The 46148-nt window shown below is 71.1% G+C and carries 46 protein-coding genes; 18 read left to right on the top strand and 28 right to left on the bottom strand.

Annotated elements, in window-relative coordinates:
• Nucleotides 1-261: 261 nt before the first annotated feature.
• The gene (locus tag AB0D99_RS31560) at nt 262-963 is read right to left on the bottom strand and encodes a histidine phosphatase family protein (protein ID WP_362370054.1); all 702 of its coding nucleotides are present in this window, start codon (nt 961-963) and stop codon (nt 262-264) included.
• A complete protein-coding gene (gene hemL, locus AB0D99_RS31555; RefSeq protein WP_362370051.1) occupies nt 960-2267 on the bottom strand; it encodes a glutamate-1-semialdehyde 2,1-aminomutase in 1308 nt (435 codons plus the stop codon). Before hemL ends, AB0D99_RS31560 begins: the two co-directional genes overlap by 4 nt.
• Nucleotides 2268-2524: 257 nt before the next feature.
• Between hemL and AB0D99_RS31550 the strand changes: the two genes are divergently transcribed.
• Nucleotides 2525-3118 carry a hypothetical protein gene (locus AB0D99_RS31550; RefSeq protein ID WP_362370048.1) on the top strand — a complete coding sequence of 198 codons (594 nt, stop codon included), beginning with the start codon at nt 2525-2527 and terminating at the stop codon, nt 3116-3118.
• 58 nt (nt 3119-3176) lie between these two features.
• Here the strand turns inward: AB0D99_RS31550 and AB0D99_RS31545 are convergent, their stop codons facing one another.
• Nucleotides 3177-5144 (bottom strand): APC family permease, encoded by a 1968-nt coding sequence (locus AB0D99_RS31545; protein ID WP_362370045.1) that lies wholly within the window; start codon nt 5142-5144, stop codon nt 3177-3179.
• Nucleotides 5145-5239: 95 nt separating this feature from the next.
• Here AB0D99_RS31545 and AB0D99_RS31540 point away from each other — a divergent pair, with 95 nt between their 5' ends.
• Nucleotides 5240-5671, top strand: coding sequence for a MerR family transcriptional regulator (locus AB0D99_RS31540; RefSeq protein WP_362370060.1), 432 nt, complete (start codon nt 5240-5242; stop codon nt 5669-5671).
• On the opposite strand, the gene AB0D99_RS31535 is transcribed toward AB0D99_RS31540, so the two are convergent.
• On the bottom strand, nt 5662-6552 hold the full coding sequence (locus AB0D99_RS31535; protein ID WP_362370042.1) for an ABC transporter substrate-binding protein: 891 nt from the start codon (nt 6550-6552) through the stop codon (nt 5662-5664). The two genes, AB0D99_RS31540 and AB0D99_RS31535, sit on opposite strands and share 10 nt — an antisense overlap.
• Nucleotides 6553-6806: 254 nt before the next feature.
• On the opposite strand from AB0D99_RS31535, the gene AB0D99_RS31530 reads away from it, so the two are divergent.
• Nucleotides 6807-7052, top strand: a complete 246-nt coding sequence (locus AB0D99_RS31530) for a hypothetical protein (RefSeq protein ID WP_362370039.1) — start codon at nt 6807-6809, stop codon at nt 7050-7052.
• A gap of 127 nt (nt 7053-7179) precedes the next feature.
• Here the strand turns inward: AB0D99_RS31530 and AB0D99_RS31525 are convergent, their stop codons facing one another.
• On the bottom strand, nt 7180-7770 hold the full coding sequence (locus AB0D99_RS31525; protein WP_362370036.1) for a TIGR03086 family metal-binding protein: 591 nt from the start codon (nt 7768-7770) through the stop codon (nt 7180-7182).
• Nucleotides 7771-7848: 78 nt separating this feature from the next.
• Here AB0D99_RS31525 and AB0D99_RS31520 point away from each other — a divergent pair, with 78 nt between their 5' ends.
• Nucleotides 7849-8688, top strand: coding sequence for a helix-turn-helix domain-containing protein (locus AB0D99_RS31520; protein ID WP_362370033.1), 840 nt, complete (start codon nt 7849-7851; stop codon nt 8686-8688).
• Nucleotides 8689-8703: 15 nt separating this feature from the next.
• Entirely contained in the window at nt 8704-9252 is a 549-nt protein-coding gene (locus AB0D99_RS31515) for a GNAT family N-acetyltransferase (RefSeq protein WP_362370030.1), read from the top strand.
• A gap of 206 nt (nt 9253-9458) precedes the next feature.
• On the opposite strand, the gene AB0D99_RS31510 is transcribed toward AB0D99_RS31515, so the two are convergent.
• Both AB0D99_RS31510 and AB0D99_RS31505 read right to left on the bottom strand, forming a co-directional pair.
• Nucleotides 9459-10469, bottom strand: coding sequence for a quinone oxidoreductase (locus AB0D99_RS31510; protein ID WP_362370027.1), 1011 nt, complete (start codon nt 10467-10469; stop codon nt 9459-9461).
• Nucleotides 10470-10690: 221 nt separating this feature from the next.
• A complete protein-coding gene (locus AB0D99_RS31505; RefSeq protein WP_362370024.1) occupies nt 10691-11140 on the bottom strand; it encodes a GNAT family N-acetyltransferase in 450 nt (149 codons plus the stop codon).
• Nucleotides 11141-11312: 172 nt separating this feature from the next.
• Between AB0D99_RS31505 and AB0D99_RS31500 the strand changes: the two genes are divergently transcribed.
• The gene (locus AB0D99_RS31500; protein ID WP_362370020.1) at nt 11313-12050 is read left to right on the top strand and encodes a Mut7-C RNAse domain-containing protein; all 738 of its coding nucleotides are present in this window, start codon (nt 11313-11315) and stop codon (nt 12048-12050) included.
• 172 nt (nt 12051-12222) lie between these two features.
• Here the strand turns inward: AB0D99_RS31500 and AB0D99_RS31495 are convergent, their stop codons facing one another.
• Nucleotides 12223-12783: a TetR family transcriptional regulator gene (locus AB0D99_RS31495; RefSeq protein WP_362370017.1), complete on the bottom strand. Its 561-nt coding sequence runs from the start codon at nt 12781-12783 to the stop codon at nt 12223-12225.
• A 123-nt stretch (nt 12784-12906) separates the two neighbouring features.
• Between AB0D99_RS31495 and AB0D99_RS31490 the strand changes: the two genes are divergently transcribed.
• Nucleotides 12907-14286, top strand: coding sequence for an FAD-dependent monooxygenase (locus AB0D99_RS31490; protein WP_362370015.1), 1380 nt, complete (start codon nt 12907-12909; stop codon nt 14284-14286).
• 4 nt (nt 14287-14290) lie between these two features.
• On the opposite strand, the gene AB0D99_RS31485 is transcribed toward AB0D99_RS31490, so the two are convergent.
• Nucleotides 14291-14761 (bottom strand): hypothetical protein, encoded by a 471-nt coding sequence (locus AB0D99_RS31485; protein WP_362370012.1) that lies wholly within the window; start codon nt 14759-14761, stop codon nt 14291-14293.
• A gap of 92 nt (nt 14762-14853) precedes the next feature.
• Between AB0D99_RS31485 and AB0D99_RS31480 the strand changes: the two genes are divergently transcribed.
• Together AB0D99_RS31480 and AB0D99_RS31475 are read left to right on the top strand one after the other, a co-directional pair.
• Entirely contained in the window at nt 14854-15189 is a 336-nt protein-coding gene (locus tag AB0D99_RS31480) for a YnfA family protein (protein ID WP_362370009.1), read from the top strand.
• 66 nt (nt 15190-15255) lie between these two features.
• The gene (locus AB0D99_RS31475; protein ID WP_362370006.1) at nt 15256-16020 is read left to right on the top strand and encodes an SDR family NAD(P)-dependent oxidoreductase; all 765 of its coding nucleotides are present in this window, start codon (nt 15256-15258) and stop codon (nt 16018-16020) included.
• A 107-nt stretch (nt 16021-16127) separates the two neighbouring features.
• Here AB0D99_RS31475 and AB0D99_RS31470 read toward each other — a convergent pair whose 3' ends face one another.
• Complete coding sequence (locus AB0D99_RS31470) at nt 16128-17321, bottom strand: RtcB family protein (protein WP_362370003.1); 1194 nt, start codon at nt 17319-17321, stop codon at nt 16128-16130.
• A gap of 174 nt (nt 17322-17495) precedes the next feature.
• Between AB0D99_RS31470 and AB0D99_RS31465 the strand changes: the two genes are divergently transcribed.
• The 3 genes from AB0D99_RS31465 to AB0D99_RS31455 all read left to right on the top strand — a co-directional run bounded on the left by AB0D99_RS31465 (nt 17496) and on the right by AB0D99_RS31455 (nt 20615).
• Nucleotides 17496-18332 (top strand): DUF3558 domain-containing protein, encoded by an 837-nt coding sequence (locus AB0D99_RS31465; RefSeq protein ID WP_362370000.1) that lies wholly within the window; start codon nt 17496-17498, stop codon nt 18330-18332.
• Nucleotides 18333-18462: 130 nt separating this feature from the next.
• Nucleotides 18463-19188, top strand: a complete 726-nt coding sequence (locus tag AB0D99_RS31460) for a DUF3558 domain-containing protein (RefSeq protein ID WP_362369997.1) — start codon at nt 18463-18465, stop codon at nt 19186-19188.
• 149 nt (nt 19189-19337) lie between these two features.
• Nucleotides 19338-20615: a DUF2637 domain-containing protein gene (locus tag AB0D99_RS31455; RefSeq protein ID WP_362369994.1), complete on the top strand. Its 1278-nt coding sequence runs from the start codon at nt 19338-19340 to the stop codon at nt 20613-20615.
• Between the two features lie 18 nt (nt 20616-20633).
• Here AB0D99_RS31455 and AB0D99_RS31450 read toward each other — a convergent pair whose 3' ends face one another.
• Together AB0D99_RS31450 and lysS are read right to left on the bottom strand one after the other, a co-directional pair.
• Entirely contained in the window at nt 20634-20840 is a 207-nt protein-coding gene (locus tag AB0D99_RS31450; RefSeq protein ID WP_362369991.1) for a hypothetical protein, read from the bottom strand.
• Nucleotides 20841-21113: 273 nt separating this feature from the next.
• The gene (gene lysS, locus AB0D99_RS31445; protein ID WP_362369988.1) at nt 21114-22838 is read right to left on the bottom strand and encodes a lysine--tRNA ligase; all 1725 of its coding nucleotides are present in this window, start codon (nt 22836-22838) and stop codon (nt 21114-21116) included.
• Nucleotides 22839-23019: 181 nt separating this feature from the next.
• Here lysS and argS point away from each other — a divergent pair, with 181 nt between their 5' ends.
• A complete protein-coding gene (argS, locus tag AB0D99_RS31440) occupies nt 23020-24789 on the top strand; it encodes an arginine--tRNA ligase (protein ID WP_362369985.1) in 1770 nt (589 codons plus the stop codon).
• Nucleotides 24790-24868: 79 nt separating this feature from the next.
• Here the strand turns inward: argS and AB0D99_RS31435 are convergent, their stop codons facing one another.
• Nucleotides 24869-26473 carry a helix-turn-helix domain-containing protein gene (locus tag AB0D99_RS31435; RefSeq protein WP_362369982.1) on the bottom strand — a complete coding sequence of 535 codons (1605 nt, stop codon included), beginning with the start codon at nt 26471-26473 and terminating at the stop codon, nt 24869-24871.
• A 306-nt stretch (nt 26474-26779) separates the two neighbouring features.
• Complete coding sequence (locus AB0D99_RS31430; RefSeq protein WP_362370057.1) at nt 26780-27049, bottom strand: DUF1876 domain-containing protein; 270 nt, start codon at nt 27047-27049, stop codon at nt 26780-26782.
• Nucleotides 27050-27222: 173 nt separating this feature from the next.
• On the opposite strand from AB0D99_RS31430, the gene AB0D99_RS31425 reads away from it, so the two are divergent.
• Both AB0D99_RS31425 and AB0D99_RS31420 read left to right on the top strand, forming a co-directional pair.
• Nucleotides 27223-28179, top strand: coding sequence for an NAD(P)-binding domain-containing protein (locus AB0D99_RS31425; RefSeq protein WP_362369979.1), 957 nt, complete (start codon nt 27223-27225; stop codon nt 28177-28179).
• A gap of 41 nt (nt 28180-28220) precedes the next feature.
• Nucleotides 28221-28787 (top strand): hypothetical protein, encoded by a 567-nt coding sequence (locus AB0D99_RS31420; protein WP_362369976.1) that lies wholly within the window; start codon nt 28221-28223, stop codon nt 28785-28787.
• On the opposite strand, the gene hemB is transcribed toward AB0D99_RS31420, so the two are convergent.
• From hemB to AB0D99_RS31390, 6 genes are all read right to left on the bottom strand, one after another.
• Complete coding sequence (gene hemB, locus AB0D99_RS31415) at nt 28771-29772, bottom strand: porphobilinogen synthase (RefSeq protein WP_362369973.1); 1002 nt, start codon at nt 29770-29772, stop codon at nt 28771-28773. The genes AB0D99_RS31420 and hemB overlap by 17 nt on opposite strands.
• Nucleotides 29773-29986: 214 nt before the next feature.
• On the bottom strand, nt 29987-31657 hold the full coding sequence (locus tag AB0D99_RS31410) for a uroporphyrinogen-III synthase (RefSeq protein WP_362369969.1): 1671 nt from the start codon (nt 31655-31657) through the stop codon (nt 29987-29989).
• Nucleotides 31654-32640: a hydroxymethylbilane synthase gene (hemC, locus tag AB0D99_RS31405; protein ID WP_362369967.1), complete on the bottom strand. Its 987-nt coding sequence runs from the start codon at nt 32638-32640 to the stop codon at nt 31654-31656. The genes AB0D99_RS31410 and hemC overlap by 4 nt, the downstream gene beginning before the upstream one ends.
• Complete coding sequence (locus tag AB0D99_RS31400; protein WP_362369965.1) at nt 32637-33992, bottom strand: glutamyl-tRNA reductase; 1356 nt, start codon at nt 33990-33992, stop codon at nt 32637-32639. Before AB0D99_RS31400 ends, hemC begins: the two co-directional genes overlap by 4 nt.
• Nucleotides 33989-34780: a redox-sensing transcriptional repressor Rex gene (locus AB0D99_RS31395; RefSeq protein ID WP_362369962.1), complete on the bottom strand. Its 792-nt coding sequence runs from the start codon at nt 34778-34780 to the stop codon at nt 33989-33991. Before AB0D99_RS31395 ends, AB0D99_RS31400 begins: the two co-directional genes overlap by 4 nt.
• Nucleotides 34781-35052: 272 nt before the next feature.
• On the bottom strand, nt 35053-35340 hold the full coding sequence (locus tag AB0D99_RS31390; RefSeq protein ID WP_362369959.1) for a glutaredoxin family protein: 288 nt from the start codon (nt 35338-35340) through the stop codon (nt 35053-35055).
• A gap of 146 nt (nt 35341-35486) precedes the next feature.
• Here AB0D99_RS31390 and AB0D99_RS31385 point away from each other — a divergent pair, with 146 nt between their 5' ends.
• From AB0D99_RS31385 to AB0D99_RS31375, 3 genes are all read left to right on the top strand, one after another.
• Nucleotides 35487-36428, top strand: a complete 942-nt coding sequence (locus tag AB0D99_RS31385; RefSeq protein ID WP_362369956.1) for an HAD-IB family hydrolase — start codon at nt 35487-35489, stop codon at nt 36426-36428.
• A 446-nt stretch (nt 36429-36874) separates the two neighbouring features.
• Entirely contained in the window at nt 36875-37666 is a 792-nt protein-coding gene (locus AB0D99_RS31380) for an ECF subfamily RNA polymerase sigma factor, BldN family (RefSeq protein WP_137988687.1), read from the top strand.
• A 298-nt stretch (nt 37667-37964) separates the two neighbouring features.
• Nucleotides 37965-39161: a DUF5667 domain-containing protein gene (locus AB0D99_RS31375; RefSeq protein ID WP_362369952.1), complete on the top strand. Its 1197-nt coding sequence runs from the start codon at nt 37965-37967 to the stop codon at nt 39159-39161.
• 75 nt (nt 39162-39236) lie between these two features.
• Here the strand turns inward: AB0D99_RS31375 and AB0D99_RS31370 are convergent, their stop codons facing one another.
• From AB0D99_RS31370 to AB0D99_RS31335, 8 genes are all read right to left on the bottom strand, one after another.
• Nucleotides 39237-40271 carry a lysophospholipid acyltransferase family protein gene (locus AB0D99_RS31370; protein ID WP_362369949.1) on the bottom strand — a complete coding sequence of 345 codons (1035 nt, stop codon included), beginning with the start codon at nt 40269-40271 and terminating at the stop codon, nt 39237-39239.
• Between the two features lie 2 nt (nt 40272-40273).
• Nucleotides 40274-41314, bottom strand: coding sequence for an NAD-dependent epimerase/dehydratase family protein (locus AB0D99_RS31365; RefSeq protein ID WP_362369946.1), 1041 nt, complete (start codon nt 41312-41314; stop codon nt 40274-40276).
• Nucleotides 41315-41509: 195 nt separating this feature from the next.
• Complete coding sequence (locus AB0D99_RS31360) at nt 41510-41608, bottom strand: AURKAIP1/COX24 domain-containing protein (RefSeq protein ID WP_003948845.1); 99 nt, start codon at nt 41606-41608, stop codon at nt 41510-41512.
• 132 nt (nt 41609-41740) lie between these two features.
• Nucleotides 41741-41950 (bottom strand): helix-turn-helix domain-containing protein, encoded by a 210-nt coding sequence (locus AB0D99_RS31355; protein WP_362369943.1) that lies wholly within the window; start codon nt 41948-41950, stop codon nt 41741-41743.
• 128 nt (nt 41951-42078) lie between these two features.
• Nucleotides 42079-42894 carry a phosphatase gene (locus AB0D99_RS31350; protein WP_362369940.1) on the bottom strand — a complete coding sequence of 272 codons (816 nt, stop codon included), beginning with the start codon at nt 42892-42894 and terminating at the stop codon, nt 42079-42081.
• A 78-nt stretch (nt 42895-42972) separates the two neighbouring features.
• The gene (locus AB0D99_RS31345) at nt 42973-44151 is read right to left on the bottom strand and encodes an acetoin utilization protein AcuC (RefSeq protein WP_362369937.1); all 1179 of its coding nucleotides are present in this window, start codon (nt 44149-44151) and stop codon (nt 42973-42975) included.
• Nucleotides 44120-45349: an MFS transporter gene (locus AB0D99_RS31340; protein ID WP_362369934.1), complete on the bottom strand. Its 1230-nt coding sequence runs from the start codon at nt 45347-45349 to the stop codon at nt 44120-44122. The genes AB0D99_RS31345 and AB0D99_RS31340 overlap by 32 nt, the downstream gene beginning before the upstream one ends.
• A gap of 43 nt (nt 45350-45392) precedes the next feature.
• Entirely contained in the window at nt 45393-46040 is a 648-nt protein-coding gene (locus AB0D99_RS31335; RefSeq protein WP_362369931.1) for an HAD family hydrolase, read from the bottom strand.
• Nucleotides 46041-46148: the final 108 nt, after the last annotated feature.

Genomic DNA, 46148 nt, shown 5'->3' with positions numbered 1-46148 from the left:
GACAACGTCAACTCGGCCTTCGGCCGCCCCGTCCGCGCCATGCAGCAAGCCTACACATCTGAACAGAATTCCCGACTCAGAATACTAGGGCGTGTTTCGAAAGTGGCGCCGTCCGCCCGAAGGGCGGGCCCCGCGGCGTCTGGCATGTGCGATCGCAAGGCGGAGGGTCGCCCTCGTACCGGGCGTACTCGGGCGATCCCGACAACGCGGCGAGCGTGCGTGCCAGGCGTCGCGGGGCAGGCGGGACTTTCGATACACGCCCTAGGCGCCGAACGCCTTCGCTCCGCCCTTCACCGGCTTGGCGCCCGCGAGCAGGTGCGCCGGCACGAGGTCACGGGCCGGCTCGCTGTAGCCGACCGAGACGATCTTGTCGCCCCGGTAGGTGAAGGAGGTCAGCGAGGCCAGCGTGCACTGGCGCCGCCGGGGGTCGTGCCACAGCTTCCGCTTCTCCACGAAGCTGCGGACGATCCAGATCGGCAGCTGGTGGCTGACGCAGACCGCCTCGTGCCCTCGGGCCGCGTCCTTCGCCGCGTCCAGCGCCCCCATCATCCGTACGACCTGCTCGACGTACGGCTCGCCCCAGGACGGCTTGAACGGGTTGGTGAGGTGCTTCCAGTTGCCCGGCTTGCGCAGGGCCCCGTCGCCGACGCCGAAGGTCTTGCCCTCGAAGACGTTGGCGGCCTCGATCAGCCGCTCGTCCGTGGCCAGGTCCAGCGAGTGCCCCTTGGCGACCGGCTGGGCCGTCTCCTGCGCACGCTCCAGCGGGGACGCCACGACGTACGTGATGTCCCGCTCGGCCAGGTGCTCGGCGACCCGGTCGGCCATCTGCCGGCCGAGCTCGGAGAGGTGGTAGCCCGCGCGGCGGCCGTAGAGCACGCCCTCGGGATTCTCGACCTCGCCGTGGCGCACCAGGTGGACGACGGTGATGTCGTCGTCGGCCTTCCTGTTCCCGGCGGCGCTCACGCGGTGGCCTCCGCCGCGGCTCGGGCGGCGGCCGGCAGGGCGGCGGCGATCCGCTCGATCGCGCGCGCGTCGTGGGCCGTGGAGACGAACCAGGACTCGAACGCGGACGGCGGCAGGTAGACCCCGTCGGCCAGCATCGAGTGGAAGAAGGCGTTGAAGCGGAACGCCTCCTGCTTCTTCGCGTCGTCGTAGTTCCGGACCTCGTCGGCCGTGAAGAAGACCGAGAACATGTTGGAGGCGGTCTGCAGCCGGTGCGCGACGCCCTCCTTGGCGAGCGCGCCGGTGACCAGCCCCTGGATCTCCCTGGAGACCGCGTCGACGGTGGCGTACGCGGCGTCGTCGAGCAGCCGCAGCTGCGCGAGGCCGGCGGCGGTGGCGATCGGGTTACCGGAGAGCGTGCCCGCCTGGTAGACCGGGCCCGCCGGCGCGAGGTGGCCCATGACGTCGGCGCGGCCGCCGAAGGCCGCCGCCGGGAAGCCGCCGCCCATGACCTTGCCGAAGGTCATCAGGTCGGGCTTCACCCCGTCGACCCCGTACCAGCCGGCGCGGGAGGTCCGGAAGCCGGTCATGACCTCGTCGGAGATGTACAGCGCGCCGTTCTCGGAGCACAGCTGCTTCAGGCCGGCGTTGAAGCCGTCCAGCGGCGGGACGACGCCCATGTTGCCCGGCGACGCCTCGGTGATGACGCAGGCGATCTCGCCCGGGTGCGCGGCGAACGCGGCCCGGACCGCCTCCAGGTCGTTGTACGGCAGGACGATCGTGTCGCCGGCCTGCGCGCCGGTCACACCGGGCGTGTCGGGCAGGCCGAAGGTGGCCACACCGGAGCCGGCCGCGGCAAGGAGGGCGTCCACGTGACCGTGGTAGCAGCCGGCGAACTTCACGACCTTCGCCCGGCCGGTGAAGCCCCGGGCGAGCCGGATGGCCGACATCGTCGCTTCCGTACCGGAGGAAACCAGCCGAACCTGCTCGACGGGCTCGATCCGGGAGACGATCTCCTCCGCGAGGGCGACCTCGCCCTCGCCGGGCGTCCCGAAGGAGGTGCCACGGGCGACGGCGGCCTGCACCGAGGCGACCACCTCGGGGTGCGCGTGGCCGAGGATCATCGGCCCCCACGAGCAGACGAGGTCGACGTACTCACGGCCGTCCGCGTCGGTGAGGTACGGGCCGGTACCGGACACCATGAACCGGGGCGTTCCGCCCACGGCACGGAAGGCGCGCACCGGCGAGTTCACGCCGCCGGGCGTCACGAGGGACGCGCGGTCGAAAAGCGTCTGTGAGACTGGGGCTTCGTATGAATACGGCACTGTGGTCCTGACCTGCGAGTAAGTCTGCGAGTACGGAGAGACGGGCGTGAGCACCCTGTGAATTACGCCAAGGCGTCGGTCCTCCGCGTCTGCGAAACTGGGGCGTCAAAGGGATGGCTCACGGAATCCATGGTGTCAGAGGGCCGGACGTTCTTGCGGACAGGTGTTTCACCGCGAGAGCGTGGGGGAGGTCACTGTCACGATGATCGGGTTGCGCGGCGGGGGTCGTGTTGCCTAAAAAGCACTCGGGTGGAGATATGCATCGCGGTGGCGGGTTGGGTGAGGGGACGGACGATCTGGGTCCCGAGCCTGCCCGGCGGGGGCGGCACCGGCGACGGCGTACGGAAGAACCCATACAGTCCTCGGAGACCACGGGATCCACGGGATCCACGACAGGGGGCGGGAGCGGCCGGTTGGGGGTGACGTACAAGTACTTCGGCGCACCCGACGGCGCCACGGCGGCCCGCGTCCCGATCTCGATGCGCCCGGAGGAGCTGGGCGGCGACGAGCTCGGCATGGGCGGCATGTTCACCAAGATCAAGCCCGAGACCATAGCCGCGATGGTCCTCACGGGCATCCAGGGCATGCCCCTGCACAAGGTGCCCCCGCTGGAGCTGGTGGTCCTCCACCCCGACTACGCCGTGGTGAAGCTGCCCATGACCGTGGTCGACCCGCTCCGCGGCATCGGCGAGGAATCGGTCGGCGCCGCCGCCTTCATATGGTCCACGGTCCCCGACCGGGGCGGCCCGCGCGACGCGTTCAACGTCTACCAGCTGCTCCACGAGTGGCAGGACTTCTCGGTCCGCCTCCACGAGGCGGGACACCAGCCGTACTGCCTGGTCTGGCCGTAGCGGCCCGCCCCGGACGCACGGCCGCCGCTCACGGGCCCTGACGCGCCGCACCGGGCGCTCACCTTCCCCGGTCGCGCGCGTCCTCGGCGGCCTTCGCGCGCTCGGCCGCGAGCTCACGGGCCGAGGCCAGCCGGTACGGAACGTCGATGACCACGACGTTCTTCATGAACAGCAACCGCGTCTTGAGCCGCAGCGCGCTCTGGTTGTGCAGCGGCTGCTCCCACCAGTGGCCGACCACGTACTCGGGGATGACGACGGACACGACGGAGTCCCCGGTCCGCTGGGGCGCCTCCCTGATGTGGCGCAGGATCGGCTGGACGATCGACCGGTACGGGGAGCTGAGCACCCGCAGCGGCACGTCGATGCCGTGCGCCTCCCAGGTCGCCCTGAGCACCTCCGCCTCCGCGGGGTCCTCGGCGACCGTGACCGCGGTCAGCGAGGCCGGCCGCAGGGTCTTCGCGTACGACAGGGCCCGCAGGCTCGGCGCGTTCACCGAGGCCACCAGGACCATCACGTGGTTCTCGGCGAGGGCGCGGGGGCGGGCGCCGGGCTCGGCGGCGACCTCGGCGGCCACCGCGTCGTAGTGCCGGCGCACGCCCTTCATCCCGGCGAACAGGACCGGCATCGCGATCACCACGATCCAGGCTCCGTGCGTGAACTTGGTGATCAGCACGATCACCAGGACGACCGCCGTCAGGCAGGCGCCGAAGGCGTTGATGGCCAGCCGGCGCAGGATCCGGTGCCGGTCGGCGGCGCCCGCCGGCGTGGCGAGTTCTCGCCGCCAGTGCTTGACCATCCCCGCCTGGGACAGGGTGAAGGAGACGAAGACGCCGATGATGTAGAGCTGGATGAGGCGGGTGAGGCTGGCGTCGAAGGCGACGATCAGCGCGATCGCAGCCAGGGCCAGCAGGAGGACGCCGTTGGAGTAGACGAGCCGGTCACCGCGGTGGAAGAGCTGGCGGGGCGCGTAGCGGTCACGCCCGAGGACGGAGGCGAGCATCGGAAAGCCGTTGAAGGCGGTGTTGGCCGCCATGATCAGGACCGCGGCGGTGACGGCCTGGAGGAGATAGAAGAGGAAGTGCCAGCTGCCGAAGGTGGCACGGCCGATCTGCGCGAGCGCGGTGGGCATCGCGGTGCCGGGGGCCAGGCCGAGCTCGGTGGGGTCCTCGGCGACATGCACCTCGTAGACCATGGCGAGGGTGGTGATCCCGAAGAACATGGTCACCGCCACGGCGCCCATGATCGCGAGGGTCGTGGCCGCGTTGCGGCTCTTGGGCTTCTCGAAGGCCGGCACACCGTTGCTGATCGCCTCGACCCCCGTCAGCGCCGTACAGCCCGAGGCGAACGCCCGCATCGCGAGCAGCACGAGGGCGAGGCCGGTGTAGCTGGAGACCTCGTGGATCGGCAGGTCGGCCGATTCGGCGCGGATCGTCGACCCGGTCGCCATCCGGACCGCCGCGACGGCGAACATCAGGTAGATCGTGGCGATGAAGGCGTACGTCGGAATGGCGAAATACCGCCCCGACTCACGGACACCGCGGAGATTCAGCCAGGCCAGCACGGCCACGAAGAAGACCGACATCGCTACCGCGTGCCCGTCGAGCGCGGGGACGGCGGAGGTGATGGCCGCGACGCCGGAGACGACCGAGACGGCGACCGTCATCACGTAGTCGATGAGGAGCGCGCTGGCGGCCGTGAGCGCGGCGGTCTGCCCGAGGTTCTCGGCGGAGACGACATAGGCCCCGCCGCCGCCCGGGTAGGCGTAACAGGTCTGCCGGTAGGAGGCCACGACGACCACCAGCAGGATGACGATCGCCACCGCCGCGTACCAGGCCAGGTGGAGCACGGCGATCCCGCCGAGGGCGAGGATGAGCAGGATCTCCTCGGTGGCGTACGCGACCGACGAGAGCGGGTCGCTGCAGAAGATCGGCAGGGCGAGCTTCTTGGGCAGGAGCGTCTCGCCGAGCCTGCCGCTGTCCAAAGGCCGCCCCACGAGCAGGCGTTTCGCCGCACTTCCAGCTCTCATAAGTGCTGAAGTTAGGACAAACAGAATGAACGGCGCGGAAGCCGCGCCCGTTGGTGCCCGCACAAGGAAGGACGGACGACGTGAGAAGACTGCGCCTGGCCGGCGAACCCATGCAGATCGGCGAGGTCGCCGCGCGGACGGAGCTGTCCCTGCGGTCCATCCGCCAGTACGAGGACACCGGTCTGGTCGTCCCCTCCGCATCGTCCCCCGGCGGATTCCCGCTCTACACGGACGCCGACGTGGAGCGGCTGATGGTGATCGGCCGGATGAAGCCGCTCGGCTTCTCCCTCGACGAGACCCGCGAGCTGCTCACGGCCGTCGACCGCCTCGCCGCGGACCACCCCGGCACGGACGGCGAGCTCCCGCCCGAGGAACGGTCCGCCGTGGTCGCACGCGTACGACGCTACGAGCGGGCCGCCACCGAGCGGGTCGCCGAACTGCGCGCCGAACTCACCCGTGCCGAGGAGTTCGCCGGCTCACTGCGGGCCCGCCTGGCCGGGCGGGCCGAAAGCCCCGTCTACTCCTGAAGCGCCGCGGCGAGCCGCGCGAAGAACCGGGCGTACGCCGCCGGGCTCGGCGGGGTCTCCGGATTCCACGGCTCCACCCGCGCGTGCCCCACCGGCGGGAACGCGTCGGGTCCGACGGCGTTGGCGCGGCTGTCGTAGAGCACCAGGCCCGGGTTCAACCGGGCCGCGTGCTCCCAGTCGGCGGTGAGCCAGTTCGCGCCCGCGCCGGGCCCGGGGTCGAGCAGCCGCACGCCGAGCTCCTGGAGCCGCGCCAGCTCGGGCCAGGCGTGGGGCCGGGCCAGATGGACCTGATCGGGGCCGGCACCGGAGAGCGCGAGGACGGTGAGGTCCGTACGCGCGGCGACAGCACGAAGCGCCGCCTCGGACTCCTGCTGCGCGACGGAGGCCGCCGAGCCCCCGAGCGCCGGCCGCCCGTCCACCTCCGAGCCCCCCGGCGCCGCACCCGCCGCCGGTCCGCCGAGCGCCGCACCCAGCTCGCCGAAACGCCCGATGATCGCCGACAGCGTGAGTTCGTTGCCCACCGAGAGCACCATCAGCGGCACCCCGAGCCGCTCGGCGACCGACTCGTCCAGCGCGTACGCGCTCTTCCCGTCGTAGGTGACGTCGACGATCAGATCGGGGCGCAGCGCCCGCACGGCCTCCTCGTCCAGGGTCCGCCCCGGCCCCAGATACGGGACACCGGCCGCCGCCAGCTCCCCCGCCTTGACCGGATCGAGCGCCCCGCCGTCGTGCCCCGAGCCGTACACCCCCACCGGAGTGACCCCCAGATCCCGGAGCGCCGCCCCCGCCCGCACATAGGCCACCACCCGCTCGGGCGGCCGCACGTCCGTCAGCTCCGTCCCCCTGTCGTCGGTGAACCCCCACACCCCTGTGTCCGACATGCGGCTGCTCCTCCCCGGCCGAAACTCTCCCTGTCCCGGCCACCTTGAAGCGCTTCCCCTACCCGCACAAGAGGGCCTCGCACCTCACGGGCCCGGCCGGGACTTCGGTCCCGCACCCCCCTGCCGAAAGCCCCATGGATGGGTGTTAACTGAACAGGTCGGGAGGAAGCAGTCGGAATCGTCAGCGCCGTGCCCGGGCGACATCCCCCGCGTGGCGCGCCCCCTGTACCGGCCCCCGCGCCCTGGAGTCAGCCATGTCGTCCTTGCCCGGCCAGTTCTCGGACCCCCGCGTGATCACCCTCCTCGGGCTGCTCGCCGTCTCCGCCGCCGTGTGGGTGGCGCTGGGGCTGCGCTCCCGCGCCCGCCGCGCCCGTGCGGAAGCCCCGCTGGAGCGGGTCTGGCACCCCCAGGAGACCGTGTCGCTCACCCCGGCCGAGGAGCATGCCTTCGGCCAGGTCGTCTCACGCCTCTCGGTGGGCTCCGCGGGCCGCCTGCGGTAGCCCGCCCCGGATCCCTCCGGCTCGCGTGGGAGGGGCGGTCCGGACGGCTGACGGCTGGACGGGCGTGTCAGGCCCGACCGGACGGCATGATCGACCTGCTCACGCTCACGGGCGGACGGTTCCGCGGTCACCCCGTCGCGGCCGCCCAGCCGCGCGGGTCTCGGCCGGTCGCCGCGAGGAGGAGTTCGAACGCGGACGCGCCCCGCGGCGGCTCCACCGGCTCGCCGAAGACGTTCATCGACCGGGCCGTCGGAGCCATCCGGTCCACCAGTTCCGCCAGGTTCTCCACGACGTCCGGCTCCGGTACGAAGGTCCGGCCGGTGGCCCGGGCGAGGTCCCACACGTGCACGGTCAGGTCGAGCAGGACCATCGACCCGACGGTGCGGGACGGCAGACCCATTCCCCCCGAGGTGCCCTCCTCCGCACCCGGCGCCGCCCACGCCGCGACGAGCTTCGCCGTCTCGGCCTCGAAGCGGACGCGCCAGTCGGGGTCGGCCAGGTGGTCGGGGGTCGTGGAGAAGTCGGCGGGCTGCTTGGCCGCCAGCGCCTGGAAGTTCACCACGACCTGGAACAGGTGGTTGAGCAGGGCGCGCACGTCGTACTCGGAGCACGGCGTCGGCGCGTCGAGGTCGGAGTCGGCGACACCGCGCACCGCGGGAACGGCCTGGGCGGCAGCGGTACCGAGCAGCTCACTGATGGGTTGCGTACGGTTCGTCATGGAGCGACGCTAACGATCCCGCCTCGGCGCGTCTTGAAGAAACACGACACCCACGGGTCGGCGCCTACGCTGGAGGGCATGGCTCCCTCCGGCCCGCGCCGTGACACCCGGGGAATCGTCGACCCCGACGAACTCCTCGCCCGCGTCCGCTTCCGCCGTCACGAGCCGGCACCGGAGCTGCGCCCGTTCCTGGAGCACTACTGGTTCATCGACTGGGAGCTCTCCGAGCCATACGCCAGTCACGTCGTCCCGCATCCGTCCGTGAACGTCGTCTTCCAGCGGTATGTGGACGAGGGCGGGGAAGCCGTCTTCGGGGAGGTCGCCGGGATCGGGCTCGAACTGTTCACGAAGAAGCTGACGGGCGTCGGCCGGGTCTGCGGAGTGCAGTTCAGGCCGGGCGGCTTCCGGCCGTTCGCCCCCGCCCGGCCGGTGTCGGAGTGGACGGGACGCCGGGTCCCGCTCGCCGAGGTGTTCGCGGACGCCGACGACGCCTCCGTGGACGCGGTGCTCGCCCCGGAGGCCGACCACGCGCGCGTGGCGGCGCTCGACGCCTTTCTGCTGGGCCACGGCCCGGCTCCCGATCCGCAGGCGGCACAGGCCATGGCGCTCGTGGACCGGGTCCGCGGGGACCGCACGATCCGGCGGGTGTCCGAACTGGCCCGCGCCGAGGGCCTGTCGAGCCGTTCGCTCCAGCGGCTCTTCGCCAACTGCGTCGGCGTCGGCCCGAAATGGGTCATCCTGCGCTACCGCATCCACGAGGCCCTGGAACGCGCGGAGGCCGCCGGGCAGGACCCCCCGGACTGGGCCGGACTCGCCGCCGAGCTCGGATACAGCGATCAGGCCCACCTCGTACGGGACTTCACGGCGACGGTCGGGGTGCCGCCGACCGCGTACGCCCGCCAGGTGTCCGACCCCTGACCTACAGTGCGGGTCATGGATCACGACACCGCACCGGCCCCGACGACCTCGCCCGTACGGCTGGAACCGTGGTCCGAGGACGACTTCGGGCTGCTGCGCGCCATGAACGCACCGCAGCTGATGGAACATCTCGGCGGCCCCGAGTCGGAGGAGGCGCTGCTCAAGCGGCATCGGCGCTATGTGGATCTGAGCGTCGCGGGGACGAGCGCGGGCCGGATGTTCCGGATCGTCCTGCTCCCCGAGGCGGCCGCGGTCGGCGCCATCGGCTTCTGGGAGCAGCAGGTGGACGGGGAGCCGGTCTACGAGACGGGCTGGACGGTGCTTCCCGGGTTCCAGGGGCGGGGTGTCGCGACCGCCGCCACACGCGCGGTGGCCGGGCTGGCCCGGGCCGAGCGCTCGCGCCGCTTCCTGCACGCGTTCCCGTCGACGGACAACGCTCCGTCGAACGCGGTGTGCCGCAAGGCGGGCTTCGAACTGCTCGGCGCGCGTGACGTCGAGTACCCGCCGGGCCATCCGCTGCGCTGCAACGACTGGCGCCTGGACCTGGAGACGCCCGCGCCCTAGGTGTTCCGTCCCGGGAGGTCGTGGAGAGGGGTGAGCCAGGTCTCGGCTGAGGGATCGTGAAGAGGTGCGACCCGGATGCGCCGGAAACCCGCCGGAACTCGATCTCGGCCCGCTGAGTGCCTGACGCTGCCGGGGATCTCGGCGATGGCGGTCGGCCATGCCCGCGACATCTCAGTCTCCAAGATCCCCGACCTCGTCACCCGCGATCAGCTCTGCGTCTCCTCGCGGCGTCCGACGGCGGCCGCATCGGGTACGACGAGCAGCTTGCCGGTGGTACGCCGAGCCTCCAGATCGCTGTGGGCCTGGGCCGCCTCGGACAATGCGTAGCGGCCCGTCACGGTGACCTCAAGCGCCTTGGAGCGCACCCACTCGAACACATCGGCGGCCCGCCGGAGCAGTTCGGACCGATCGGCGATGAAGTCCCCGAGGCTGGGCCGGATCAGGGTCAGCGAACCGCCGTGGGCGAGCCGCATCGGATCGAACGGCGGCACGGCACCACTTGCCGCGCCGAAGAGCACGAGATGGCCGCGGGGCCGCAGGCTGGCGAGGCTCGCGTCGAAGGTGTGCGCGCCGACGCCGTCGAAGACGACCGGCAGTCCCTGACCGCCGTTGAGCCGCCTCACCTCGGCTGCGAGATCGTCGACCGCGGAGGAGAGGATCACCTCAGCGGCCCCGGCACGCTTCGCCAGCTCGGCCTTCGCCGTGGTCGACGTCGTGCCGATCACCCTGCCGCCGAGATGGGTGATGAGCTGCGTCAACAGCAGCCCCATGCCACCGGCGGCAGCGTGCACGAGCACCGTGTCGCCCTCCCGGACCGGGTAGGCGTCCTTGACGAGATAGTGCGCGGTCATGCCTTGGAGGAGCACGGCGGCGGCCGTCTCGAAGTCGATGTCGTCGGGCAGCGGCACCAGCCGGGAGGAGTCCACGACGGCCCGCTCGGCGTACGAGCCGGGAATCTCCACCCAGCCGACCCGGTCCCCGACGGCGACGTCGGTGACGCCTGGTCCGACGTCGACGACCGTGCCGGCGCCCTCGGTGCCCGGAGTGAAGGGCAGCGGGAGGACGTACCGGCCCTCGCGGTGGTAGACGTCGAGGAAGTTGACCCCGGATGCGGCGACCTCCACGACCGCCTCGCCCGGACCCGGCCGCGGCTGGTCCACCTCGGCCTCCCGCAGCACCTCGGGACCGCCCACTTCGTACACCTGAATCGCTCGCATGACCCTCCAATTAACGGCTCGTCCCCCACCAACCCCGTTGACGGCGATCCGATTCCCGGCAAGCGGACCAGCCCGGCGGCGGCCGGGACCACCCACGAACGAACCCGGGCCCTCCCGGCCCTGACGAGGCAACACGCCTAGGGCGTTTCTTCCGGATCAGGCCGGATCAGGGAGCGTGCGTGCCACACACCGCGAGCCCGGCAAGATCCGGAAGGGACGCCCTAGTCCACGGCGCCGTCCTCGGTCAGCGACTTGGTGAAGTGGAAGGCCACGATGTCGAGGCGCTCACGCAGGTAGAAGCGGTGGGCGCCGGTGCGGTGGGTGCCCGAGTCGAGATTGAGCTCATGGCAGCCGGCGGCCCGCGCGTGCTGCTCCAGGTGGGTCAGGAGCGCGTGGCCGACACCGGTGGAGCGCGTGGTGGAGGCGGTGACCAGGTCGTCCACGTAGAGCTTGCGGATCGAGCTGGTGTTGTCGATGATCCGCCAGCCGGCCGCGCCCACACAGGTGCCGTCCTCGGCGTAGGCCGCGCTGAAGCGCAGGCCCTGCGGCAGGCCGTTGCGGTGGATCTCGTGGAAGAGCTCGGGCGTGAGGTGCGGGCGCAGCTCGCGCAGGACGGGCAGCATGTCGGCTTCCAGGCGCGGGTCACCGGGCCCGAGATCGATGATCTTCATGGCGGCGACGGTATCCCAGCCGGGACCCGCACCCCGGCCCCGAACGGGCCGAGCCCGTGGCCCGGCCCGGACAGACCCGAGAGGGACCCGCACCCCGGCCCCCGGACGGACCCGGGCCCGCCGCGGCCGAAATCCCTGGCCGCCCGGTGCTTCGCGGTGACATCCTGTCCCCGTGGACGGACCGGAGATCCAGATCAGTTTCGCCCCCGACCTGCGGCTCTTCGTCTCGGCGGACCGCCGCCCGGGGCGGACCGCCGTGGCGACGGACGGCGCCTCGACCCTCGGCCATGTCGTGGAGTCGCTGGGCGCTCCCCTGACCGAGGTCGGCCGGCTGCTGGTGGACGGACGTCCGGTGGAGGTCTCCCACATCCCCTCGGCGGGCGAGACGGTCGAGGTCGAGGGCGTGGAACGCCCGCAGCACGTCCCCGGAGCTCCCCTGCGGTTCCTCCTCGACGTGCATCTGGGCACGCTGGCCCGGCGGTTGCGGCTGCTCGGCGTGGACGCGGCGTACGAGAGCGAGGACATCGGCGATCCCGCCCTGGCCGCGCTGTCGGCGAAGGAGCGGCGCGTGATGCTGTCCCGGGACCGCGGGCTGCTGCGCCGCCGCGAGCTGTGGGCCGGCGCCTATGTGTACAGCGACCGTCCCGACGACCAACTCCGTGACGTGCTGGAGCGGTTCGCGCCCGTCCTGGCGCCCTGGACCCGCTGCACCGCCTGCAACGGAGAGCTGACGGACGCCGACAAGGACTCGGTGCGCGAGCGGCTGGAGCACGGCACGGAGAAGACGTACGACGTCTTCGCCCGGTGCACGGCGTGCGAGCGGGTGTACTGGCGGGGCGCCCACCACGCCCGCCTGGAGGCGATCGTCACCGACGCGCTGCGCGAGTTCGGCGGCGCGGCGACGCGCTGATCCGCCCGCCGCCGGCCCGACGCGACGGACCGGCGGAAGCGACCCCGGAAGGGCGAGGTCGGACGGACCGACGCGACGGACCGGCGGAAGCGACCCCGGAAGGGCGGGGTCGGACGGACCGACGCGACGGACCGGCGGAAGGGGCCGCCCCGGAAGGCCGGGTTCAGGCGTCCTACGGCTCCGGTGCCGTCAGATAGCGCTGGATGGTCGGCGCCAGCCAGGAGACGATCTCGTCCCTGGACATCTCGACCGCGGGCGGCAGCCGCAGCACGTACCGGGCGAGCGCCATGCCGAGGATCTGCGAGGCGACCAGCGCGGCACGGCGGGGCGCCTCGGCGGGGTCGGGGCAGACGCCCAGGGCGATGGGACCGAGCTGCCCGGCGAAGATCGTCTGCATCCGCTCGGCGCCCGCGGCGTTCGTGACGCCCACTCTCAGCATTCCGGTCAGGACGTCGTCGCGTTCCCAACGGTCCAGGAAGTGCGCCACCACCACCGCGCCGATGTGCCGGGCCGGAAGGGCGCCCAGTTCGGGAAGCTCCAGCTCGATCTCGGAGGCGGCGGCGAACAGCCCCTCCTTGTTGCCGTAGTAGCGCATCACCATCGAAGGATCGATTCCCGCGTCGCGGGCGATGGCCCGGATCGTGGCGCGCTCGTAGCCGTCGGCGGCGAAGCGTTCGCGGGCGGCTTCGAGGATCGCGGCTCGGGTGGTGTCGGAGCGGCGTGCGGTCGTCATGTCAACAACTGTAGGCCAACAGGTGTTGACAGTCCATCGCGGCCGGGCTACCTTTGCCAACAAGCGTTGACCAACAGCGGTTGGCCAACGACCGTGGGCACCACTTTCAGTCAGGAGTGAGCCATGAACCACCTGGACGCCGATGTACTCGTCGCCGGCTCCGGCCCCACCGGAATGCTGCTCGCCGGCGACCTCGCCGCCGCGGGCCTGCGCGTCACCGTGGTCGAGCGCCGCCCCCACGGCATCAGCAACATGACCCGCGCCTTCGGAGTTCACGCCCGCACCCTGGAGCAACTGGACGCCCGCGGCCTCGCCGACGAACTGATCGCCACCGGCACCCCCATCACCGAGCTCCGGCTCTTCCGCCGCCTCAGCCTCGACCTGACCCGACTCCGCTCCCGCTTCCCGTACCTCCTCATCACTCCCCAGTACGAGGTCGAGCGACTCCTCGAACGGCGCGCGCTGTCCACAGGCGTGGACTTCCGGTACGGAACGGAACTGCGCGGACTGAGCCAGGACGCCGACCACGTCACCGTCGACGTCACCGGCCCCGACGGCACCCCCACCACCCTCCGCGCCCGCTACCTCGTCGGCACCGACGGCCACCGCAGCGCCGTGCGCACCGCACTCGGCCTGCCCTTCCCCGGTGAATCGGTCATCCGCTCCATCGTCCTCGCCGACGTCCGCCTCGCCGAGAAGCCCGAAGGACTCCTCTCGGTCAACGGCGTCGGGGACGCCTTCGCCTTCATCGCCCCCTTCGGCGACGGCTGGTACCGCGTCATGGGCTGGGACCGCACCCGCCAGGTCGCCGACGACGAGCCCGTCGACCTCGAAGAGGTCCGCTCCATCGCCCGCCGCGCACTCGGCAGCGACTACGGAATGCACGACGCCCGATGGATCTCCCGCTTCCACAGCGACGAACGCCAGGCCCCGGCCTACCGCGTCGGCCGCGTCTTCCTCGCCGGAGACGCCGCCCACGTCCACTCCCCCGCCGGCGGCCAGGGCATGAACACCGGCCTCCAGGACGCCGCCAACCTCTCCTGGAAACTCGCCGCGGTCCTGCACGGCGACGCCCCGGACCCCGAAGCCCTCCTCGACAGCTACCAGTCCGAGCGCCACCCCGTCGGCGCCATGGTGCTCCGCAGCAGCGGCGCCATCGTCCGACTCGCCATGGCCCACAGCCCGCTCCAGCGCACCGCACGCGCACTGGCCGCCAGGTTCCTCGCCACCGTCCGTCCCGCCTCCGCCAAGGCCATCGGCATGATCAGCGGGCTCGGCATCTCCTACGGCCGCAACACCCGCCGCGTCCCCGACCTGAAGCTCCGCGAGGGCAGACTCTACGAACTCCTGCGCAAGGGCGAGTTCGTCCTGATCGCCCCCGAGGGCACCACCCCCGCGCTACCGACCTCCCCCACCAGCCCGGAGCGGATCGTGCGGGCCACCTGGACCGACCCCACCCGCCGCACGACACTCCTGGTCCGCCCCGACGGCTACACCCACTGACCGGTCAGAAGACGTACGGGTCGCCGGTGGCGAGAACCAGGACACGATGCCTGTCGTTCCTCGGGTTGTCGTCGGCGACACCGTCGCTCCACAAGGTGCCGATGTCCACCGTCATCTCGTCCGGAGAAGCAGCCGTGCGCAGATCGAGGACCAGCGCGTCGACCGCCCCCGCCGCCCTCAGCGCACCCGTCCGACAGACCACCACCCGCTCACTCCCCCACAGACAGGCCGGCGGCAGCACCTGCCCGCCGGCCAGCGGTTCGGAGAACGACAGCCGTACGGTCGCCTGCGACACATCCGACGGCCCGTGGTTCTCACTCACCAGCAGGACGCCGACCCGGCCCTCCCAGAGGGAGACATGACCATGGTGGGCCAGATCGGCCTCATGCCCCACAGCCCGGGCCCCCTCACCCGCACCGAGCACCACCACCACCGCCAACGCCGCCCCGAACAGCGCCCTGCGCATCGCACTCATGCCCCGAAGATACCGATAATCACGCATATACCCTGACCAACCATCAGCCCGCGTGTCCCCGACGCCCCGACCCCCCATGGCACCCTGAGCCCATGCTCATCGCCCGCTCCGCCGCCCTCTTCGCCCTCGCCGCCCTGTTCGAGATCGGCGGCGCGTGGCTCGTCTGGCAAGGCGTCCGCGAACACCGCGGCTGGATCTGGATCGGCACCGGCGTCCTCGCCCTCGGCATCTACGGCTTCGTCGCCACCCTCCAGCCCGACGCCGAATTCGGCCGGATCCTGGCCGCGTACGGAGGAGTGTTCGTCGCCGGATCCCTCGCCTGGGGCATGGTCGCCGACGGCTACCGCCCCGACCGCTGGGACGTCATCGGCGCCCTGATCTGCCTCGTCGGCATGGCCGTGATCATGTACGCCCCGCGCACCCGCTGACCTCCACCCGCCGCCTATCCTGACCACGCGATCGACACCATCGACCACACGCGCGAGGAGCACGTCATGACTGCCGCCGGTACCCCCATCGCCGTCGTCACCGGAGCGAGCAGCGGTATCGGCGCCGCGACGGCCAGGCAGCTCGCCGCCGCCGGATACCGCGTGGTCCTCACCGCCCGCCGCAAGGACCGCATCGAGGCCCTCGCCGACGAGATCGTCCAGGCCGGCCACCAGGCGACCGCGTACGCCCTCGACGTCACCGACCGCGAGGCCGTCCAGACCTTCGCCACCGCCTTCCGCACGATCGCCGTCCTCGTCAACAACGCCGGCGGCGCCCTCGGCGCGGACCCCGTCGCCACCGGCGACCCGGACGACTGGCGCCAGATGTACGAGGTCAACGTCATCGGCACGCTCAACGTCACCCAGGCCCTGCTCCCCGCCCTCACCGCCGGCGGCGACGGCACGATCGTCGTCCTCTCCTCCACCGCGGGCCACGCCACCTACGAGGGCGGCGCCGGCTACGTGGCCGCCAAGAACGGCGCCCGCGTCCTCGCCGAGACCCTCCGCCTGGAGATCGTCGGCACCCCCGTCCGCGTCATCGAGATCGCCCCCGGCATGGTGAAGACGGACGAGTTCGCCACCACCCGCTTCCGCGGCGACGCCGAGAAGGCCGCCAAGGTCTACGCGGGCGTGGCCGAACCCCTCACCGCCGACGACGTCGCGGACACGATCACCTGGGCCTGCACCCGCCCCCCGCACGTCAACATCGACCTCCTGGTCGTCCGCCCCCGCGCCCAGGCCAGCAACACCAAGGTCCACCGCGAACTGTGACGACAACCGACCACCCGTCCGAGTGACCGAAGCCGCTCACCCGGACGACGCCCGCACACGACGAGGAGGGGCCGACGCCATGGCGTCGGCCCCTCCTCGCACGTCCCTCAGCCCTTCACGCAGATGACCTGCTTCAGCTTGGCCACGACCTCGACCAGGTCCCGCTGCTGCTCCATGACCTTCTCGATCGGCTTGTACGCGCCCGGGATCTCGTCCACGACACCGGAGTCCTTCCGGCACTCCACGCCGCGCGTCTGCTCCTCCAGGTCCCGCGTCGAGAAGCGCCGCTTCGCCGCGCTCCGGCTCATCTTCCGGCCCGCGCCGTGCGAGGCCGAGTTGAAGGACGCCTCGTTGCCGAGCCCCTTCACGATGTACGAGCCGGTGCCCATCGACCCCGGGATGATCCCGAAGTCCCCGGAGCCGGCCCGGATCGCGCCCTTACGCGTGACCAGCAGGTCCATCCCCTCGTACCGCTCCTCCGCCACGTAGTTGTGGTGGCAGGAGATGACCTGCTCGAAGGTCACCTTCGCCTTGCGGAACTCCCGGCGGACGACCTCCTGGAACAGCGCCATCATGATCGCGCGGTTGTACTTCGCGTACTCCTGCGCCCAGAAGAGGTCGTTCCGGTACGCGGCCATCTGCGGGGTGTCCGCGACGAAGACCGCCAGATCCCGGTCGACGAGCCCCTGGTTGTGCGGAAGCTTCTGGGCCTCACCGATGTGGTACTCGGCGAGCTCCTTGCCGATGTTCCGCGAACCGGAGTGGAGCATCAGCCAGACAGACCCTTGGCCATCGATGCAAAGCTCTACGAAATGATTTCCGCTGCCAAGCGTCCCCATCTGCTTCTCCGCCCGGTCCCGCCGGAACTTGACCGGATCCGCGACCGTGTCGAAGCGCGACCAGAAGTCTCCCCACCCCGCAGTCGGGAACTTGAACAACCGCGAGGGATCCACCTCCTCCCGATGCATCCCCCGTCCCACCGGAATCGCCTGCTCGATCTTCGACCGCAGCCGCGACAGGTCCCCCGGCAGGTCGTTCGCCGTCAGCGACGTCTTCACCGCCGACATGCCGCAGCCGATGTCCACACCCACCGCCGCGGGGCAGACGGCCCCCTGCATCGCGATCACGGAGCCCACCGTCGCGCCCTTGCCGTAGTGCACGTCGGGCATCACGGCCAGGCCCTTGATCCAAGGAAGGGTCGCCACGTTGTGGAGCTGGCGCATCGCGCCGTCTTCGATCATGGAAGGATCGGTCCACATCCGGATGGGCACCTTCGCACCCGGTACCTCTACATACGACATACTTCCTCGATTCCCCCAAAAAGCCCGAAAACGCAAAAACCGGCTCCAAGGCCCGTACAAGTGACAACGGACCGGCATCAACGGCAGCGCGTGCGATAGACATTGTGTCCACCCACCGGTCTCCGGCGGCAAACAGTTTTCGGGGAAGTCTTCGCGAGAAGGGAGCCTGAGAGCGTGCAGCGACAGGCGTACGTACCCGGTCTGACAGCGCTGGCGGCGGTCCTCGCCCTGGGCCTCACCGGATGCACCTCGGGCGGCGGCACCGGCGTGGACGCCGTCGACTCCAAGGCCGGCCCCGCCGCCGCCCCCGCACCTCCGGGCCGCTACCGCACCCTCTTCGAGCCCTGCGGCTCCGTCCCGCAGGCCACGCTCCGGGACCTGCTCCCCGGCGCCGCCCAGCTCCCCGAGCAGGAGCGCGACCAGGCGTACCGCGGCACGGCCGCCGTCACCTACGACACGGACCGCCGGGTCGGCTGCAGCTGGAAGGCCGACACCCCCGACGCCTCGCACCGGCTGCGCCTCGACATCGAGCGGGTGGTGTCGTACGACTCCGCCGTCAGCGACGACGATCGCGCGCAGGAGGTGTTCTCGGGCAAGCAGGTCGCGGCGGACCTTCCCGAGCCGCCGAAGCCCACGCAGGCGCCGCAGACCCCGGCGAGCCCCACCGGCAGCGCGGGCTCCACGGCTCCGGCCACCCCCGCCGGCGCCGAATCCGCCGGTGCCGGTTCCGCCGACCCTTCTCCCACCCCGACCGTCGCGCCCACCACCGGTCTGGAGCCCCGCGTGCTGGAGGATCTGGGGCAGGTCGCGTTCCTCGACGACGTGCTCAGCGCCGGCGGTCCGAACGGTCGGCACCGCACCGTGAGCGTGGTGTTCCGCACATCCAATGTGATCGTCACGGTCGAGTACGTGGAGCAGAAGAACGGCTCCGTGGAGCCCCCGGACAGCCAGGAACTGCAGGAAAAGGCCCGGAATCTGGCCCGGCTGCTCGCCGAGAGGCTGGAGGAGTAGCCGCCCGGAGCCGCTCCATGTGCCCTCCGCGGGTCCATCGCGAGGACGTAACGTGTCGGCGTACCGTGGCCGCCGGCCGGACCGTATGACATGCGACTGCCGGACCGTACGACAAGCGACTGAAGGAACCATGCACCGATCAGCCCCGCGACTCACCCGCATACTCGCCTGCGCAGCCGTCCCGGTGATGCTCGTCGTCGCCGGCTGCTCCTCGGACTCCGACGGCGGTTCGGGCACCCCGGACAAGGGCAAGGGCTCGGCTTCCGCCACTCCGAGGGCTCAGCAGTCGACGAAGACGGTCGAGCCGGCGAAGTTCTCGAAGCTGCCCGACGTGTGCAAGTCGATCTCGGCGAAGACGACCGCGAGCCTGGTGCCGAAGGCGAAGGCGAAGAACGGTACGACCGCTCCCTCCAGCGACACCACGAGCCGTGGTGGCTGCTCGTGGAACGGTCTGGACGACAAGGGTGTGAAGGGCTCGCACTACCGCTGGCTCGACGTGTCCTTCTACCGCTACGAGTCGGATGCCGCGCTCGGCAGCGGCCAGCAGCGGGCGCAGGAGAACTTCACCAAGGAGCTGGCGAAGCTCCAGGCGACGGAGGGTGCGCAGAAGCTGCGGACCACGGAGGCGCCGGGTGTCGGTGAGCAGTCGAAGGCGGTCGCGTACGACCTGAAGAAGACGGGCGAGGACTTCAAGTACGCCTCGGTCGTGGCCCGGACGGGCAATGTGCTGGTGCTGCTGACGTACAACGGTGCCGGTTACTCGGGGGCGTCCGCTCCCACGGACAAGGTCGTGATGGACGGGGCCGTGAAGGCCGCGAAGGAGGCTGTCGCGGCGGTCGCCGCCACGGCCTCGTAACAAAGACGCGGCAGCATGGGTGCCGCGCGTCGCGAACACCCGTATTTGCGCATGTTTTCGAGGAGTCCGTCGCTCCCCCGGGGGCCGGGCTCCTCGCGCATGTGCCACGCTGTGCCCGCGAGATGTGGAATGACGGGAGGGGATCGCGGGTGGCCGCGGTGCAGCTGACACGCACGCACAAGGTGCTGATCGGGGTGGTGATCGCCGGTGCGGTGATCATTGCCGGTATCGGTTTCGCGGGTTCGTACGCCGCTGTGCGTGAGCTCGCCGTGGAGAAGGGCTTCGGCGACTTCTCGTACTTCTTCCCGATCGGTATCGACGCGGGTATCTGTGTGCTTCTCGCACTGGACCTGTTGCTGACCTGGATCCGGATTCCGTTCCCGTTGCTGCGCCAGACGGCGTGGGTGCTGACGGCGGCGACGATCGCGTTCAACGGCGCGGCCGCGTGGCCGGACCCGCTCGGTGTGGGGATGCACGCGGTGATTCCGGTGCTGTTCGTCGTCGCGGTGGAGGCTGCCCGTCACGCGGTGGGCCGAATAGCCGACATCACGGCCGACAAGCACATGGAGGGTGTGCGTCTGACCCGTTGGCTGCTGTCGCCGATACCGACGTTCCGGTTGTGGCGGCGGATGAAGCTGTGGGAGCTGCGCTCGTACGAGCAGGTGATCAAGCTGGAGCAGGATCGGCTGATCTACCAGGCTCGGCTGCAGGCGCGGTTCGGGCGGGCGTGGCGGCGGAAGGCGCCGGTGGAGGCGCTGATGCCACTGCGGTTGGCGAAGTACGGTGTGCCGCTGGCGGAGACGGCTGCCGCGGGGCTCGCGGCGGCGGGTGTGGAGCCGGCGCTGATCCCGGCGCAGCCGGTGGCGGAAGAGTCGCAGGCGGTCCAGGCGGTGCAGGCGCCGGTGCGGCTGGCGCCGCAGCCGCAGCTCCCCCAGGGGCAGGGGCAGCCGCAGGGCCAGGTGCCGGGGCAGGGGCCGGTCGGGCCGGAGCTGTCCTCGAACCACGAGAGTCCATGGTTCCAGGCGCAGGCTCTGCCGCCGGAGGCGTACGAGACGGCGTTCGCGCCTCAGTACGTGGAGGGTCTGGAGCCGACGCCGGTGGCCGTGCCGCAGGGGCCGGAGGACGTGATGGGTCCGGGGCCGCGCCAGGAGCAGGGTGCGGAGCAGTTCGAGGAGTATCCGGAGTTCGTGGAGCCGGAGTTCGTGGAGCCGGAGCCGCCGGCGGACGAGTTCTCCGAGGCGGCCTACAAGGCGATGTGGGACTACGTCGAGGAGCGGCAGGACTTCCCGAACGCCGAGCAGCTCGACATATGGCTCAGTGACATGTACGGGGTGCAGCATCCGCGCAGTGCGTCGATCCTGCGGGAGCTGACTCCGCGGTTGCGGCAGCGTATCGAGCGGGAGATGGCGGAGAACCACATTCCGTGACCGTGGGTGGGTCGGGGCTCAGGCTTTGGCCTGTTGCTTGGCCCTCTCGCCCCACCAGGCGAGCGCGATTCCGGCGAAGAGCAGGACGACGTAGCCGGCGGTGGGGATGTCCCACCACTTGTGGAGCAGGCCCCAGGCTTCGTCGCCGAAGAACTGTCCGCCGGCGCCGAGGGCGCCCTGGACGAGGGTGAGCCATCCGATGATGGCGATGAGTTCGTTCTTCATGTCTCCACGGTCTCCCGCGGGGTGGGTGTTTTCGTCGTGCGCACGTCGGAGTCGGGTCTAGTCCCAAGGATGGAGACGGCGCTCGACCGGCCGGGCGGTCCCGGACGGCGAAGGGCCGCCACCGAACCGGTACGACGAAGGGCCGCCACCGACCCGGTGCGGGGAAGAGCCGCCACCGAACCGGTTCGGCGATGAGCCGCCACCGAATCCGTACGGCGAAGGGCCGCCACCGATCGCGGTGGCGGCCCTTCGTTGTCCTGGTGCCGTGAGGTGTCAGGCTCCGAGCAGCTTGCGCACGCGGTCCGTGCCGACCGCCAGCAGCAGGGTGGGCAGGCGGGGGCCGGTCTCGCGGCTGACGAGGAGCTTGTAGAGCAGGGCGAAGAAGGCGCGCTGGGCGACCTTCAGCTCCGGGGTCGGCTTGGCCTCGGGGTCGAGGCCGGCCATGACCTTCGGGACGCCGTAGACGAGCGTGGTCAGGCCGTCGAGGGACCAGTGCGTGTCCAGGCCCTCCAGGAGGAGGCGCAGGGACTCGCGGCCCTGGTCGTCGAGGGAGCCGAGGAGCTCGGTGTCCGGCTCGTCGCGGACGATGGTGCGCTGGTCGGCCGGGACCTGGGTGGTGATCCAGTTCTCGGCGCGGTCCAGGCGGGGGCGGACCTCGTCCAGGCTGGTGACCGGGTTCTCCGGGTCCAGGTCGGTCAGGATCCGGAGGGTCTGCTCGTCGTGGCCGGCCGTGATGTCCATGACCGAGGCGAGGGTGCGGTAGGGCAGGGGCCGTGGCGTGCGGGGCAGCTCACCGGCCGCGGTGCGGGCGGCCCGGGCGTGCGCGGCGGCGTCCGCCGGGAGCACGGTGCCGTCGGTGACCTTGGCCTCGAGCTTGTCCCACTCGTCGTAGAGCCGCTGGATCTCCTGGTCGAAGGCGATCTTGAAGGACTGGTTGGGCTTGCGGCGGGCGTACAGCCAGCGCAGCAGCGGCGCCTCCATGATCTTCAGCGCGTCGGCGGGCGTCGGTACGCCGCCCTTCGAGGAGGACATCTTGGCCATGCCGCTGATGCCGACGAACGCGTACATGGGGCCGATCGGCTGGACGCCGTCGAAGATCTGGCGCACGATCTGGCCGCCGACGACGAAGGACGAGCCGGGCGACGAGTGGTCGACGCCCGAGGGCTCGAAGATGACGCCTTCGTACGCCCAGCGCATCGGCCAGTCGACCTTCCAGACCAGCTTGCCGCGGTTGAACTCGCTGAGCTTGACGGTCTCGGAGAAGTCGCAGGCCGTGCAGGTGTAGGCCAGCTCGGTGGTCTCGTCGTCGTACGAGGTGACGGTCGTCAGGTCCTTCTCGCACCGACCGCAGTAGGGCTTGTACGGGAAGTAGCCGCCGGCGCCGCCGGAGCCGTCGTCCTCGTTGGCCGCGCCGGAGCCTTCCTCGGCTTCCAGCTCGGCCTCGTCGAGGGGCTTCTGGGACTGCTTCTTCGGCGTCTTCTTCGTCCGGTACTGGTCGAGGATCGCGTCGATGTCGCCGCGGTGCTTCATGGCGTGCAGGATCTGCTCGCGGTAGGTGCCCGCGGTGTACTGCTCCGTCTGGCTGATCGGGTCGTACTCGACGCCGAGCTCGGCGAGCGATTCGACCATGGCGGCCTTGAAGTGCTCGGCCCAGTTCGGGTGCGGGGAGCCGGCCGGGGCGGGGACGGAGGTCAGGGGCTTGCCGATGTGCTCGGCCCAGGAGTCGTCGATGCCCGCGACGCCGTTCGGGACCTTGCGGTACCGGTCGTAGTCGTCCCAGGAGATCAGGTGGCGGACCTCGTACCCGCGGCGCCGGACCTCGTCGGCGACCAGGTGCGGGGTCATGACCTCGCGGAGGTTGCCCAGGTGGATGGGGCCGGAGGGGGAGAGTCCTGAGGCGACGACGACCGGTTTGCCAGGCGCACGTCGCTCCGACTCGGCGATGACCTCGTCCGCGAAACGGGAGACCCAGTCGGTCTCGGTGCTGCTCTGAGCCACGGTCGGTACGTCCTTCTTCCTTGATTCCCTCGAAGGCCCTGCGGCCTTACGTCAGCCATTCTCCCAGACGGAAGGCGGCGCTACGGGGTTGTCCACAGGTGGAGAAAACACGTTGCCCGCCCATGGGACACTTGACAAGCGATAAAGCCCACCACTGAACCACCGACAGGAACGGAAGCTCATGGCCTCGGTCCCTTCCCTCGCTTCGACCGTGCAGCAGCGTCTCGCGGAAGGTCTCTCGGCAGCCCTGCCGGAGGCCGGTTCCGCCGACCCGCTGCTGCGACGTAGCGACCGGGCCGACTTCCAGGCCAACGGCATCCTGGCCCTCGCCAAGCAGCTCAAGGGCAACCCGCGTGAGCTGGCGACGAAGGTCGTCGGTGGCATCCCGGCGAACGACGTGCTGAAGGAGATCGAGGTCTCGGGCCCCGGCTTCCTGAACATCACCGTCACCGACGAGGCGATCATCAGGACTCTCGCCGCGCGTGCCGCCGACGACCGCCTCGGTGTGCCGTACGGTCAGGGCGCCGGCACGACGGTGATCGACTACGCCCAGCCGAACGTGGCGAAGGAGATGCACGTCGGCCACCTCCGGTCCGCCGTGATCGGCGCCGCGATGGTCGAGATCCTGGAGTTCACGGGCGAGAAGGTGGTCCGGCGTCACCACATCGGCGACTGGGGCACCCAGTTCGGCATGCTCATCCAGTACCTGGTCGAGCACCCGCACGAGCTGGACCACAAGTCCGAGGACGAGGTCTCCGGCGAGGAGGCCATGTCCAACCTCAACCGGCTGTACAAGGCTTCGCGGACGCTGTTCGACTCGGACGAGGAGTTCAAGACCCGGGCGCGGGCGCGGGTCGTGGACCTTCAGGCCGGTGACGAGCAGACGCGCGCCATGTGGCAGCGGTTCGTCGACGAGTCGAAGATCTACTTCTACTCGGTCTTCGACAAGCTCGACATGGACATCGACGACGCGGACGTGGTCGGCGAGTCGGGCTACAACGACATGCTGGTGGAGACCTGCCGCATCCTGGAGGAGTCGGGCGTCGCGGTCCGCTCCAATGGCGCGCTGTGCGTGTTCTTCGACGACATCAAGGGCCCGGACGGCAACCCGACCCCGCTGATCGTCCAGAAGTCCGACGGCGGTTTCGGCTACGCGGCCACGGACCTGTCGGCGATCCGTGACCGGGTGCAGAACCTGAAGGCGACGTCCCTGCTGTACGTGGTCGACGCCCGCCAGTCGCTGCACTTCAAGATGGTCTTCGAGACCGCCCGCCGGGCCGGATGGCTGAACGACGAGGTCAAGGCGGTCCAGCTGGCGTTCGGCACGGTGCTCGGCAAGGACGGCAAGCCGTTCAAGACCCGTGAGGGCGAGACGGTCAGGCTGGTGGACCTGCTGGACGAGGCCGTGGACCGGGCGACCGCGGTCGTCCGTGAGAAGGCCGAGAAGGTGGGCCTGACCGAGACGGAGATCGTCGAGAACGGCCAGTACGTGGGCATCGGCGCGGTCAAGTACGCCGACCTGTCGACGTCCGCGGCGCGGGACTACAAGTTCGACCTGGACCAGATGGTGTCGCTGAACGGCGACACGTCGGTGTACCTCCAGTACGCGTACGCGCGTATCAAGTCGATCTTCGGCAAGGCCGGTGAGTTCGCGCCGCTGGCCCACCCGGAGCTGGAGCTGGCTCCGGCGGAGCGCGCGCTCGGTCTGCACCTGGACCAGTTCGGCGAGACGCTGGCCGAGGTCGCCGAGGAGTACGCCCCGCACAAGCTGGCCGCGTACCTGTACCAGCTGGCGTCGCTGTACACGACGTTCTACGACCAGTGCCCGGTCATCAAGCCGGCGCCGCCGAAGGAGGTCGCGGAGAACCGGCTGTTCCTCTGCGACCTGACCGCCCGGACGCTCCACCAGGGCCTGGCCCTGCTGGGCATCCGGACGCCCGAGCGCCTCTGACGACGCGCCGTGGCGCCCATCGCGCCACGGCGAAGGCCCCGGCACCGTCCGCGTACGGTGCCGGGGCCTTCGCGTCGGTTCACTGCGACGCGGCCCACTCGCCCGTGTCGGGCCGGTAGGCGTACTGCTTCCTGCCTTCGATCGCGCTCGTACGGAACGGCTTCCCGCCGTCGTCGACGCGTGCCTTTCCGTGCCGTTCGCCGCTGCTCCACTCCACTTCGAGGTACCAGGAGACGGCGTACGACTCGGTGTGCAGGTCGAGGTTGATGACCTGGGGGTCGCTGGTGGAGACCTTGTAGGGGAAGTCCTTGGCCGGTACCCGGTGTTCGCCGTCGAGGCCGGCGACCGGCTCGGCGGTGGGGTGCGGGGCGTCGAGGTCGATGTCGAAGGCCTGCGGGGTGATGCCGCCGCCACAGCCGTCGCCCATGAAGTACGCGGCCCGGTCGAGGGGCGCGGCGCGTTCCACGACGCGTACGCGGACGGCGGTGAGGACCGTGGCCTCGTCGGTGCGGCCGGTGACGGTGAGCTGGAGCTGCATGTGACCGCCGTCGACCCCGCCGAGCGCCCGCGCCCAGCCCCGGCTGTCCTGCGGGGCGGGCGGCGGCGGGACCTGCCCGGGTGAGCGGTCGAGGGCGTAGTACTGGCCGCAGGCTCCGGCCCAGTTGTACGAGCTGATGCCCACGCTCACGGGGGCGCCCGCCGGCTGACGGGTCGTCCGGGCGGAGGGGTTGGTTCCGGCCGAGGTCGCCGGTGTGCTCGGCGTCGCGGCGGCGGACGGGGAGCCGGAGCCCGATGCGGACGCGGAGGCCGACGGGGGCGCGGAGTCGCTCGCCGCGGGCGCCTCGACGGAGCCGTTCGCGTGCTGCCCGGAGGCGTTCTTGTCGCCGGCGCGGCTGTCGTCGGGGCGGTTGACGGCGTACGCCACGGGCACGGCGAGCGCGACGACGGCGGCCGCGGCGACGGCTGTCCGCAGCCGCTTGCGGGAGCGGGCGGAGTTCTCCGGGGTGCCGGAGCCCCGAGGAGGTGCCTGCACGGTCACGACGACCTCGGACGCGGCGTCGGACTCGGCCGCGGGCCCGGGAGCCGGCTGGGCGGCTGCGGGCATCGCCGCGGTGTGCGGGCCGGAGAGCGAGCCGCCGTCGGGGCCGCCGGCCGGAGCGGTGCCCGGGGCGACGTCCGGGGCGACGTCCGGGGCGACGTCCGGGGCGGTGTCGGAGGCCGCTGCGGAGGCAACGACGGACGGGCTCGCCACGTCGGCAGCCGCTCCGGAACCGGCCGGACCCTCCCCGGACACCGCCGCCCCGGACCCAGCCGGACTCTCACCCTCGTCCGCCGCCCCGGCCCCAGCCGGACCCTCCCCCTCGTCCGCCGCCCCGGACACCGCCGGCCCGCCCTGCGATCCCTGCGGCTCGGGAGCCGCGGGCGCGTTCTTGCCACGTCGTCGCGCGTCGTCCGCCAGAATCCAGCTGCGGTGCAGCGCGATCAGCTCGTCGCGGGAGGCTCCGCACAGCCGGCCCAGTCGCTCCACGGGGGCGAACTCGGCCGGTACGGCGTCACCGTTGCTGTACCGGTGCAGCGTCGACGTACTGACGTGGAGCTTCTTGGCCAACGCCCCGTAGCTGAGCCCGGATCGCTCCTTCAGCCCGCGCACCAGCTCCGCGAACTCGTCCGCCTCCTTGGCCACCCGCCCCGTCCCCTCGTCTCGACCGTCCCAGGAACGCATTCCAGGGGTGGCTTGTTTCCCCAGGTCACGGCAGGTCCGCGCGTTCCGGCTTCCCCCATTGTCCCGTGACCGTTGCCGCGGGATCGCCCCGGCCCACAGGGTGGGCCCATGCCCAACAGTCATCTGACGGACGTCGTAGCCGTCGCAGTCCTGATCACCTGCACCGCGATCGTGATCGCTCTGATCGCCCGGGGCTGACCGGCCGGTGGCGTCGGCGGCGGGGACGACGCGTCACGTCGCCCCCGCCGCCGATGTACTGATGCGCGGTCAGGTGATGGGCCGGGACGTCCGGCCCGACACCTCGTCGATCTCCGTGTGTGCCTTCTGCAGCAGCTGCGAGGCGAGATCCATGAGCGCGCGTGCGCCCGCGATCTCCTCGCCGACCCGCAGCTGCTCGGGGTCCGAAGGGTGCCGGTGGGCGTTGCCCTGGGCGCGGAACTCGGTGCCGTCACCGAGCCGCACCATGGCGGCCGCCCTCGTCCGGTCACCCTCCTCCTGGAACTCCATCTCGACGTGCCATCCCACGAGCGTGTGCATCATGAGGACCACCTCCTGAGGTACTTCCAGGGTGCGCCGCCCGGCGCATCCTTACCAATCGGTGCGTAGCTGACGAATAAGTCGGTACTTGTGGGGCGTACCGCGAGGGAGAAGGATCGAAAGCGAGCCGCAGGACGGCTCCAACCCCCGATTCCAAGCCCTGGAGCACCCCCATGCCCGCAAGCACCCCCCAGTCCGAGAGCACCCCCGAGAGCACCCCCGAGAGCACCCCCGCGAGCACCCCCTCGACCGCCGCCGTCTCCGCCGCCGCCTCCGCCCCGGTCTCCGTCCTCGGCCTGGGCATGATGGGCACGGCGCTCGCGGCCGCCTTCCTGAACGCGGGCCATCCGGTCACCGTCTGGAACCGCTCCCCGGCCAGGACGGGCCCGCTGGTCGCGCAGGGCGCGCTGCCGGCCGACACGCCCGTGGACGCGGTGGCCGCGAGCCCGCTCGTCGTGCTCTGCCTGCTGACGAACGACAACGTCGAGGAGCTCTTCACCGCGCTCGGCGACTCCGTGGCGGGAAAGACGCTGGTCAACCTCACGAACGGCACACCCGAGCAGGCCCGGGCGCTCTCCGCCCGGGCGGCGGAGCGCGGCGCCCGGTACGTCGACGGCGGGATCATGGGGGTCCCGCAGATGATCGCGGGCCCGGACGCGTACGTCTTCTACAGCGGCGACGAGGAGGCGTACCGAAGTCACCGCGCGACCCTCGCGGCGCTGGGCGGCACGAGGTGGACGGGCACCGACCCGGGCCTCGCGGCCCTGTACGACCTGGGGCTGCTGACCGGCATGTACGGGATGTTCATCGGGGTCGTCCAGGCGCTGGCCCTGGTCCGTACGGAGAAGATCGGCGCCGAGGAGTACGCCGAGCTGCTGGTCCCGTGGGTCGCGGCGATGCTGGCCGGCGTGCCGGGGATCGCGCGGGCGGTCGACTCGGGGCAGCACCTGACCGATGTCTCCAGCCTGGCCGTCAACCAGGCCGCGTTCCCCAACTTCCTGGCCACGTTCGAGGCGCAGGGTGTCAGTCCGGAGCTCTTCGTGCCCTTCCAGGCGCTCCTGGACCGCTCGATCGCCGAGGGGCATGCGGCGGACGGCCTGTCCCGTCTGGCGGAGATGCTGACGCGTTAATCGCTTGCATGGAAGCCGGACACCCCGGGAAACTGTTAGTCATGACTAACGATTCAACGGGGGCCCTGCCGGTGGAGACCGACGACTTCCCGGCGTTAGGCAGGCCGGACGCCGGCCTCGTCCTGATCGCCGAGTGGTACACGGACAGCGCCGAGCGGCAGCGGCTCGTGATGGACACCGTGATGGACGCCTGGGCCCGGGCCGAGCTGCCGGAGGCGTTCCTCTCGCGCCACTGCCTGATGGGCTCCGACGGCCGGACGATCCTCAACTACGCCCAGTGGACGGACTCGGCCGCCCACTACGCCTTCACCGCCGACCCGGCCAACCAGCGGGCCATCACCGCCTCCGTCCAGGCCCTGGCCACGGTGGGCCCGCCCGGCCGCTACACCCACGAGCGCGTCGTACGGCTCCGGGAGGCACCCGTACGCACCCTCAGCGCGACCCGCTCCGAGGCCGGCGTCGCCCAGTACTTCCACCGCGGCGAGGACGGCAGGCGCGTCCACGTCCTCACGGCCCATGACGACGAAGAGGGCGGAACCGCCGTGCGGTTCCGCCCCTATCGAGGAGTCGTGCGAGAGAGCCGGGAAGCCGTCAGACCCCGCGGCTGAGCTTCTGCGCGACCTCGGTGGCCCAGTAGGTGAGGATCATCTGCCCACCCGCGCGCCTGATCCCCGTGAGCGTCTCGAAGATGGCCTTGTCGCGGTCGATCCAGCCCTTCTCCGCCGCGGCCTCGACCATCGCGTACTCACCACTGATCTGGTACGCGGCGACCGGCACGTCCACGGCTTCGGCGACCTTCGCGAGCACGTCCAGGTAGGGGCCCGCGGGCTTCACCATCACCATGTCGGCGCCCTCCTCCAGATCCAGGGCCAGCTCGCGCAGCGACTCGCGGACGTTGGCGGGGTCCTGCTGGTAGGTCTTGCGGTCACCCTGCAGGGACGAGCCGACGGCCTCACGGAAGGGACCGTAGAAGGCGGAGGAGTACTTCGCCGTGTACGCGAGGATCGACACGTCCTCCTTGCCGATGGTGTCCAGCGCGTCCCGGACCACCCCCACCTGGCCGTCCATCATCCCGGAGGGCCCGACGACATGGACCCCGGCGTCGGCCTGGACCTGCGCCATCTCGGCGTAGCGCTCCAGGGTGGCGTCGTTGTCGACCCGTCCGCTCGCGTCCAGCACCCCGCAGTGCCCGTGGTCGGTGTACTCGTCCAGGCAGAGGTCGGACATGATCACCAGATCGTCGCCGACCTCGGCCTTCACGTCGCGGATCGCGACCTGGAGAATCCCGTCCGGGTCGGTGCCCGCCGTGCCGGCGGCGTCCTTCTTCTCGTCCTCGGGCACACCGAAGAGCATGATCCCGGAGACCCCGGCCTCCAGCGCCTCGACGGCGGCCTTGCGCAGGGTGTCCCGCGAGTGCTGCACCACTCCGGGCATGGCGGCGATCGGCCGGGGCTCGGCGATCCCCTCCCGGACGAACGCGGGAAGGATCAGGTCGGCCGGGCTCAGCCGCGTCTCGGCCACCATCCGCCGCATGGCAGGAGTCGTCCGCAGCCGCCGCGGCCGCGCCCCGGGAAAGGTTCCGTACGAGTTCATGAACCGAGGCTACGCCCGCGGAATCCATGCACTTACCGACACCGTGTTGCCCCCGTCGCAGGACCCCGGTCCGCAGAAGCGGGGTGGGCATGGCGGAACCGTCCCTCCCCCGCCCCCGCGCCCGTGCGCGCCGGGGACGGTACCGCCCCCGGGCCACACGCAAGGGGTGCGGGACCTTCACAAGGTCCCGCACCCCTGGGTCACATCACGCGCGTCACGTCGTCCGACGTCTCCGCGCCCCCGGCCTGCGCTCCGACGGCCGCGTCACCGGATCCCCGGCCTCCAGCGCCGCGGCACGCCGCCGCAGACCGAAGTCCGCCAGCGCCTCCGCCAGCTTGTGCACCGAGGGTTCCGGAGAGAGCACGTCCACGCGCAGCCCGTGCTCCTCCGCCGTCTTGGCGGTGGCGGGGCCGATACAGGCGATGACCGTGACGTTGTGCGGCTTGCCGGCGATGCCCACCAGGTTCCGCACGGTCGACGACGAGGTGAAGAGCACCGCGTCGAAGCCACCGCCCTTGATCGCCTCACGGGTGTCCGCCGGCGGCGGCGACGCGCGGACCGTCCGGTAGGCGGTCACGTCGTCGACCTCCCAGCCGAGCTCGATCAGACCGGCGACCAGGGTCTCCGTCGCGATGTCCGCCCGCGGCAGGAAGACGCGGTCGATCGGGTCGAAGACCGGGTCGTACGGCGGCCAGTCCTCCAGGAGGCCCGCGGCGGACTGCTCACCGCTGGGCACCAGGTCCGGCTTCACGCCGAAGTCGACGAGTGCCGCGGCCGTCTGCTCGCCGACGGCCGCGACCTTGATCCCGGCGAAGGCACGCGCGTCCAGCCCGTACTCCTCGAACTTCTCGCGCACCGCCTTCACCGCGTTGACCGACGTGAACGCGATCCACTCGTAGCGGCCGGTCACCAGACCCTTGACCGCGCGCTCCATCTGCTGCGGGGTGCGCGGCGGCTCGACGGCGATCGTGGGCACCTCGTGCGGCACGGCACCGTACGAACGAAGCTGGTCGGAGAGCGACGCGGCCTGCTCCTTGGTCCGCGGCACGAGCACCCGCCAGCCGAAGAGCGGCTTCGACTCGAACCACGCCAGCTGGTCCCGCTGCGCCGGGGCGCTGCGCTCGCCGACCACGGCTATGACCGGCCGGTGGCCCTCGGGCGACGGGAGCACCTTGCCCTGCTTGAAGACCTGGGCGATGGTGCCGAGCGTCGCGGTCCAGGTCCGCTGCCGGGTCGTCGTACCGCCGATGGTCACGGTGAGCGGGGTGTCCGGCTTACGGCCTGCCGCCACCAGTTCACCGGCCGCGGCGGCGACCGAGTCGAGCGAGGTGGACACGACGACGGTGCCGTCCGAGGCGCCGACCTCGGTCCAGCAGCGGTCGTCGGCGGTACGGGCGTCCACGAAGCGCACATCGGTGCCCTGCGCGTCGCGCAGCGGGACACCGGCGTACGCGGGCACGCCCACCGCCGTGGCCACGCCGGGCACGACCTCGAAGGGAATGCCCTCGGAGGCGCAGGCGAGCATCTCCTGACCTGCGTTTCCGTCGAGGCCGGGGTCGCCGGTCACCGCACGGACGACCCGCTTGCCGCCCCTCGCGGCCTCCATGACAAGATTGGTCGCATCCCTCAACACGGGGACATCGGCGGTTGTTGATGCCTCGTCAACAACCGTCAGCTCAGGCGTGCTCACGCCCGCGCGCGCATGGCCGCGGACGACTTCGAGCACCTCCGGCTCGGCGATCAGGACGTCCGCGCCGGCGAGGGCTTCGACTGCCCGGAGGGTCAGCAGTCCTGGATCGCCTGGTCCGGCACCGAGGAAGGTGACGCTCCCTTGACCGAAGAAGGCCTGGGACGCGGGGCTGGTGGTCGGGCTGGTGGGGCTCAAAGTGCTCGCTCCCCCATAAGACCGGCCGCACCCTTGGCGAGCATCTCGTCCGCGAGTTCGCGTCCGAGCTCCATCGCCTCGTCGTACGACGTGGGTACGGGACCGGTGGTGGACAGCTGCACCAGCGTCGAGCCGTCGGTGGTGCCGACGACGCCGCGCAGGCGCATTTCGGTGACAATCTGCCCGCGGCCGGAATCCTCGGCCAGCAGGTCGGCCAGCGCACCCACGGGTGCGGAACAGCCGGCCTCCAGGGCGGCGAGCAGGGCGCGCTCGGCGGTCACGGCGGCCCGGGTGTGCGGGTCGTCGAGTTCGGCGAGCGCGGCGACGAGACCGGCGTCGGACGCCAGACACTCGATCGCCAGGGCCCCCTGGCCGGGGGCGGGCAGGACGGCGTCGACCGACAGGTGGTCGAGCGACAGGGAGCCGGTGAGCTCCTCCGTCCCGCCGATGCGGTTGAGGCCGGCCGCGGCGAGAACCACCGCGTCCAGCTCCCCACCACGTACGTATCCGACGCGGGTGTCGATGTTCCCGCGGATCGGCACGGTCTCGATGGTCAGCCCGTGGCTGCGCGCGTACGCGTTGAGCTGGGCCGTCCGGCGCGGCGAACCGGTGCCGATCCTGGCGCCCTGCGGCAGCGTGTCGAGCGACAGCCCGGCGCGGGCGACCAGCACGTCGCGCGGGTCCTCGCGGCGCGGAATCGCCGCGATGGCCAGCTCGGGGTGCTGGGCGGTCGGCAGGTCCTTCAGGGAGTGGACGGCGAAGTCCACCTCACCCGCCAGGAGCGCGTCGCGCAGTGCGGCGACGAACACCCCCGTACCGCCGATCTGCGCGAGGTGCTCACGCGAGACGTCCCCGTACGTCGTGATCTCCACGAGCTCGACGGGTCGGCCGGTCAGCTGCCGCACGGCGTCGGCCACGTGCCCGGACTGGGCCATGGCGAGTTTGCTGCGCCTGGTCCCGAGCCTCAGTGCCCTCTCGGTCATACTCGCCCTCGGTTCTTGACGTCGGCGTCATTCAGGTCGGCCCGGGAGACGGAGGCGACCGTCTCCGGGTCGAGGTCGAAGAGTGTCCGCAGCGCGTCGGCGTACCCGGCACCGCCGGGCTCGCTGGCCAGCTGCTTGACCCGCACGGTCGGCGCGTGCAGGAGCTTGTCGACCACCCGGCGCACGGTCTGGGTGATCTCGGCGCGCTGCTTGTCGTCGAGGCCGGGCAGCCGGCCCTCGAGCCGGGCGACCTCGCCCGCGACCACATCGGCGGCCATGGTGCGCAGGGCGACCACGGTCGGGGTGATGTGCGCGGCGCGCTGGGCGGCGCCGAAGGCGGCCACCTCGTCGGAGACGAGCGCGCGCACCTGGTCGACGTCGGCGGCCATCGGGGCGTCGGCGGAGGCGTCCGCCAGCGACTCGATGTCGACGAGCCGGACGCCCGTCATGCGGTGGGCGGCGGCGTCGATGTCGCGGGGCATGGCCAGGTCGAGCAGTGCGAGCGGGGCCGCGCGGTCCCGCATCGCCGCCTCGACGGCCTCGCCGGTCAGGACGAGTCCGGTGGCTCCGGTGCAGGAGACCACGATGTCGGCACGTGTCAGTTCGTCGCCGACGGCAACCATCTCGACCGGGCGTGCGGCGACGCCCGTGCCGCCGGGCTCGGTCAGGATCTGTACGAGCCGCTCGGCGCGGGCGGTCGTCCGGTTGGCGATCACGATCTCGGAGACCCCGGCGCGCGCGAGCGTGGCGGCGGCCAGCGAGGACATCGATCCGGCCCCGATGACCAGGGCGCGCTTGCCGGCGGCCCAGGAGGCGACGTCGGCGCCGTCGGCCAGCTGCTCGAGGCCGAAGGTGACGAGCGACTGCCCGGCACGGTCGATCCCGGTCTCGCTGTGGGCGCGCTTGCCGACCCGCAGCGCCTGCTGGAACAGGTCGTTCAGGAGTCGGCCCGCGGTGTGCAGGTCCTGGCCGAGCGCGAGGGCGTCCTTGATCTGGCCGAGGATCTGGCCCTCGCCGACGACCATGGAGTCGAGCCCGCAGGCCACCGAGAAGAGGTGGTGGACGGCCCGGTCCTCGTAGTGCACGTAGAGGTAGGGGGTGAGCTCTTCGAGGCCGACGCCGCTGTGCTGGGCGAGCAGCGTGGACAGCTCGGCGACGCCGGCGTGGAACTTGTCCACGTCGGCGTAGAGCTCGATGCGGTTGCAGGTGGCCAGGACGGCGCCCTCGGCCGCGGGTTCGGCGGCGAGGGTGTCCTGGAGCAGCTTGGCCTGGGTGTCCGCGGCGAGCGAGGCCCGCTCGAGGACGCTGACCGGGGCGCTGCGGTGGCTGAGGCCGACGACGAGGAGGCTCATGCCGGCATCACCGCGGGGACGTCCCCGTCGGGTCCCTTGCGTCCGGTGCCCTTGCGCGGGGCGTCTCCCGTCGCGCCGAGGGCCGTGGGCGGCGTGGGTGCGGCGGCGGCCTCGGCCTCCGCCTCCTCGCCCGCCTTGCGCTGCTCGTGGAAGGCGAGGATCTGCAGCTCGATGGAGAGGTCGACCTTGCGCACGTCCACGCCGTCGGGCACGGAGAGCACGGTTGGGGCGAAGTTCAGGATGGAGGTGACGCCGGCGGCCACGAGCCGGTCGCAGACCTGCTGGGCGACGCCGGCCGGGGTCGCGATGACACCGATGGAGACGCCGTCCTCCTCGATGATCTTCTCGAGGTCGTCGCTGTGCTGGACGGGGATCCCGGCGACCGGCTTGCCGGTCATGGCGGGGTCGGCGTCGATGAGCGCGGCGACCCGGAAGCCACGGGAGGCGAAGCCGCCGTAGCCGGCGAGGGCGGCGCCGAGGTTACCGATGCCGACGATGACGACCGGCCAGTCCTGGGTGAGGCCGAGTTCGCGGGAGATCTGGTAGACGAGGTACTCGACGTCGTAGCCGACGCCGCGCGTGCCGTACGAGCCGAGGTAGCTGAAGTCCTTGCGCAGCTTCGCGGAGTTGACTCCCGCGGCGGCCGCGAGCTCCTCGGAGGAGACCGTGGGTACGGAGCGCTCCGACAGTGCGGTGAGCGCACGCAGATACAGCGGAAGCCGGGCGACGGTGGCCTCGGGGATTCCTCGGCTGCGGGTCGCCGGTCGGTGAGTTCGGCCAGTTGCCACGGTGCTCCTGCGGGATGAGCGGGGCTGCAGGCGGCCGTGTGTCCCAGGACCGCCCCGTCGAATGCAGGCTATGTCTTTGTGAACGCGTGCACAAAGATGGTGTCCGTTTTGTCCGGCCAAAGTGACCGGGGTCACGCGCTCGGTTCGCGCCATGACGGAACCGTGGAGCGTGTCAGCCCGTTGGGAACCCGAAGGGGGCAAAACCGCACACTCTCCTCACGATCGCGCCCCCGAACGTCAACAAAACGTCCATGATGGTAGCCGTCTTCCGGTCAACCACCCAGTTCGCGCCGGAGCCGCCCGGCGTCCACACGCCAGAAGGTGTGCTGTTCGCCGTCGACCAGGACCACGGGGATCTGCTCCCAGTACGCCCGGTGGAGCTCCTCGTCCTGGGTGATGTCCTTCTCCTCCCAGCGCGCCCCGGTCTCGGCGCAGACCGCCTCGATCACGGCCCGGGCGTCGTCACAGAGATGGCAGCCCGGCTTGCCGATCAGCGTCACGGTCCGCGAGGCGGCGACGGGAGCGGCGGGGGTGTCCTTCTTCTTCGTCCGTCCAAACATGCCGTCCATTCTGCGCTGCCGCGCGCCGTGCCCCCTCTCTCCAGCTTGCTCCCTCCTTGTCCGTTTAACAGGAGAGTCGCGGAGTGTTCACGCCGCGGCATCCCGAGACGTCGGGAAGTACCGAACAGACTGGCTATGCTCACGGCATGGCCGCAATGGGATGGCTCACCCCCCGTAGGCGCTCCGCCACCGCGCGCAGCGTTCTGGCAGGCGAGGCCGCCGCCGAGGCGGCGCGCAAGTCCTCGCAACAGCTCGAACTGGAACGGGAGACAGCGGAGCGGGCCGAGCCCGCCGAGCCGGAGTTCCCGGTCGTGGGCGACGCCGAGGCGGCCGCCTTCTTCGATCTCGACAACACCGTCATGCAGGGCGCCGCGATCTTCCACTTCGGCCGGGGCCTGTACAAGCGGAAGTTCTTCCAGCGCCGCGAACTGGCCCGCTTCGCCTGGCAGCAGGCGTGGTTCCGACTGGCCGGCGTCGAGGACCCGGAGCACATGCAGGACGCCCGCGACAGCGCCCTGTCCATCGTCAAGGGCCACCGCGTCTCCGAACTGATGTCGATCGGCGAGGAGATCTACGACGAGTACATGGCCGACCGCATCTGGCCCGGCACCCGCGCGCTCGCACAGGCCCATCTCGACGCCGGACAGAAGGTCTGGCTCGTCACGGCCGCGCCGGTCGAGACGGCCACGATCATCGCCCGGCGGCTCGGCCTGACCGGCGCGCTCGGCACGGTCGCCGAGTCCGTCGACGGCGTCTACACCGGCAAGCTGGTCGGCGAGCCGCTGCACGGCCCCGCCAAGGCCGAGGCCGTACGCGCCCTGGCCGCAGCCGAGGGCCTGGACCTGAACCGCTGCGCCGCCTACAGCGACTCGCACAACGACATCCCGATGCTCTCGCTGGTCGGCCACCCGTACGCCATCAACCCGGACACCAAGCTGCGCAAGCACGCCAAGGCGCGCGAATGGCGGCTGCGCGACTACCGCACGGGGCGCAAGGCGGCCAAGGTCGGCATCCCCGCCGCGGCGGGCGTCGGCGCGCTGGCGGGCGGCACGGCCGCCGCGGTCGCCCTGCACCGCCGCCGCCGCTGACTCCGGCCGCCGACGGTCAGCCTCCCGCGACGCCCGGCGCCCCGCACACTGCCGATACGTTTCGGCTGCGATCGCGTGAGACAACCCGGGACCTGCGGCACTCACCCGTACGTGGTCGAACACCACCGCACAGGTCGACCCGGAGGCATTCCCGACTCCCTACCCAGCAGCGGGCCGGATCACGCGCACACCCGCCACTCGGGCACAACAGCGCGTGCACGCAGTCACACTCGGAAGCAATCCGATCAACAATCGGTCACGAACTGTGAATGATCTCGCCTACAAGCGGTAACAGGTGAGACGGAATCGGTGATTTCCGCAACTGGGTGTAGCGCTGCCTGTACGAAGCGTTATTCTCCTCAGACGCACAACGGGACCCTCACATCGCCACGACGAGTGAACGGTCCCGCACTGCACGTGATGGAAGCTCTGCCTCTGGGAGTCCCGTGTACCCACACGTCGGGGTTGACGCCTCGGGCCTGGCTACGCTGCGCGCAACGGTCCTCGACCACTTGCGCGGCTTCGTCCCCACCGCGTACGCCGGCCCTGTCCCCGCCTTTGCCTTCGCCGCACCGGCACCCGCCGGTCCTTGCTATGCCCTTGCCGAGAGCGGTGCCGCTGTCGGCAGACGGGGCAGCCGCGGCGGCACCGGAACCTCGACCGCCGCCCGCCGCCCCACCGCCGACAGCGACAGCGCCCGCATGATGGACCTCGTCGAGCGCGCCCAGGCCGGAGAGGCCGAGGCATTCGGCCGCCTGTACGACCAGTACAGCGACACGGTCTACCGCTACATCTACTACCGCGTCGGCGGTAAGGCGACGGCGGAGGACCTCACCAGTGAGACGTTCCTGCGCGCCCTGCGCCGGATCTCCACCTTCACCTGGCAGGGCCGCGACTTCGGCGCCTGGCTGGTCACCATCGCCCGCAACCTGGTCGCCGACCACTTCAAGTCCAGTCGTTTCCGGCTCGAAGTGACCACGGGCGAGATGCTCGACGCCAACGAGGTCGAGCGCAGCCCCGAGGACTCCGTCCTGGAGTCCCTCTCCAACGCGGCCCTCCTCGACGCCGTCCGCCGGCTCAACCCCCAGCAGCAGGAGTGCGTGACCCTGCGCTTCCTGCAGGGCCTCTCGGTCGCCGAGACCGCCCGGGTCATGGGCAAGAACGAGGGTGCGATCAAGACCCTCCAGTACCGCGCCGTGCGCACCCTCGCGCGGCTGCTCCCGGACGACGCCCGCTGACCGCTCGCGCCCCCCACACGCGCCCCCCACCGACCGTGCCGCGCCCCTCCCCCCGCACCACCCCCCATGTCCCCCCGACCCCCGCCCAACTCACAGTCGGTGACGCCTCGATGACGCACTGGTCCGATCATCTTTCGCGCGTAACCCAAGTGCCGCGCCGCTCGTTGTGCGGAATGCAGGCTCCCTGTGGTCACGCCATGTCCGCAGCCACTCACTCTTTCGTGTGGATGTGTTCAAGGTGTGCAACCTTCCGGACACCCCGGGGAGTCGACCGTCATGACGAGAGGAGGTGCCGCCAGTGATCGCGAACGTATCGGCGCACCGGCGGGCGAACGCCTTCGCCCAGGCCCTGGATGATCGGACGCCCGATGACGCGACGGCCGAACAGCCCGAGGCGTCGGCCGAACCGGCCGAGCAAGGGCGGCTGTTGGCTCTGGCGAACGGGCTCGGCGAGCTGCCGAAGCCGGAGATGGACCCCGAGGTCAAGGTGGTGCAACGAGCCCAGCTCGTCGCCGCCATGGAAGCGATGCTCGCGGAGGGGAGCGCGGCCGCGGGCCCTACGGTGCCCGAGCAGCGGACATCGGGGCGGGGAGCCCACCGGGCCTCCCCGCTCCGGAAACTGCGCCCCCGCTCCCGCTGGTCGAAGGGGCTCGCAGCCGGCGGCCTCACGGTCGGTGTGGCCGCGGGCGCGTTCAGCGGTGTCGCCGCTGCCAGCTCGGACGCCCTCCCCGGTGACTCGCTCTACGGGCTGAAGCGCGGCATGGAAGACATCAAGCGCGGCATGGCCGACGACGACTCCGAGCGGGGCGGGATCTTCCTGGACCAGGCGTCGACCCGGCTCAGCGAAGCCCGCAGACTCATGGAGCGGGGCCGCGCCGGCGACCTCGACCACGAGTCGCTCGGCGAGATCCGCCGTGTCCTCAGCGGTATGAAGCACGACGCCTCCGAGGGACACCGACTGCTGCGCCAGGCGTACGAGCGGGACGGCGAGATCGGGCCGATGGCCCGGCTCAACTCCTTCGCCCAGGCGCACCGCGGCACCTGGAACGGCCTGCGCGACCGGCTGCCCGTGCAGCTCGCCGACGTCGGCAACGAGGTGGAGGGCGTCTTCGTCGCCATAGACGAAGAGGTCGAGCCGCTCCAGGGGATGCTGCCACGCACTCCGGAGAAGGGCGCGGCGGGCACCAGCACCCCGGGCTCGTCGCCGGAGACCTCGCGTACGCAGACCCAACATCCGCCGTCCTCCCCCGCCGCCCCCTCCACGGGCGGTGAAGGGTCCACCCGGCCTCAGCCCTCGGGCTCCGGCTCGGGCTCCCCGGAGAACGACGGCCTGCTGGGCGGCAACACGGGCGGCCTGCTCGACCCGCCGCCGACGGGCATCCCCACGGCACCCTCGGCCGACACGTCGACACCCGAGATGCCGGACGTCACGATCCCGCCCCTGCTGCCGGGGCTCCTCCCCGGCCTGGGCATCGACAGCGAGGACGCTCGCTGACACGACGACGGGGCGCCCCACTGCGGTGGGGCGCCCCGTCGTCGTACCACCGGAAGAGCCGACGGACCGGGCGGCTCAGAAGAACACGGACCGCCGCTGCACGAGCAGCTTGTAGAGCGTGTGCTGGATCTGCTCCCTGACCTGGTCCGTCAGGTTGAACATCAGCATCGGGTCCTCAGCGGCCTCCGGCGGATAGCCGTCCGTCGCGATCGGCTCGCCGAACTGGATCGTCCACTTCGTCGGCAGCGGCACCGCGCCCAGCGGCCCCAGCCACGGGAACGTCGGCGTGATCGGGAAGTACGGGATGCCCAGCACCCGCGCCAGCGTCTTGGCGTTGCCGATCATCGGGTAGATCTCCTCGGCGCCCACGATCGAGCACGGCACGATCGGCACCCCGGCCCGCAGCGCCGTCGACACGAATCCGCCCCGGCCGAAGCGCTGCAGCTTGTAGCGCTCCCCGAACGGCTTCCCGATGCCCTTGAACCCCTCCGGCATCACACCCACGATCTCGCCGGCCGTCAGCAGCCGCTCCGCGTCCTCCGCGCAGGCCAGCGTGTGCCCGGCCTTGCGGGCCAGTTCGTTGACCACCGGCAGCATGAAGACCAGATCGGCGGCGAGCAGCCGCAGATGCCGCCCCGCCGGATGGTGGTCGTGCACGGCCACCTGCATCATCAGGCCGTCCAGCGGCAGCGTCCCGGAGTGGTTCGCGACGACGAGCGCGCCCCCCTTCGACGGGATGTTCTCGACGCCCTTCACCTCGACCCGGAAGTACTTCTCCGCCAGCGGCCGCACCAGCGACATCAGGACCTGGTCGGTGAGCTCCTTGTCGTAGCCGAACTCGTCGACCTCGTACTCGCCGGTCACCCGGCGCCGCAGGAACGCCAGCCCGCCCGCGAGCCGCCGCTCCCACCCGCCGCGGCCCTCCCGCGCCTCCCCGGCGCCCTCCGGAGCCGTCACGGGCTCCGCCGCGGGCCGCGGCGGCAGGACAGGCTCCTCCGGCCCGTGCTGGCCCGGCAGGGCGCGCACGGCGGCGTCCCGAGCCGTCCTGGCGGGCCGTCGCCGCGCCCGTGAACGGTCGTCGTCGAACGGAATGACCTTGGCGTCCGCCATCGTTACCTGGGCTCCTTCTGATCCAGCCGGGCCGCGACCCGGTCCACGGCCCCCGCGAGCTTCTCCGGCGGTAGCAGCCCCGGTCCACGGCTGCGGGCGAAGTCCGCGAAGGTCTCGGCCGTCGTGTACCGGGGAGCGAACCCCAGCGTCTCGCGCATCTGGACCGTGGAGACCACCCGGCCGTGGGTGAGCAGCCGGATCTGCTCCGGAGCGAAGTCGGTCACACCGACGGTCCGCAGCGCGGAACCGACCCAGGTGACCGCCGGCAGCAGCACCGGCACCGTGGGCCGCCCCAGCCGCCGCGCACACTGCGACAGCAGCAGCACCCCGTCGCCCGCCACGTTGAACGTGCCGCTGTTCAGCGTCGCCCGGCGCGGCTCGCGCGAGGCGAGCTCCAGGACGTCGATGACATCGTCCTCGTGCACGAACTGCAGCCTCGGGTCGTAGCCGAAGACGGTCGGCATCAGGGGCAGCGACAGATACTCGGCGAGCGGGGAGTCCGCCCGCGGCCCGAGGATGTTCGCGAACCGCAGCACGCACACCGCCACGTCCGGACGGCGCCGCGCGAAGCCCCGTACGTACCCCTCGACCTCGACGGCGTCCTTGGCGAACCCACCGCTCGGCAGCGACTTCGGTGGCGTCGTCTCGGTGAACACGGCCGGGTCGCGCGGCGCCGAGCCGTAGACGCTCGTACTGGACTTGATCACGAGCCGCGTGATCCTGGGCGACTTCTGGCAGGCACCGAGGAGCTGCATGGTGCCGATGACGTTGGTCTCCTTGATCGACGTCCGGCCGCCGGCGCCGAGCGCCGTGCCCGTGACGTCCATGTGGACGACCGTGTCCACGTCATGCTCGGCGAGCACCTTGGCAATCGCCGGCTGGCGGATGTCCGCCTGGACGAACTCGGCCCCGCCGAGATCGTGCGTCGGCGCGACCGCGTCCACGGCGACCACCCGGTCCACCTCGGGATCCCGCTGGACCCGGCGGACGAAACGGCCTCCGAGATGCCGAGCCGCACCGGTGACGAGCACGACCTTTCCCAAGATCAGCGCCTTCCGTCGGTCTCTCCCCCGAGTTCTCCCCCAGGGTGCCTGTGCGCCACCGTAGCGCCTCGTTGTTGCGCTGCGATGACTGCCGTGGGCAACCGCGTCGAACCTTGCCGAAAAAGGCGTGGCCCCCCACCGAAAACGGTGGGGGGCCACGCTCGACGCACAAACAGCCGTCGTTACAGCCGTCGCTTACTTCTTGTTGCGACGCTGAACGCGGGTGCGCTTGAGCAGCTTGCGGTGCTTCTTCTTGGCCATCCGCTTGCGCCGCTTCTTGATAACAGAGCCCACGACTACCCTCGCTCACTTCTCTTCACTCGGTGCGGGGCGTCTGGGCCCACACGACCTACGAGGGCTTAGCCTACCGGCCCGAGCGCCGCACTTGTAATCCGAGGGGCGGACCGGCTCCCGACCGCGCCCCTCCTACGCGGTCTCCACCCCCACAAAAGACTCCTTGAGGTACTCGTGAACCGCCTGTTCCGGGACCCGGAAGGACCTGCCCACCCGGATCGCCGGCAGATGACCGCTGTGCACCAACCGGTACACGGTCATCTTCGACACGCGCATCACCGAGGCGACTTCCGCCACGGTCAGAAACTTGACCTCGTTGAGAGGTCGCTCGCCAGCAGCCATGACCCACCTGTACCTTCCGCACACGACGCCCACCGGCTTCCCCTCCGGTGACCCTGCGTCGCTGTGCGCTCACGCTCCAGACTAGGGGCGTGTGGTACGAGTGGGGAAGAGGAGCAGCCATCGGCCGTTTACCGTGACAGACTCGCTCGATTGAGTACATAGCGAGTGAGCGGCCGGTAGTAATCGGACCGCACCGCGTCATCAAGCGGAACGGCCACGGAGACCTGACCCTCCGCCTCACCGACGAACAGCGCGGGATCGTCCGTATCCGCCAGACCGATGGCCTCGAAACCCAGCTGACCTGCACCGCAGACCCAACCGTGGTCCCCGATGACGAGCTCGGGGAGCGGCCAGCCACCCTGCACAGCACCCTCCAGAGCGGCCCTAACCGGCAGCGGCGAGTGGGTGTGCGCCCCCGTCTCACGCCCCGTTCCCGGCAGACCCGGTTCTCGCACCACCGCGACACCGCGTACGTAGTCGAGGGTGTACGTGCGTAGACCGAACCGGGTCGTTATGTCGACACATCGCCCCTGCGCCGGTGTGAGAACAAGACATCCCGCCGCCGACAAAGCGTCTGCGAGCCCGGCGTAGAACCCGAGCAAACGGTGCGGATGCCCCGTCCCGAACAACACCGGAGCCCGCCGTCCCGCCGCCTCACCCAGCCGCGCGGCGAACGCGTCGAGCCCGCCCAACGTGCGCTCCGGATCGATGACATCAGGCCCCGAACGGTGCGCCGGGTCACCCGACACCCCGCACTTGTCGGCCATCAGCCGTAACAACTCGCCCTCGCCCCACCCCCACTCGGGGTCGAGCCCCAGCATCACCCGCGGGTCCCGCGCGGCGAACAGCCGATAGCTCCGCAGGCTCTCCTCCCGCGAGGTCGCCACCGTCCCCGCCAACCCCGCCGCCAACAAATGCGCCCGCAACGCCCCGGTACTCAGCACCCCATCGATGCTGCCCGAGCCGCCCCGACAACGGGTCAAAACACCTGGGAGACCCCACAGTTGGCGTAACACCGAAAACTAGGGAAGCAGCCCCCGGAGCGGAAAGGCCGACCGCCGCGTCGACAGGATCGCCTGGTCCAGCCGGTCCGCCGGGTCGTAGCCCTCCTCCCAGTCCCGCCACCCCACCGGCCACCGGCCGTCCGTCATCCGCATCGGCCCCGGCTGCCGCGTCCGCGCGTAGACCAGATCCCGCCAGGACGACGGAATCACCGACTCGGGATCGACCTCCGCGTGCCCGGCGATCCCCACCAGATGCGTCCACGACCGCGGCACGACATCCACCACCGCGTACCCGCCACCACCCAGCGCGACCCACTTCCCGCCGTCCACATGGGCATGCGCCAGCTCATGGCACGCCACCTGCACCGCCCGCTGGGCGTCCAGCGACACCGCCAGGTGCGCCAGCGGATCCTCGAAATGCGTGTCCGCCCCGTGCTGCGTCACCAGCACCTGCGGCCGGAAATCCGCCAGCAGCTCCGGTACGACCGCGTGGAAGGCCCGCAGCCACCCCGCGTCCCCGGTCCCCGCCGGCAGCGCCACGTTCACCGCGGACCCCTGGCCCGCACCGGAGCCACCCGTCTCCTCCGGCCACCCCGTCTGCGGGAACAAGGTCCGCGGATGCTCGTGCAGCGAGATCGTCAGAACCCGCGGATCGTCCCAGAACGCCGCCTGCACCCCGTCCCCGTGATGCACGTCCACATCCACGTACGCGACCCGCTCCGCGCCCAGCTCCAGCAGACGGGCGATGGCCAAGGACGCGTCGTTGTAGATACAGAATCCGGACGCGCTCCCCGGCATCGCGTGGTGCAGCCCACCGGCGAAGTTCACCGCGTGGGCGGCCTCCCCGCGCCACACCGCCTCCGCCGCGCCCACCGACTGCCCGGCGATCAACGCGGACGCCTCGTGCATCCCGGCGAAGGCCGGATCGTCCACCGTCCCGAGCCCGTACGACTGATCCGCCGCCCTCGGGTTCTCGGAAGCGGCCCGAACGGCGGCCACATAGTCCTCACGGTGCACCAGCCGCAGCGTCGAGTCCCCCGCGGGCTTCGCCGCGACGACCTCCACGGACCGATCGAGCCCGTACGCCCGCACCAACCCCATGGTCAGCGCGAGCCGTACCGGATCCATCGGATGCTCGGACCCGAAGTCGTACCCCGTGACAGCTTCATCCCACATCAACAGTGCGCGGCCGCTCATGCCCGCCACCGTATCGGGCCGGTTGAGAACCGAACGACGTGGCATACGCCACCGTCACCAGGACCAGCACCATCGCCACCAGCATCGCCCCCCGATGGCTCCAGGCGTCCCCGAGCGCCCCCACCAGCGGGGACCCGATCAGGAACCCCACGTAGTTGAAGACGTTCAGCCGCGCCACGGCGGCGTCACTCGCCCCGGGACCGTGACTGTCGAAAGCCTGCCTCCCGGCGGCGGCGAAGGTCTGCGGCACGATCACGCTCAGCCCGAGCCCGAGCACGGTGAATCCGGCCATCCCCACCCATGCCCCGGGCGCCACCGCCACCACCGCGAAGCCGAGCGCGGCCAGCACGGCCCCGCCCCGCACGACCATGGCGGCCCCCATCCGCCGCACCCCGAGGTCCCCCACGGCCCGGCCGAGAAGCGTGGTGACCATGTACGCGTTGTACGGCACGGTCGCCAGCTCCTCCGAACTGCCGAGCACGTCCTGGAGGTACTTGGCACTCCAGTTGGAGACCGTCGAGTCCCCGATGTACGCGAACGTCATGACGAGACACAGCGGCAGCAGCAGCCGGAAGGAGACACCCACGCCGCCGTTGGTCTCCCCGCCCCCGGCCGACTCCGCACCGCCGGCCGGCACGGTCCCCGGCGTGTACCACCGGCTGCCGACCAGCGCGGCGGGCAACAGGACGGCCACCACCGGCAGATACGAGGTGAACAGCGACAGGTCCCAGTGGGCACCCGCCCAGGCCAACGAGGCACCCACGATCCCGCCCAGGCTGTACGCCGCGTGGAATCCGAGCATGATGCTCCGCCCGTAAGCCCGCTGCAAGCTGACCCCGAGCATGTTCATCGACGCGTCCAGCGCGCCGACCGCGAGCCCGAAGACACCGAGCGCGACGGCGACCTGCCACAGCTCGCTCCCCGCGCCGACCCCGAGCAGCGCCAGCAGGACGAGCGGCTGCGCCCACCGCAGCACCGCCCCCGGCCCCACCCTGGCCACCAGCCTCTCGGTGCCCACACTCCCCACACCGGCCAGGATCGGCACGGCGGCCAGGCAGAGGGGCAGCAGCCCGTCGGAGATCCCGTACCGGTCCTGGATCGCCGGTATTCGGGTCACAAGGAGTGCGAACGTCACCCCCTGCACGAAGAAGCTGACCCCCAGGGATCCCCGCCCACGCCGCAACCGCGCATCCGTCATGGCGGCACAGCGTAGGACCCGTCCCTACCCCTGGGTAGATGGATCACCTGCCCAATATCGCCGGCAGTTCGTCCATGCTGCCGAAGTACCCGTTGGCGCCGGCGAGCTTCTCCTCGGGCGTCATCGCCGTGAACCCGTACACGTCCATCCCGGCCGCGAGCGCGGCCTGGACCCCGAGCGCGCTGTCCTCGACCACGACGCACCGCTCGGGGGCCACCCCCATCCGCGCGGCGGCATGGAGGAACAGGTCGGGCGACGGCTTGCCGCGGCCGACGTCCTCGGAACTGAAGATGATCTCGTCCCGGAACCAGACGTCGAGCCCGGTCTTCCGGTGCCCGATCCGGATCCGCTCATGGCTCCCCGAGGAGGCCACACAGTACGGAACGCCGCTGTCGGCAAGCCCCTTGAGCACGTCCGCGGCCCCGGGCACGGCCTCCAGCTCCTGCCGGAAGGCGGCGAAGACCCGTCCGTGGAACGTCTCGTCGAACTCCACCGGCAGGCGCTGCCCGGTCCGCTCCTCGACCAGCTCATGGATGCGGTGCATCGCGGACCCCATGTAGTCACGCACGGATTCCTCGTACGTCGTGGGGTGCCCGACCTCCGTCAGATAGCCGGCCAGCAGCCTGTTGGAGATCGGCTCGCTGTCCACCAGCACACCGTCATTGTCGAAGATCACCAGGTCGTAGCGCATGACTTCCAGTCTAGAACGCAAAAATGCCTCAACCCCCGGACGAAGTCCGGGGGTTGAGGCTAAAAATTGTTCGGCGGCGTCCTACTCTCCCACAGGGTCCCCCCTGCA

The organism is Streptomyces sp. NPDC047971, assembly GCF_040653355.1.
Lineage (GTDB): Bacteria > Actinomycetota > Actinomycetes > Streptomycetales > Streptomycetaceae > Streptomyces.
This window is presented reverse-complemented; position numbering and strand designations above follow the sequence as displayed.

Coding starts and splice junctions, on each gene's coding strand:
- AB0D99_RS31345 (WP_362369937.1), bottom strand. CDS start 44,151: ATGAGCGGCCGCGCACTGTTGATGTGGGATGAAGCTGTCACGGGGTAC.
- AB0D99_RS31495 (WP_362370017.1), bottom strand. CDS start 12,783: ATGACGACCGCACGCCGCTCCGACACCACCCGAGCCGCGATCCTCGAA.
- AB0D99_RS31370 (WP_362369949.1), bottom strand. CDS start 40,271: ATGGCGGACGCCAAGGTCATTCCGTTCGACGACGACCGTTCACGGGCG.
- AB0D99_RS31385 (WP_362369956.1), top strand. CDS start 35,487: ATGGCCGCAATGGGATGGCTCACCCCCCGTAGGCGCTCCGCCACCGCG.
- AB0D99_RS31510 (WP_362370027.1), bottom strand. CDS start 10,469: ATGCGAGCGATTCAGGTGTACGAAGTGGGCGGTCCCGAGGTGCTGCGG.
- AB0D99_RS31490 (WP_362370015.1), top strand. CDS start 12,907: ATGAACCACCTGGACGCCGATGTACTCGTCGCCGGCTCCGGCCCCACC.
- AB0D99_RS31480 (WP_362370009.1), top strand. CDS start 14,854: ATGCTCATCGCCCGCTCCGCCGCCCTCTTCGCCCTCGCCGCCCTGTTC.
- AB0D99_RS31535 (WP_362370042.1), bottom strand. CDS start 6,552: ATGTCGGACACAGGGGTGTGGGGGTTCACCGACGACAGGGGGACGGAG.
- AB0D99_RS31460 (WP_362369997.1), top strand. CDS start 18,463: ATGCACCGATCAGCCCCGCGACTCACCCGCATACTCGCCTGCGCAGCC.
- AB0D99_RS31515 (WP_362370030.1), top strand. CDS start 8,704: ATGGATCACGACACCGCACCGGCCCCGACGACCTCGCCCGTACGGCTG.
- AB0D99_RS31335 (WP_362369931.1), bottom strand. CDS start 46,040: ATGCGCTACGACCTGGTGATCTTCGACAATGACGGTGTGCTGGTGGAC.
- AB0D99_RS31485 (WP_362370012.1), bottom strand. CDS start 14,761: ATGAGTGCGATGCGCAGGGCGCTGTTCGGGGCGGCGTTGGCGGTGGTG.
- AB0D99_RS31530 (WP_362370039.1), top strand. CDS start 6,807: ATGTCGTCCTTGCCCGGCCAGTTCTCGGACCCCCGCGTGATCACCCTC.
- AB0D99_RS31390 (WP_362369959.1), bottom strand. CDS start 35,340: ATGTTTGGACGGACGAAGAAGAAGGACACCCCCGCCGCTCCCGTCGCC.
- AB0D99_RS31525 (WP_362370036.1), bottom strand. CDS start 7,770: ATGACGAACCGTACGCAACCCATCAGTGAGCTGCTCGGTACCGCTGCC.
- AB0D99_RS31400 (WP_362369965.1), bottom strand. CDS start 33,992: ATGAGCCTCCTCGTCGTCGGCCTCAGCCACCGCAGCGCCCCGGTCAGC.
- hemC (WP_362369967.1), bottom strand. CDS start 32,640: ATGACCGAGAGGGCACTGAGGCTCGGGACCAGGCGCAGCAAACTCGCC.
- hemB (WP_362369973.1), bottom strand. CDS start 29,772: ATGAACTCGTACGGAACCTTTCCCGGGGCGCGGCCGCGGCGGCTGCGG.
- AB0D99_RS31430 (WP_362370057.1), bottom strand. CDS start 27,049: ATGCACACGCTCGTGGGATGGCACGTCGAGATGGAGTTCCAGGAGGAG.
- AB0D99_RS31470 (WP_362370003.1), bottom strand. CDS start 17,321: ATGTCGTATGTAGAGGTACCGGGTGCGAAGGTGCCCATCCGGATGTGG.
- AB0D99_RS31475 (WP_362370006.1), top strand. CDS start 15,256: ATGACTGCCGCCGGTACCCCCATCGCCGTCGTCACCGGAGCGAGCAGC.
- AB0D99_RS31505 (WP_362370024.1), bottom strand. CDS start 11,140: ATGAAGATCATCGATCTCGGGCCCGGTGACCCGCGCCTGGAAGCCGAC.
- AB0D99_RS31340 (WP_362369934.1), bottom strand. CDS start 45,349: ATGACGGATGCGCGGTTGCGGCGTGGGCGGGGATCCCTGGGGGTCAGC.
- AB0D99_RS31520 (WP_362370033.1), top strand. CDS start 7,849: ATGGCTCCCTCCGGCCCGCGCCGTGACACCCGGGGAATCGTCGACCCC.
- AB0D99_RS31425 (WP_362369979.1), top strand. CDS start 27,223: ATGCCCGCAAGCACCCCCCAGTCCGAGAGCACCCCCGAGAGCACCCCC.
- AB0D99_RS31355 (WP_362369943.1), bottom strand. CDS start 41,950: ATGGCTGCTGGCGAGCGACCTCTCAACGAGGTCAAGTTTCTGACCGTG.
- AB0D99_RS31420 (WP_362369976.1), top strand. CDS start 28,221: ATGACTAACGATTCAACGGGGGCCCTGCCGGTGGAGACCGACGACTTC.
- argS (WP_362369985.1), top strand. CDS start 23,020: ATGGCCTCGGTCCCTTCCCTCGCTTCGACCGTGCAGCAGCGTCTCGCG.
- AB0D99_RS31550 (WP_362370048.1), top strand. CDS start 2,525: ATGCATCGCGGTGGCGGGTTGGGTGAGGGGACGGACGATCTGGGTCCC.
- AB0D99_RS31545 (WP_362370045.1), bottom strand. CDS start 5,144: ATGAGAGCTGGAAGTGCGGCGAAACGCCTGCTCGTGGGGCGGCCTTTG.
- AB0D99_RS31450 (WP_362369991.1), bottom strand. CDS start 20,840: ATGAAGAACGAACTCATCGCCATCATCGGATGGCTCACCCTCGTCCAG.